Annotated in this window: 50 protein-coding genes (2 of these 50 only partly in view); 33 read left to right on the plus strand and 17 right to left on the minus strand. The window is 60.1% G+C overall.

From position 1 onward, the window contains the following. From Q7U39_13820 to Q7U39_13845, 6 genes are all read right to left on the minus strand, one after another. A protein-coding gene (locus tag Q7U39_13820) for a prolyl oligopeptidase family serine peptidase (protein MDO9119031.1) crosses the window boundary here: on the minus strand, window positions 1-49 show its 5' end (the start). 1,268 nt of this gene lie to the left of the window's left edge; 49 of the gene's 1,317 nt are visible here — the first part of the coding sequence; it begins with the start codon at window positions 47-49; its stop codon lies beyond the left edge, outside the window. Between the two features lie 178 nt (window positions 50-227). Next, window positions 228-1,316 carry a bifunctional diaminohydroxyphosphoribosylaminopyrimidine deaminase/5-amino-6-(5-phosphoribosylamino)uracil reductase RibD gene (gene ribD / locus Q7U39_13825; GenBank protein ID MDO9119032.1) on the minus strand — a complete coding sequence of 363 codons (1,089 nt, stop codon included), beginning with the start codon at window positions 1,314-1,316 and terminating at the stop codon, window positions 228-230. 26 nt (window positions 1,317-1,342) lie between these two features. Then, window positions 1,343-4,192: a pyruvate, phosphate dikinase gene (ppdK, locus tag Q7U39_13830; protein MDO9119033.1), complete on the minus strand. Its 2,850-nt coding sequence runs from the start codon at window positions 4,190-4,192 to the stop codon at window positions 1,343-1,345. 31 nt (window positions 4,193-4,223) lie between these two features. Next, window positions 4,224-4,733, minus strand: a complete 510-nt coding sequence (locus tag Q7U39_13835; GenBank protein MDO9119034.1) for a hypothetical protein — start codon at window positions 4,731-4,733, stop codon at window positions 4,224-4,226. A gap of 15 nt (window positions 4,734-4,748) precedes the next feature. Further along, the gene (glyS, locus tag Q7U39_13840; protein ID MDO9119035.1) at window positions 4,749-6,932 is read right to left on the minus strand and encodes a glycine--tRNA ligase subunit beta; all 2,184 of its coding nucleotides are present in this window, start codon (window positions 6,930-6,932) and stop codon (window positions 4,749-4,751) included. 18 nt (window positions 6,933-6,950) lie between these two features. Then, window positions 6,951-7,895 (minus strand): glycine--tRNA ligase subunit alpha, encoded by a 945-nt coding sequence (locus Q7U39_13845; protein MDO9119036.1) that lies wholly within the window; start codon window positions 7,893-7,895, stop codon window positions 6,951-6,953. Window positions 7,896-8,168: 273 nt separating this feature from the next. Here Q7U39_13845 and Q7U39_13850 point away from each other — a divergent pair, with 273 nt between their 5' ends. The 10 genes from Q7U39_13850 (at window position 8,169) to Q7U39_13895 (ending at window position 17,135) form a co-directional block, all read left to right on the plus strand. After that, window positions 8,169-8,603, plus strand: a complete 435-nt coding sequence (locus tag Q7U39_13850) for an Rrf2 family transcriptional regulator (protein ID MDO9119037.1) — start codon at window positions 8,169-8,171, stop codon at window positions 8,601-8,603. A gap of 2 nt (window positions 8,604-8,605) precedes the next feature. Beyond that, a complete protein-coding gene (locus tag Q7U39_13855; GenBank protein ID MDO9119038.1) occupies window positions 8,606-9,451 on the plus strand; it encodes a sulfite exporter TauE/SafE family protein in 846 nt (281 codons plus the stop codon). Between the two features lie 451 nt (window positions 9,452-9,902). Then, window positions 9,903-10,268: a fibronectin type III domain-containing protein gene (locus tag Q7U39_13860; GenBank protein MDO9119039.1), complete on the plus strand. Its 366-nt coding sequence runs from the start codon at window positions 9,903-9,905 to the stop codon at window positions 10,266-10,268. 196 nt (window positions 10,269-10,464) lie between these two features. Next, window positions 10,465-12,330, plus strand: coding sequence for a transketolase (locus Q7U39_13865; protein MDO9119040.1), 1,866 nt, complete (start codon window positions 10,465-10,467; stop codon window positions 12,328-12,330). Window positions 12,331-12,334: 4 nt separating this feature from the next. After that, the gene (locus Q7U39_13870) at window positions 12,335-13,027 is read left to right on the plus strand and encodes a Crp/Fnr family transcriptional regulator (GenBank protein ID MDO9119041.1); all 693 of its coding nucleotides are present in this window, start codon (window positions 12,335-12,337) and stop codon (window positions 13,025-13,027) included. A gap of 179 nt (window positions 13,028-13,206) precedes the next feature. Beyond that, the gene (locus Q7U39_13875) at window positions 13,207-14,172 is read left to right on the plus strand and encodes a multicopper oxidase domain-containing protein (protein MDO9119042.1); all 966 of its coding nucleotides are present in this window, start codon (window positions 13,207-13,209) and stop codon (window positions 14,170-14,172) included. Window positions 14,173-14,236: 64 nt separating this feature from the next. After that, window positions 14,237-14,620 (plus strand): hypothetical protein, encoded by a 384-nt coding sequence (locus Q7U39_13880; protein MDO9119043.1) that lies wholly within the window; start codon window positions 14,237-14,239, stop codon window positions 14,618-14,620. A gap of 10 nt (window positions 14,621-14,630) precedes the next feature. Then, window positions 14,631-15,263, plus strand: coding sequence for a hypothetical protein (locus tag Q7U39_13885; protein MDO9119044.1), 633 nt, complete (start codon window positions 14,631-14,633; stop codon window positions 15,261-15,263). Further along, window positions 15,233-16,354: a transporter substrate-binding domain-containing protein gene (locus tag Q7U39_13890; protein ID MDO9119045.1), complete on the plus strand. Its 1,122-nt coding sequence runs from the start codon at window positions 15,233-15,235 to the stop codon at window positions 16,352-16,354. The genes Q7U39_13885 and Q7U39_13890 overlap by 31 nt, the downstream gene beginning before the upstream one ends. Window positions 16,355-16,373: 19 nt before the next feature. Then, entirely contained in the window at window positions 16,374-17,135 is a 762-nt protein-coding gene (locus tag Q7U39_13895) for a DUF3365 domain-containing protein (protein MDO9119046.1), read from the plus strand. Between the two features lie 76 nt (window positions 17,136-17,211). On the opposite strand, the gene Q7U39_13900 is transcribed toward Q7U39_13895, so the two are convergent. Genes Q7U39_13900 through Q7U39_13910 form a run of 3 tightly spaced genes read right to left on the minus strand, consistent with a single transcriptional unit; the run spans window position 17,212 to window position 18,897 of the window. Next, window positions 17,212-17,529: a cupin domain-containing protein gene (locus Q7U39_13900; protein ID MDO9119047.1), complete on the minus strand. Its 318-nt coding sequence runs from the start codon at window positions 17,527-17,529 to the stop codon at window positions 17,212-17,214. 20 nt (window positions 17,530-17,549) lie between these two features. After that, complete coding sequence (locus tag Q7U39_13905) at window positions 17,550-18,446, minus strand: CoB--CoM heterodisulfide reductase iron-sulfur subunit B family protein (protein ID MDO9119048.1); 897 nt, start codon at window positions 18,444-18,446, stop codon at window positions 17,550-17,552. A gap of 19 nt (window positions 18,447-18,465) precedes the next feature. Continuing rightward, window positions 18,466-18,897: a hypothetical protein gene (locus Q7U39_13910; GenBank protein MDO9119049.1), complete on the minus strand. Its 432-nt coding sequence runs from the start codon at window positions 18,895-18,897 to the stop codon at window positions 18,466-18,468. Between the two features lie 175 nt (window positions 18,898-19,072). Between Q7U39_13910 and Q7U39_13915 the strand changes: the two genes are divergently transcribed. The 3 genes from Q7U39_13915 (at window position 19,073) to Q7U39_13925 (ending at window position 23,131) form a co-directional block, all read left to right on the plus strand. Beyond that, window positions 19,073-19,933: an HDOD domain-containing protein gene (locus Q7U39_13915; GenBank protein ID MDO9119050.1), complete on the plus strand. Its 861-nt coding sequence runs from the start codon at window positions 19,073-19,075 to the stop codon at window positions 19,931-19,933. Then, window positions 19,930-21,345 carry a Si-specific NAD(P)(+) transhydrogenase gene (gene sthA / locus Q7U39_13920; GenBank protein ID MDO9119051.1) on the plus strand — a complete coding sequence of 472 codons (1,416 nt, stop codon included), beginning with the start codon at window positions 19,930-19,932 and terminating at the stop codon, window positions 21,343-21,345. Before Q7U39_13915 ends, sthA begins: the two co-directional genes overlap by 4 nt. A gap of 88 nt (window positions 21,346-21,433) precedes the next feature. Then, window positions 21,434-23,131 (plus strand): tetratricopeptide repeat protein, encoded by a 1,698-nt coding sequence (locus tag Q7U39_13925; protein MDO9119052.1) that lies wholly within the window; start codon window positions 21,434-21,436, stop codon window positions 23,129-23,131. On the opposite strand, the gene Q7U39_13930 is transcribed toward Q7U39_13925, so the two are convergent. The 7 genes from Q7U39_13930 to Q7U39_13960 form a co-directional block, all read right to left on the minus strand. Further along, on the minus strand, window positions 23,097-23,816 hold the full coding sequence (locus tag Q7U39_13930) for a hypothetical protein (GenBank protein MDO9119053.1): 720 nt from the start codon (window positions 23,814-23,816) through the stop codon (window positions 23,097-23,099). The genes Q7U39_13925 and Q7U39_13930 overlap by 35 nt on opposite strands. Before the next feature lie 84 nt (window positions 23,817-23,900). After that, on the minus strand, window positions 23,901-24,251 hold the full coding sequence (locus tag Q7U39_13935; protein ID MDO9119054.1) for a PilZ domain-containing protein: 351 nt from the start codon (window positions 24,249-24,251) through the stop codon (window positions 23,901-23,903). A gap of 34 nt (window positions 24,252-24,285) precedes the next feature. Beyond that, window positions 24,286-25,737 (minus strand): RtcB family protein, encoded by a 1,452-nt coding sequence (locus Q7U39_13940; protein MDO9119055.1) that lies wholly within the window; start codon window positions 25,735-25,737, stop codon window positions 24,286-24,288. Window positions 25,738-25,792: 55 nt separating this feature from the next. Further along, window positions 25,793-26,227: an archease gene (locus Q7U39_13945; GenBank protein MDO9119056.1), complete on the minus strand. Its 435-nt coding sequence runs from the start codon at window positions 26,225-26,227 to the stop codon at window positions 25,793-25,795. Window positions 26,228-26,236: 9 nt separating this feature from the next. Continuing rightward, window positions 26,237-27,202, minus strand: a complete 966-nt coding sequence (locus tag Q7U39_13950) for a 2Fe-2S iron-sulfur cluster-binding protein (GenBank protein ID MDO9119057.1) — start codon at window positions 27,200-27,202, stop codon at window positions 26,237-26,239. Between the two features lie 76 nt (window positions 27,203-27,278). Further along, complete coding sequence (locus Q7U39_13955; protein MDO9119058.1) at window positions 27,279-28,427, minus strand: Xaa-Pro peptidase family protein; 1,149 nt, start codon at window positions 28,425-28,427, stop codon at window positions 27,279-27,281. 85 nt (window positions 28,428-28,512) lie between these two features. Continuing rightward, window positions 28,513-31,899, minus strand: a complete 3,387-nt coding sequence (locus Q7U39_13960) for an AsmA-like C-terminal domain-containing protein (protein ID MDO9119059.1) — start codon at window positions 31,897-31,899, stop codon at window positions 28,513-28,515. 127 nt (window positions 31,900-32,026) lie between these two features. On the opposite strand from Q7U39_13960, the gene Q7U39_13965 reads away from it, so the two are divergent. Then, complete coding sequence (locus tag Q7U39_13965; GenBank protein MDO9119060.1) at window positions 32,027-33,403, plus strand: MFS transporter; 1,377 nt, start codon at window positions 32,027-32,029, stop codon at window positions 33,401-33,403. 210 nt (window positions 33,404-33,613) lie between these two features. Beyond that, on the plus strand, window positions 33,614-34,129 hold the full coding sequence (locus tag Q7U39_13970; protein MDO9119061.1) for a peptidylprolyl isomerase: 516 nt from the start codon (window positions 33,614-33,616) through the stop codon (window positions 34,127-34,129). 346 nt (window positions 34,130-34,475) lie between these two features. Here the strand turns inward: Q7U39_13970 and Q7U39_13975 are convergent, their stop codons facing one another. After that, window positions 34,476-34,868, minus strand: coding sequence for a HigA family addiction module antitoxin (locus tag Q7U39_13975; GenBank protein MDO9119062.1), 393 nt, complete (start codon window positions 34,866-34,868; stop codon window positions 34,476-34,478). A 277-nt stretch (window positions 34,869-35,145) separates the two neighbouring features. On the opposite strand from Q7U39_13975, the gene Q7U39_13980 reads away from it, so the two are divergent. The 18 genes from Q7U39_13980 to Q7U39_14065 form a co-directional block, all read left to right on the plus strand. Beyond that, on the plus strand, window positions 35,146-35,343 hold the full coding sequence (locus Q7U39_13980) for a peptidylprolyl isomerase (protein ID MDO9119063.1): 198 nt from the start codon (window positions 35,146-35,148) through the stop codon (window positions 35,341-35,343). Window positions 35,344-35,552: 209 nt separating this feature from the next. Beyond that, a complete protein-coding gene (locus Q7U39_13985) occupies window positions 35,553-37,244 on the plus strand; it encodes a proton-conducting transporter membrane subunit (GenBank protein MDO9119064.1) in 1,692 nt (563 codons plus the stop codon). A 104-nt stretch (window positions 37,245-37,348) separates the two neighbouring features. Further along, window positions 37,349-37,678 carry a DUF190 domain-containing protein gene (locus tag Q7U39_13990; protein MDO9119065.1) on the plus strand — a complete coding sequence of 110 codons (330 nt, stop codon included), beginning with the start codon at window positions 37,349-37,351 and terminating at the stop codon, window positions 37,676-37,678. A gap of 122 nt (window positions 37,679-37,800) precedes the next feature. After that, a complete protein-coding gene (locus tag Q7U39_13995) occupies window positions 37,801-39,789 on the plus strand; it encodes a PAS domain S-box protein (GenBank protein MDO9119066.1) in 1,989 nt (662 codons plus the stop codon). Continuing rightward, complete coding sequence (locus Q7U39_14000; GenBank protein ID MDO9119067.1) at window positions 39,786-41,186, plus strand: sigma-54 dependent transcriptional regulator; 1,401 nt, start codon at window positions 39,786-39,788, stop codon at window positions 41,184-41,186. The genes Q7U39_13995 and Q7U39_14000 overlap by 4 nt, the downstream gene beginning before the upstream one ends. 266 nt (window positions 41,187-41,452) lie before the next feature. Further along, on the plus strand, window positions 41,453-42,442 hold the full coding sequence (locus tag Q7U39_14005; GenBank protein MDO9119068.1) for an alkaline phosphatase: 990 nt from the start codon (window positions 41,453-41,455) through the stop codon (window positions 42,440-42,442). Between the two features lie 6 nt (window positions 42,443-42,448). Beyond that, complete coding sequence (locus Q7U39_14010) at window positions 42,449-42,910, plus strand: hypothetical protein (protein MDO9119069.1); 462 nt, start codon at window positions 42,449-42,451, stop codon at window positions 42,908-42,910. Between the two features lie 18 nt (window positions 42,911-42,928). Next, entirely contained in the window at window positions 42,929-45,289 is a 2,361-nt protein-coding gene (locus Q7U39_14015; GenBank protein MDO9119070.1) for a hypothetical protein, read from the plus strand. An 8-nt stretch (window positions 45,290-45,297) separates the two neighbouring features. Then, window positions 45,298-46,101, plus strand: coding sequence for a sulfate adenylyltransferase subunit CysD (gene cysD / locus Q7U39_14020; protein ID MDO9119071.1), 804 nt, complete (start codon window positions 45,298-45,300; stop codon window positions 46,099-46,101). A 244-nt stretch (window positions 46,102-46,345) separates the two neighbouring features. Continuing rightward, the gene (locus Q7U39_14025; protein MDO9119072.1) at window positions 46,346-49,612 is read left to right on the plus strand and encodes a DUF2309 domain-containing protein; all 3,267 of its coding nucleotides are present in this window, start codon (window positions 46,346-46,348) and stop codon (window positions 49,610-49,612) included. Between the two features lie 41 nt (window positions 49,613-49,653). After that, complete coding sequence (locus Q7U39_14030) at window positions 49,654-51,039, plus strand: Mur ligase family protein (GenBank protein MDO9119073.1); 1,386 nt, start codon at window positions 49,654-49,656, stop codon at window positions 51,037-51,039. Then, window positions 51,036-51,458: a response regulator gene (locus Q7U39_14035; GenBank protein MDO9119074.1), complete on the plus strand. Its 423-nt coding sequence runs from the start codon at window positions 51,036-51,038 to the stop codon at window positions 51,456-51,458. Before Q7U39_14030 ends, Q7U39_14035 begins: the two co-directional genes overlap by 4 nt. An 80-nt stretch (window positions 51,459-51,538) precedes the next feature. After that, on the plus strand, window positions 51,539-53,269 hold the full coding sequence (locus tag Q7U39_14040; GenBank protein ID MDO9119075.1) for an IPT/TIG domain-containing protein: 1,731 nt from the start codon (window positions 51,539-51,541) through the stop codon (window positions 53,267-53,269). A 110-nt stretch (window positions 53,270-53,379) separates the two neighbouring features. Beyond that, window positions 53,380-54,366 carry an L-threonylcarbamoyladenylate synthase gene (locus Q7U39_14045; protein MDO9119076.1) on the plus strand — a complete coding sequence of 329 codons (987 nt, stop codon included), beginning with the start codon at window positions 53,380-53,382 and terminating at the stop codon, window positions 54,364-54,366. Between the two features lie 91 nt (window positions 54,367-54,457). Beyond that, on the plus strand, window positions 54,458-54,838 hold the full coding sequence (locus tag Q7U39_14050) for a Na-translocating system protein MpsC family protein (protein MDO9119077.1): 381 nt from the start codon (window positions 54,458-54,460) through the stop codon (window positions 54,836-54,838). 4 nt (window positions 54,839-54,842) lie between these two features. Further along, window positions 54,843-55,550, plus strand: coding sequence for a nickel pincer cofactor biosynthesis protein LarB (gene larB / locus Q7U39_14055; GenBank protein MDO9119078.1), 708 nt, complete (start codon window positions 54,843-54,845; stop codon window positions 55,548-55,550). Window positions 55,551-55,745: 195 nt separating this feature from the next. Beyond that, window positions 55,746-56,654 carry a class I SAM-dependent methyltransferase gene (locus Q7U39_14060; GenBank protein ID MDO9119079.1) on the plus strand — a complete coding sequence of 303 codons (909 nt, stop codon included), beginning with the start codon at window positions 55,746-55,748 and terminating at the stop codon, window positions 56,652-56,654. A 548-nt stretch (window positions 56,655-57,202) separates the two neighbouring features. Then, on the plus strand, window positions 57,203-57,671 hold the beginning of the coding sequence (locus Q7U39_14065; protein ID MDO9119080.1) for an isocitrate/isopropylmalate family dehydrogenase. The gene runs 548 nt beyond the window's last position; 469 of the gene's 1,017 nt are visible here — the first part of the coding sequence; its start codon is at window positions 57,203-57,205; its stop codon lies off the right edge, out of view.

Genomic DNA, 57,671 nt, shown 5'->3' on the forward strand with positions numbered 1-57,671 from the left:
GGGAACACACGTACTGAGCCGCTTGCCTGATAGTAAAAAGATTCCTCATCGCTCTACAATTACGGTAGCGGTCTTCAGGATAAGGTCGAGCCAAGAACCACCGCAGGATGCTCAAAAAGGCCGCCCAGCAAGGCCGCAGCAAGCGAAGAGGCGAGGCGTACTCTGTGTGGTACGTGGAGCCTCTGAGCGCGGCGAGAACGCCGCTGACGGACTTTTTCAGCATCCTGCTATACGTCGCCTTCGACCACGACATCCGTCCCGAGCACCCTGGTGCGCATCTGTCTCAATTTCCAGGCATCGGCCAGCCGACGAGGCCCCGCTCCCCCGATCACGCCTTTCGATGCGGCCCCGCCCAACAGGGTCGGCGCGACATACAGTTGAACATGATGCACCAGCTTGGCCTTGAAGAACGCTTCGTTCAACTCTCCGCCTCCCTCGACCATGACCGAGGCCATCCCGCGTTTTCCCAGCGCCGCAATCAGATGTTTCAGCGACACATGGCCACCGCGACTCGGCAACTGCAGCACTTCGATCCCCTGTCGTTCGAGGGCCCGACATCGGGCTTGTGAGGCAGCCTTCGTCGTGGCGATGATCGTCTTCGAACGAGACTGTTGCGTGAGGATTTTAGCTGAGCGCGCGATACGCAAAGAACTATCGACCACGATCCTCGTCGGCTGGGTCGCGGCCAGAGCCGTCAGACCGGGCGCGTTGCGCGCCGTCAAGGACGGGTTATCTTTCTGTACCGTCCCGATGCCCACAATCACGGCGTCCATCGCACTACGCAGACGATGAACCTCCTGCCGCGATGACAGCCCCGTAATCCACTGGGACTCGCCACGCGCGGTTGCGATCTGTCCATCCAGGGTCATCCCCGCCTTGAGCGTCACGTAAGGCCGCTCGTTGACGATCCAATGACAATAGGCCCGATTGAGCGCCTCCGCATCCTTCCGCGCAACCCCGACCGTGACGGCCAATCCGGCTCGGCGCAGTTGCGCGAGGCCGTTCCCACTGACCGCCGGATTGGGGTCGCGCATGGCGACCACAACGCGATGCACGCCGGATTGAATCACCGCCGGCACGCAAGGTGGAGTGCGTTTCTTCAGATGGCTGCAGGGTTCGAGGGTCACGTAGAGCGTCGCTCCGCGCGCCAGAAATCCGGCTTGGCGAAGCGCGAGTACTTCCGCATGGGGTTGGCCGGCTGCGTGGTGATAGGCTTGCCCGACGATGCGGCCCTTGGAGACGACGATCGCCCCAACCATCGGGTTAGGGCTGGTTTTGCCTTGGCCCTTCGCCGCAAGGCGAAGAGCCAACGTCATATAGTGGAGATCTCGTGTCCGGTCCGTCACCGTTTCTTGCGGCTGGCTGAAGGCTTCTTGGGCGCCGGCTTGGCCCGCTTCACAGATTTCGGAGACTTCGAGGCCTTCGAGACCTTCGCGGATTTCACCGTCTTGACACGCGCCGCCACGGGTTTCTTGGATGCCACCGGCTTCGCGTCTGCTTGGGCGAGTGCCGCCTGAGCGGCAGCCAACCGAGCAATCGCCACGCGGAACGGCGAACAGCTCACATAGTCCAACCCCAGCTGATTGCAAAATTCGACGGAGCTCGGATCGCCGCCGTGTTCGCCGCAAATCCCCAGCTTGATCCCGGGTCGCGACTTGCGCCCGCCGGCAATCGCGGTTTTCATCAACGATCCGACGCCTTCACGATCGAGCGTGGCAAACGGATCCGCATCCATGATCTTCACGGTGCGATAGTGGTCGATGAACTTCGCGGCGTCGTCACGGGAAAATCCGAAGGTCGTCTGGGTGAGATCGTTCGTGCCGAAGGAGAAGAACTCGGCTTCTTCCGCGATCCGTTCAGCGGTCACGGCAGCGCGGGGCAATTCGATCATCGTCCCGACGAGGTACGAGAGCTTCACGCCGTACCGTTTCATGGTCTCCTGCGCGACTTCGCGAATGAGATCCTTCTGCGACTTCATTTCCGCCACCATGCCCACCAGCGGAATCATGATTTCCGGCACGATCTTCTTGCCTTCCTTCGCCAGCTCACAGGCCGCCTCGATAATGGCGCGCGCCTGCATGCGCGTGATCTCCGGCATCGTAATGCCCAGCCGGCAGCCGCGCAGTCCCAGCATCGGATTGAATTCATGCAGCTCCTCGACGCGGGCCAGCAACCGGCGCTGTTCCTCCAGCTTCACTCCGTCCTTGCCGGTCAACTCCAGCTGGGCGATTTCCACCATCAGCTCTTCGCGCTTCGGCAAAAACTCGTGCAGCGGCGGATCGAGCAAGCGAATGGTGACGGGGAATCCCTCCATCTCACGATAGAGTCCGATGAAGTCTTGCTTCTGCAGCGGCAACAACTGCTCCAGATACTTTTCCCGATCTTCTTTCGTCCGGGCCAGAATCATTTTTTGCATGATCGGAATACGGTCTTCCGCGAAGAACATGTGTTCCGTACGGCAGAGCCCGATCCCTTCGGCGCCGAACCCCCTGGCGATCTTGGCCTGATCCGGCACATCGGCATTCGCCCGCACCTTCATCGTCCGCACGCTGTCCGCCCAGGAGAGGATGGTCGCGAAGAGCTGATACTTCTGCGACTGCTTCGCATCCAGCTTCCCCTGCACCACTTGAATGATCTCGGATTCCATGACGGGAATATCGCCGTCATACACATTGCCGGTGGACCCGTTCACAGACAGATAGTCGCCCTCACGGAACACTTTCGAGCCGATCCGCACCGATTGATTGTCGATGACTTCGACCGCTTCGCAGCCGGCCACGCACACTTTGCCCATCTGCCTCGCGACGACCGCCGCATGGGAGGTCATCCCGCCGCGCGCGGTCACGAAGCCGGTGGCGGCATTCATGCCATGAATATCGTCGGGGCTGGTTTCATCGCGGACCAGAACAACCCGTTGCCCGGACGCCTTCATTTCCACGGCGCGATCCGGCGTCAACGCGATCTTTCCCGCCGCCGCTCCGGGCCCGGCCGGCAGTCCCTTGCCCAGCGGTGTTGAACCAGCTTCAGACTGGGTATCGAAGATCGGATAGAGATACTGCGAAAGCTGATCCGGACCGACACGCTGCACCGCCTCGCGCTTGGTGATCAACCCTTCTTTGACCATTTCGACGGCGATCCGCACGGCAGAGATGCCGGTCCGTTTCCCGACACGCGTTTGCAACATGTAGAGCTTGCCCTCCTGGATCGTAAACTCCAGGTCGAGCATGTCGCGGTAATGTTTCTCGAGGCGCTTGTAAGTATGTTCCAGCTCTTTGTAGGCGGGAGGCACGGTCCGGCCCAACTCCGTGACCGGCAGCGGCGTCCGGATGCCGGCCACCACATCTTCGCCCTGCGCGTTCATCAGACACTCACCGAAGAACTTCCGCTCACCTGTATTGGGGTCGCGGGTAAAGGCCACGCCGGTGCCGCTGGTGTCGCCCATGTTCCCGAACACCATGGCCACGACATTGATCGCCGTGCCCCAGTGATCCGGAATCCCGTTCAGCCGGCGGTAGGTGATGGCACGCGCGCCGTTCCAGGATGAGAACACGGCATCGATCGCCAGCTTCAGCTGCTCATTCGGGTCGTCCGGGAACCCTTTGCCAGTCTCTTCCTTGACCAGCGACTTGAAGCGTTCCACGAGATCGCGTAAGGCGCGCGCATCGAGCTGAGTCTCGTGCTTCACGCCCATTTCTTCTTTCTTGTGATTCAGAATGGCTTCGAAATGCTCGCGCGGCACTCCCATGACGATACTGCCGAACATCGTGATGAACCGGCGATAGCTGTCCTGCGCGAATCGTTCGTTCTTCGTCTTGGCGGCGAGACCTTCGACCGTCTTCAGCGTCAGGCCGACGTTGAGGACGGTGTCCATCATCCCCGGCATCGACGCGCGCGCACCGGACCGCACGGAGACCAACAACGGCCGTTCCGGATCGCCGAATCCCATCCCCATCGACCGTTCCACCCGCTTGAGTGACGCCAACGCCGTCTCCCACATCCCGGGCGGATACTTCTTCCCCAGCTTGTAGTACTCCACGCAGGCTTCTGTCGTAATGGTGAATCCGGGCGGCACGGAGATGCCCAGGTTGGTCATCTCGGCCAGACCCGCGCCTTTGCCGCCCAGCAACTCCTTCATGTTGGACGTGCCTTCTGCCTTGCCGTCTCCGAAGTAGTACACGTATTTCTTTGCCACGCCTGCTCTCCTTTGCGATCGACCACTGAACCTAGACGACTGGTCTGCCTGCAGCCAATTCAAGTTGATGCCGATACCGATTGACCAGATACCGCCGCGTCAACATCCCGAAGACGATGACCGCCGCGACAAATCCGACAAATCCCACGAGGCGAAAATCAGCCTTGATGCCATGATCCACGTAATAGCGCCCATCAGAACCCTGCCGTACTTTGGTGTTTTTGTCCAGCACATGAGGCTTGCCTGTCGGATCCGAGAGATTGATCCATTCGGAGCAGAGACGGATCGGCTCAGCCGATCCGGCGAGACGCTGCCAACTGAGACGAAGGCACACGTCGTCTTGCGGATGGAACTGATCCTGCGTCTTGACGAGCTCATCCAGGTTGACGCCGCTCGCCCATATGCCGAGCAGGAAAATCCCGTTGCATAATACGATCAGGACAATCGTGATGACCCGCGTATACCGCTGCACGCGGATGGAACGCACTGCATCATTCCCCGCCTCTGCCAGGCCAACCTGCGATGGGAAATCCTGCACCATAGCTCCATGCCTCGACTAACTCCCTTGTACCACAATCTGGGAAAAGTCCGCGAATGACATGAAGAAGTCATCCACATCCTTCAAGAGCGAGAGCCGATTGCTGCGCACCGCTTTGTCGTCGGCATTCACCATGACCGCGGCAAAGAAGGCGTCGATGGCCGGCTTCAGGCACACCAGTGATTCCAGCGCCTTGCCGTAGTCGCTCGCCTGCATCGAGGTCCCCATCCGTTCCCGCTCCTCGGACACCGCCTTATGCAGAGCGGACTCGGCGGCATGTTGAAAGACGGCTGAGGCGACCGGCTGACGATCCCACTGCTCCTTTTCAACCAAGCGATGCGCACGTTTGAATCCCACGATCAACGGATCGAACTCCGGCCGGCTGGTCACCGCTTGTAATGCCTGCATCTTGGCCAGGAGGTCCCGCAGGTCGAACGACTGACGATCGGTCACACTCACGACGGCATTCACGACATCGTCCCGCAACCCGTGGACGGTGCGGGCATAGTGACGGACGCGTTCAAATGCAAAGTCGACCAGCCGCTGCTGGCCGTCCCCCTGATTCGAACCAGCCTTGACTCCTGCCGCCTCCACAATGGTACGCGCTTCACTGATGGCACGGCCCAGGTTCAATCGGACGCTACCTTCCAAGAGAATACGCACCACTGCCGTGGCATGACGACGCAGCGCAAAGGGATCTTCCGAACCCGTCGGCACCATGCCGACATGGAAGAAGGATGCGAGGCTGTCCAACCGGTCGGCCAGCGACAAGACCTGCGCTTCGATCGACTCGGGGATCGCGCCCTCCATCGACTGGGGCCGATACTGTTGGAGGATCGCCAGGCACACTGCCGGCGCTTCACCGTCGTGCCGCGCGTAGTAGCCGCCCATCACACCCTGCAATTCAGGAAACTCTCCGACAATGCCGGTCAGCAGATCCGCCTTGCACAATGCGCCCGCCCGTTCACAATTCTTTATAACGGATTCGTTCAGACCTGCCAGCCGAGCGAGCGAAACCGCCAGGGCAGCAATGCGCGCCTGCTTCTGCCCCATGGTCCCGATTTTTTGATGAAAGGTAACCCCGGCAAGTTTGGCGACTCGTTCCTGTAGTGGCGTTGTCCGGTCATCGTCGTAGAAAAATTTGGCATCGGCCAAACGCGCCGCCAGCACCCGCTCATTGCCTTCACGGATGAGGCCCATGTCCTTGACTCGATTGTTGGCCACCGCAATGAAATGCGCCACCAGCTTCCCGGTCGTCTTATGACGGAGCGAGAAAAAGCCCTGGTGTTCCTTCATTGAGGTGATCAGAATTTCTTCGGGGACATCAAGATACGTATCCTTGAACGACCCGATGATCGCGTACGGCCATTCCGTCGTATACACCGCCTGGTCGAGCAATGCGTCGTCTTGGTTCAGCACAAATCCCGTCTTCTTGCACAACGTCGAAATCTGCTCGGCTATGATGGCCCGACGGCGTTCCGGGTCAGGAATGGCGCCGTCTTTCTCCAGCGCTTTCACATAGGTCGCACAATCCTTGACGACGACCCCCTGCTTCGAGCCGAGCACCCGGTGACCCCGCGTCCGGTTCCCCGCCTTGATCCCGGCGGCCTCGATCGGAAGCACCGCGCCGCCGAAGAGCACGACCAGCCATCGCACCGGCCGGGCAAACCGCACACCCGCTTCGTTCCACTTCATCGCTTTGGGGAATGACAACTTGGCCACGAGCTGCGGCAAGAGTTCTGTGAGCACCGTTTTAGAAGGACGTCCTTCTTCACGCTTCACCGCGAAGAGATACTCGCCTTTCGGTGTCTGTCGAACCTCCAAATCCCCTACCGCCACACCTTGCCCCGCGGCAAAGCCGACAGCGGCCCTGGTCGGCTGTCCAGCCTGATCGAATGCCACCGCTTTGGACGGCCCCATGGCCTCCTTCATGACGGAGGCCTGTTGCGTAACCAGTCCCTCAACGACGAGCGTCAGCCTTCGGGGAGTTCCGAGTGTCCGGACGGCCTGAAAGGTAAGTCGTTGCTCCGCCAACAACTGTTCAGCGGACTCTTTCAATCGGGTCAATGCGGGACTGATGAACTGATAGGGCAGCTCTTCGACCCCGATCTCCAGCAGCAACTCCGCGGTCGCCGGAGCAGATCGCCGGCTCCCCTTCTTCGTGGATCCACTGTCGCGAGATGGTTTCTGAGCTTTCGGCATAGACAATTTCTCAGCCAATTAAGACCGCTTGTTTGCAGCGGCCGATCGCGAGCGACCGGTGGATTGAGTCCCCTGCTTTGTCCCACGAGCCATGAGGGGATGCCCCATGGCAGCCCGTTCTTCGATGTACCGTTCCGCGCATTGCCGGGCCAGCGCCCGGACCCGGGCAATGTAGCCGGTGCGCTCCGCCACACTGATGGCACCGCGCGCGTCGAGCATATTGAATACGTGCGAGGACTTGATGCAGTAGTCGTAGGCCGGCAACGTTAAGCGCTTCTCGGTCTGCGCGAGCAACCGCTTACATTCGGCCTCGTGCGATTGAAACGCCTGCATCAACATCGCCACATCGCCTTCTTCGAAGTTGTAGCGGGAACCCTGGACTTCGGTTTCATGATGGATGTCGCCGTACTTGATCTGATCGGTCCAGGCCAGGTCATAGACATTGTTGACCTGCTGCAGATACATCGCAATGCGTTCCGTCCCGTAGGTGATCTCACCGGTGATGGGCGCCAGCTCGATCCCGCCGATTTCCTGGAAATAGGTGAACTGGGTTATCTCCATCCCATCCAGACGGACTTCCCATCCCAACCCCCAGGCTCCGAGCGTCGGGGACTCCCAGTCATCTTGGATAAATCGAATATCGTGCTGTTTGGGGTTGATCCCTAGTTGCGCAAGGCTTTCGAGGTAGAGCTCTTGGATATTGTCGGGGGCCGGCTTCAGCACCACCTGGTACTGATAGTAATGCTGCATGCGGTTCGGGTTTTCCCCGTAGCGGCCGTCCGTGGGTCGACGGCAAGGTTGCGGATAGGCCGCCCGCCAGGGTTCGGGACCGAGGGAGCGCAGGAAGGTAGCCGGGTGAAAGGTTCCGGCCCCCATTTCCATATCGTACGGCTGCTGAATGACGCAGCCTCGATCCGCCCAAAACCTGCTTAACGTCAGAATGAGGTCCTGATAATTCACAATGGTCCAATGATTGATTCTAAAGAAGACTCACCGGTTGCCGCTGGAGAAAAATAGCGTGCCAAGCTAACAAGAATGCTTTCATACTGTCAAGCAACATTCCCTCATGGATCAAAGAGTTGCATCGTGTTATCGCAATGAAAAGAGAATGAGGCTTCGCCACATCCCTTTGAGGAAATCCAGATCGTAAACGGAACCGGGAGCTTGACGGATCTCATCGACCTCGATTAATGTGGCGAAACTTGACTAAGTCAATTCATTTTAGAAAGACAAGGCGTGAAGCTTTCCAAGAAAAGCGAATATGGCCTCCGAGCCCTCATTGAGCTCACGCTTGCCTACGAGCAAACGACATTGCAGCGGCATCAAATTGCCAAACGCCAACACATCCCGATCGAGTTTTTAGAGCAAATCCTTCTGGCACTGAAACGGGCGGGATTGCTGGCCAGTCGGCGAGGTCTCAAAGGCGGCTATACCTTGATCAAGCCCCCTGGTGACATCACTGTCGGGCAAGTGATCCGCATCCTGGACGGTCCGCTTGCCCCCATCGGCTGCGTGAGCAAGACCGCCTATCAAAAATGTCGGGATTGCCCCTATACGGACAAGGCCGAGTGCCCGGTCCAACATGTGATGGGTCCGGTCCGCGATGCCATTGCCGGCATCCTAGATAATTGTACGCTCAATGATTTTGCAGCAAGCCATCGCAGAGGATAACCATGGATCAGATCGTCCTCGTTCTCATTACTTTCGTCGCCGCGACCGTCAATGGCGCGCTGGGCTACGGCTTCTCCTCGATTACCATGCCGGTTGCCCTGCTGTTCTATACGAATCGTATTTTGAATCCGGCCATGGTGCTCGTGGAGCTGGTCCTGAATAGTTATGTCCTCTTTCTCAATCGCCAAAACATACCCAATATTTTCCGGCGTGTCGTGCCGATCCTGATCGGCCTCGCCATGGGGGTCGCCATCGGTAGCTACATCCTCTCGATGGTGCAACCGGCCTGGGTAAAGTTCGTCACCTACTTCATGCTGCTCCCGTTGATTCTGCTTCAAGCGGCCGGCATCCGCAAACCGATCAAAGCAGAAAAAACCATCGGGGTCCCGTTCGGGGTCGGCATCGGCACGCTCTATTCTGTCACGACCATCTCCGGACCACCGCTGGCGCTGCTGTTCAATAATCAAGGATATGAAAAGCAGGATTTTCGCGCGGCCCTGGGCGTGATCCGAGTCGCTGAAGCGACGCTGACCGCCATCGCCTACGGCATCATCGGGTTTTACAGCGTTGAGAGCATGAAGGTCATGCCCTACATCGTGCCAAGCGTCTTACTGGGTATTCCGCTCGGCGTATTCTTGATCCGTTGGATGGACCCTGAAACATTTCGGCGGCTCTGCATGAGCTTTGACGCCGTCGTCGTCGGATTTGGACTTTCACGAGTTCTCGTCGAGCTGAATCTCGCAAGCACCTTCACCACTTATAGTATTCTTTCGATCGTCGTCCTGCTCAACGCCGTGCTTCTCTATCGGTATTTTCAAGAGAGGGCCGCCTCACAATCCAAAATCTAGCGCCTACGAATCCCCCTCCTCCCATTGCCGTCCACACTCAATCACACACTCCCTAATTCGATAATACATGTGTAGGAGTGAAGGCTTATCCCTACACAGCCAGAATGAGAGATTGCCGTAAAATCTCTCAAGATACTCGTCCACCTGAAGGTCAAATCATTCAAACTTTACAAGGCAGAGAAAGAACTCCATTCAGAAACCCCCATATTCACGCTGAATAAAGACAAGTTTATTCTTGGCCTATGTATTGCTAAATGGTAGATCCATCAATGCGGGAGTAAGAAGTAATGATCCTGTTTATTTTACTCATCATGGCAGCTGTTGCACTGAGCGCTAGCTCAACGCCTGCAGAGAACAGTCCGCACCGTTCGACATTTTGATGTTGTAGCTCCAGCCGTCAATCAAGTAGAAAGAACCCCCTTACATGAGCAATGAATTGAGAAGCCAATCTATGCGTACGTTGTCCACATGCACGTTGCTGACGGCCTACATGCTGCTAACCGGTTGCGGTGGCGGCGGGGACGGAGCGCCTGCCGTCTCAACCTCCTCAAGCTCGGCACTCCCGACAGCCTCACTCGCATGGAATCCGATACAGGATTCGTCGATAGTCGGATACTACGTCCACTACGGACGGCAATCTCCCGGGCAGTCGGGCTCTTGCTCGTATGAAGCGGCCCAATTTGTCGAGGCCCCGAACGCCACGATTTCCGATCTCCAACCCAACACCCGTTACTTCTTTACGGTCAGCGCCTACAACGGCCTTGAGAGCGCCTGCTCGAGTGAAGTCTCAACCGTGACGCCCTCCTCCCAAGCCTAGCCAGAATCATCCATTTGTATTTGCGATCTGCTTCCTTGAGACGTTCGAGGCTCAAGGAAGCAGATCGCAAGTCCTTTCATTGACTCCCTTCCATCGTTTTGTTAGCCTCAAGCCCCGCCGCGTCCCTGCCGATCTCTGACGTAGAGAAGCATGCGCCGGCAACCTACTACGCGTTCAATTCCTGAAAGGAGTTCCGATGGCCAGTGCAGCCCTGTCCCCAGAGTCCCTCAATACCCTCCATAACAAGGCCACGCAACTCCGTATCGAAAGCGTCCGCGCCACATCTGAAGCGGCCAGCGGCCATCCATCGAGCTGCTGCTCCGCTGCCGACATCGTGGCGACACTCTTCTTCTCCGTAATGCGTTACGACCCGAAGAACCCCAAAGCGCCCAACAGTGATCGATTCGTCCTCTCAAAAGGACACGCCGCTCCCCTCCTCTACGCCGCCTGGGCCGAAGCAGGACTGTTCCCCAAAAGCGACCTCTTGAAGTTGCGGACATTGGCATCTGATCTTGAGGGTCACCCAACTCCCCGCCTGTCATTCGTAGACATGGCCACCGGCTCGCTGGGGCAAGGACTTCCTGTCGGTATCGGCATTGCCCTGAACGCGAAGTCCATCGATAAGCTTGACCACAGAACCTACGTTCTAATGGGCGATGGCGAGTCTGTCGAAGGATCAAATTGGGAAGCGGCTGAAGTGGCTCGGCATCACGGCCTGGATAATCTTTGCGCCATCGTCGATGTGAACCGGCTGGGGCAAAGCGATCCCACCATGTTGCAGCATAATATGGAAGGCTATCGCGCCCGCTGGTCAGGATTCGGCTGGCACGCCATCGTGGTCGACGGTCATGATATCGCCGCGCTCGTGGCCGCCTTTGATGAGGCGTCCCGCACAAAAGGGAAACCGACCGTCATCTTAGCCAAGACCTTCAAGGGACACGGGCTTTCCTTCATGGCAGACAGCCCCAGCTGGCACGGGAAACCGGTGCCCAAGGGAGAGGAAACCCAAAAGGCGATCGATGAATTGACCAGGCAGCTGAAACCCGGCAACGGAACCGTGCAGATCAACCGGCCCGCCGCCGCCACGCCGGCGCCGGCGACCACATCTGCGCTGCCGCCTTCACCCTATAAAGTAGGCGAGGCCGCCGCGACCCGTGAAGCTTTTGGCGTCGCACTTGAGGCGTTAGGCGGAGCACACTCCGCCGTGGTCGGCCTCGATGCCGACGTCAAGAATTCCACCTACACGGACAAATTTGGCAAGAAGTTTCCGAATCGATTCTTCGAAAACTTCATCGCCGAACAGAACATGCTGGGCGCGGCTGCGGGCCTCGCCGCCTGCGGAAAAGTTCCCTTCGTCGCTACATTCGCGGCCTTCTTCACCCGCGCGTACGACTTCATCCGGATGGCGGCTATCAGTCAATCCAACATCAAGCTGGTCGGCACCCACGTGGGCGTCAGCATCGGCGAAGACGGTCCTTCGCAAATGGGGCTTGAGGATATTGCGATGATGGCGGCACAGCCAGGCGTCGTCGTCCTCTATCCTTCAGACGCCACTTGCACCTATCGTCTGGTCGAAGCCGCGGCCAACCACAAAGGGATGGTCTACATCCGTGCCGGACGCCCGAAATCCCCGGTACTCTATGGACCGGAAGAGACATTCCCGATCGGGGGAAGCAAAGTCATCCGCCAAAGCGCCGGTGATGTACTGACGATCGTGGCCGCCGGCGTGACATTATTTGAAGCCCTCAAAGCCTACGATCAATTGAAAGCCGCGGGCATCGCCGTGCGCGTCGTCGATCTCTACAGCATCGCTCCGATCGACCAAGCCACCCTCATCGCCAGCGCCCGCGCGACCCACGGCCGTCTCCTCACCGTCGAAGACCACTACGCGCACGGCGGACTCGGCGATGCCGTGTTGAGCGCGGTGAGTGCGGAAGGCGTGAAGCTCCATAAGCTCGCCGTCCGGACGATTCCCCACAGCGGCAAGCCGGATGAACTCGTCGATCATTTTGGCATCGGAGTGCGATCCATTGTCGAAGCGGCCAAGCAAATCATCAAGTAGTCGGTTGAGCTCATCCCCCGCGGATGAGCTCAACCATATCCCTCTGCTCAAGATTCTCTCCAGCGCAGACCGCCAACGCGTGCTTCAGGACTTGACCGAGCAGCACTACACCAAACGAGATGTCATTTTTCGTGAAGGCGATCCGACCGAATTCTTCCACATCGTGAAGGAAGGCACGGTCAAGTGCGTCAAATCGAGCCCGGAAGGGAAAGAGTGCACGCTGAAAATGCTGATGCCCGGCGATCTCTTTTGCTGCGACGCCGCCGCCTTTGAGGGAGCCCGCCATCCGGGGACCGCGCAACCGATGGGCGACGTCAGTATCTTGCGCATGAACAAGAAGTCCTACTTCGACATGCTGCGCCGCAATCCCGAGGCCGCCATTGAAGTCATTAAGCATCTCGGCAATCGCCTCAACGAAGCCCAGGAGAAAGCCAAGGTCCTGGCCCTCGACCGGGCCGACCAGCGACTGGCCTCGCTCCTGGTGGACCTGGCGACCAAGAACGGCGTGAAAGACCCGCAAGGCCTCAAGCTCCCGATGCGACTGACCCGCCAGGATATGGCCAACATGGTCGGCACGACGACCGAGACCGCCATTCGCATCATGAGTCGGTTCAAACGCGATCGACTCGTATCCGGAACGGCGACCCGCCTCATCATCCGCGATCTCGCCGGGCTCAAGGCCCTTGCCTCCGCCTGATTTCCCTAAGATCCTCCTTCCAGGTATATTTTCAAAACATGATGTACGTCATATTCTTTTGACTGCACACTCCGTATCCTCACACGCACACAGACGACGTCAGACCGCGCCCCTCACAACAGGGGCTGTCGGCACATCGCTGCAGGAGTTCGACCAACCATCCAGAGAGGAGTTTCACCATGATGAGAAAACAATCACACCAGGCCATGGCACTCGCAGGAGCCGCTGCCATTGCCCTCGCCGGATTGCTGGGACAACCGTCCTCCGCATCCGCAAAGACCCACGACATCCATATGACGGCCGTCGAATCCGACATCGTCATCGACGGCGGCGGAGAGAAGTACGCCGCCTGGACATTCAACGGCACCATGCCGGGCCCGGTCGTCCGCGTGACCGAAGGCGACACGATCAACTTCACGTTGACTAACCCCGCCACCAATAAGAATCCCCACGCCATGGACTTCCATGCGGCGGAGATCGACTTCCTGAAGAACTACAAGGCCATCAATGCCGGCGAGACGATCAGCTACACCTTCGTGGCCAAGAAACCCGGGATCTTCTTTTATCACTGCGGCGCGCCGCCCATGATTCAGCACGTCGCGCGTGGCATGTTCGGCGCCATCATTGTCGATCCGAAAGACGCATCGGTCTGGCCCAAGGCGGATCGGGAATATGTTCTGGTCCAGTCCGAATACTTCAAGAACCCCGGCGATGTGCAGGCCATGTTTGACCGCAAATTCGACGGCGTCATGTTCAACGGCGGTATCTTCAAGTATCATCCGTTCGTCACGGGCGGCGGCAAGCTGGACGCGAAGCCGGGCGAGCGCGTGCGCGTCTATTTCGTGAATGCCGGTCCGAATGAGTTCTCCTCATTCCACCCCATCGGTGAAATCTGGGACAATGTGTATGAAAGCGGGAATCCGGCCAACAAGCTGACCGGCGTGCAGACCTATGTGGTCGGACCGGGCAGCGCCGCCACCTTCGACGTCGTCGTTGAATCGGCCGGTGCCTACCCGCTGGTCACCCACTCCCTGACCGGCGCGCTCCGCGGCGCAATCGCCGTCCTCTTGGCATCCCCCGATGCCAAGCCCTCGACGAACCTGATGCCCATGGTGCCGTGGGAGCTCCCCGCAAAAGCGAAGTAAGTTGAGAGTCGGAAATCCGGCCGGCATAAAACCGGCCGGATTTCACATCCAGAGGCTTCATTCCATGACACACGCGTTCTTCACCCCCGTTATCAGCGGAATACTCCTGGTGAGCGGGGTTTCGTCTATTCAGGCAGAAGGCCCCTATGATAGGGTGGCGTTGATGCTGATGGGTGAAGCGTGTTTGTCGGTTCGTTCTCAACTCGTCTCGACTCTTACGAAGCAAACTGGAGTCCAACAGGTTGACCCCGATCTCGTTCCGAACCATGTACTCATCGACTATGCGCGCCAACAACTGTCTGAAGCCGAACTCGTCACCATGGCCAATGCCGTTCTCGCCGGGGCCCAATGCCGGGCGGAAATCATGAAGTCCTGCATCACTGCAGGGCCGCCCGTTCAGGGTATCGATCCGCCCGGACCGTCCGATGGACAGGCCCATACTCACTAACAGACATGCCATGTCGACCAAGAATCGCGGATCTGGGTTGCACGGATCGTTTTGTCGGCTCTATCTCTGCGCACTCACGCTGACGCTCCTCGGTCCCTTTCCGGCCCTGGCACAAGAAGCACTGTTCGAAATTCTGCCCATACGACCGTTCAACTTCGATGTGGCTTTGCGGCAGCAATCTTTCGCACCGAATGACCGGGAAGTCACGCTGCAGGCCGGCGTGACCGCAGTACGATATGGCGATGGAGAACTACGGACCGGGTATCAGTACTTCAGCATTCGCACTACCGACTTCCGGACCGATCAGCATGCAGTGTTTCTCAACCCGCGGTGGAACAACATACTCGACCTGCTAGATTTCCCGGCCTCCATGCCGATCAGCCGCCTTCTCAAGCATGTGTTCTTCGGTCCCCTCGAAGACCGTGCGGTGCCCTACGTGGGCGCATTGATCGGCACGGTCATCTCGGGACAAGGACGGACCTCGCCCGGTCTGTTGTACGGCGGACAAGCCGGTGTGCGTTTTCCTGTGGCGCGGGGAATTTCACTCGACCTGAGCCTGCAATTTACACAGTATGATGTCAATTTCCTCGGAGAGGCGGGGCAAACACAGCAATGGCTTTTTCTAACCGGATTCCGGTATTGAGCCCATTCCGACACAGCCAACGGCAGGGCGCAGGGTGCGCCTCACCCCGCTCGCCGCTCATCGCCGCGGTCCGGCGTCGGTGGAAACCAATACGGCCCACTATCGCCCTACTGCTCTTCCTCCCGCTGTTGCCGGGCTGCGGTTTGCTCTTCGATGCCATCCACCAGATCTACCCGGTGACGACCAATGAGCTGAATAAAATCTGCCGCCGCCAGCAAATCCAGGTCGGGGTGGCGGTCGAACCGTTTCGACCATTCGTATTTCCCGCCGTCTGGACCGACGAGGGCGCGCGAGTGACCGGACTCGATACCGAACTGGTACGGGCCGTGAGTGACGCCCTCACGATCCATTGCGGCAGCTCCGTCGTTCCCGCCTTGCACCTGGTTCGCTTCCGCGACTTATTTTTGCTCTTAAATGAGGGACAATTGGATTTCTTCGTCTCCGCCGTGGCAGCCGGGACGCCCTCACCAGGCCGGTCCGGATTTGCCTACTCCACTCCGTACTTCTCAGAGGGCGGCATCGGCGCGATTGCCACAAGACCGGAGGTCATCGACCTGATCCGGACTCGTGTCGGGACCGCCGGCGAGACCACCGCCCGAGAACAGCTTCTGAATGGCCTGACCATCGCGGTGCAAGACAGCACGGCGGCACACCTGTATGCCGACGCCAAGATCAGCGCTGCCAAGGTCCTTGTGTGCGATTCGCTTCCCGCCGCCTTTGAGCACGCTACGGCCGGCCTATCACCGCCGATCGATGTGATCCTGGGAGCACACCCGGTTTTGAAATTCATGGTCAAGACCACACGTCGAGACTGGCAACTCTTGGCGAAGGATGAACACGCCCCGCTATGGTTCACGCTCGCCGACTATGCCGTCGTGATGGCGGAGGAAAGTTACACCTTGCGGTGGTTCATCAACGACGTCATTTTTCAGCTCCACGAATCAGGACGACTGGAACAGATGCGGCGCCGATGGATCGAGGACGCATATGCCTATCCACGACGGGCATCGACGGAAGGGCTCCCGTTCGACGTGCAAAAGATGCCGGCTCACTATGCCCAGGGAGCCTGCCGGGTATCGTCGCCACACTGACCGAGACAAAGGAGATCGTATGGTCCACCGCCCATGGCTCTCACTCATCACTCTGGCAATAGTTGTTGGAATCGCGCCCGTTCAGGCTTCCCCGCCTGAGCAGCTCCGCGCTGAGGCGGAAGAGACCGCGCGGCTCCTGGCAAAACTGCTCCAAGCCGGCCGCCTGGTGATCGAACAGAATCAGGCCCTGATCGACGATGTCCACAAAGGAGACAAAGGCTTTACCCCGGAAGTGTTTGAACGGCAGATGTACGAGGTCTTTCGACAACGGACCGGGATCGACCTGAGCGCGCCTGCAGCAAAAACGTCGTTGGCCGTGCCGCCTCTCGCGCGCACGCTCCTGCCGGCCTTGATCGAAGCCGGAAAAGACGTCGTCCGCGAGGCACAGGTCGTCATCAACCAGCGCGGAATCGGCTACAAGAATTTCATTCCTGCCACGTTCGGCAGCCAAGCGGCGGCGCGCTTTTCCAAACGGTCCCAAGTCCAACTGAAACAAACGGCGATCCAACCGCGCAATCCCAAGAATGAGCCGGATGAATACGAATCGTCCGTCCTCCGCTGGTTGTCCGGACGACCGAATGGGGAAGCCTATGTCAGCGAATTGACCGAATCGGGTGGAACCTTACGGGTCATGATGCCGATCTATTACCAGCGCGAATGCCTCGCCTGCCACGGCGCCCCAAAAGGAGAATGGGATATTTCAGGCTACCCCAAAGAGGGTGCCCAGGAGGGAGACCTGGCTGGCGCCATCAGTGTCAAAATCCCTCTGCGAACCGAGTGAACGCGCCCGCAGCTCTTCACCATGGATCTCTCCCGCATGCTGCCGAACAAAGAAGCGGTGCGCTCGCCGCTTGCGCCTACGGATTCGGCGCGACGAACACGAGGACTTTCAAGCGCTGATCCGTGTGATTCTTTACTCCATGCTCTTCTCCAGCCGGCGCCATCGTCCCTTGTCCAGGCCCCAGCACCTGCTTCTCTGAACCAACCTGAAAAGTCCCCTGCCCCTCGAGAACGAGATAGACCTTGTCTTGCTCGCCATGGATGTGGCCCTTCTGTTCCTGCCCCGGCTCAAAACAGTAGATGTCGCAGAAGAACCGCTCCGTCTGAAACATATTGTTCTTCTTCATCTTCTCTTGACTAAACTGCTGATACTCCGAGATATTAACGACCTTCATAATTCTGCGATCCTCCTGATCTAAGAATGACGGACGGACTGATTGATGCGCCTGACGATCGAATCGACCGGGATCAAATGACGCGCAAGACCTAACTCCTTGGCAGGTATCCCCATCGCCAGACCAAGGAGCTGGGGCAAGTGGAGAATGGGAAGACTGAGCTGTGCATTCACCGCCTGCCCCGCGCGATCCTGATAGATATCCAGGCTCATATGACAGAGCGGGCAGGGCGTTACCATGCAGTCGGCCCCTTGCTCCTTGGCCTCTTTCATATTGGCTCCGGACATCGCCATCGCCACCGCTTCCTTTTCAAGAATGATCGGGAACCCGCAGCACTTGGTGCGCCCGGCATAGGCCACCGCCTCCCCGCCCAACGCACGAATCACCTGCTCGAGAGACGACGGGTTTTCCGGATCGTCAAAACCGAGATCCCAGGAGGGCCGGAGAATATAACAGCCATAGAACGGCGCAATGCGCAGCCCCTGCAAAGATGTCACGACCTGCGCGCCAAGCTGGCGCAGCCCGATCTCACGCACGATAATCCACAGCAGATGTTTGACCTGAATCGTCCCGCGATAGGCGATGCCGTCCGGCTCCAACACACGATTGATTCGATCGAGTAATCCCGGCTCGCTCTTCAATCGCTTGTTCGCCGCCGCCATGACGCCCTGACACGTCCCGCAAATGGTCATGATATCGAGACCCAGGCTTTCGGCCTGAGCGAAGTTCCGCGCATTCAACGCCAAGGCGACATCCGGCTCCGCCTCCGTCACCACCCCGGCCCCGCAGCAAGACGACGCCGCAAGCTCGACCACGTCAATGCCAAGCCGGCCGACGATCGCCATCGTCGATTGATACAGTTCCGGCGTCGCACCTTTCGCCGCACAGCCGGGGTATAGCGCAAATCTCAATGCCATCGCAGATCCATGTCCACCCTTACTGCAGCTTCGAGCGCAGCCGTTGAAACGACTGATTCATCTCTTCGATCGCAGAATGCACGCCCGCCCTCATTTCATTCCACTTTGCATCGGTGGCCGACTTGAGTCCATCGAGCTGTTGCTTGACGGCCTCCTTCTTCACCTCCAGCTCACGAATCGACTTCTGCAGTTCCGTCCTGGCCGAGGCCGAGGCCTTGTCGGCCTTTCCCTGTAGCGCCGCCATCTGCTGCTGGATTGACTCGAGCTCTTCCTGAGCCTTCCGCTGAAAGGCCTCTTTCTGTTGAGCCGTATACTGGGCCGTCGCCTCAATCGTCTCACGAGCTTCTTTGGCAATCGTGCCGGGTGTCACCGGCTGTTCCCCTGCTTCCACACCCACTGAGATGAGTCCGCCCCATAGACCCAACAAACCGATAATCCATCGGTATTTCATAGACCTATCTCCCTTGCTCGTCCGAATGAACGCGGAATCTCACCGACAGTATAGTCAGGCCTCCGTGAACTTGTCACGCCGGGCGCCCTCTCGCTCAACTTTTCCGAGGAACCAACCGACAAAGACACGTCACAAGCTCACACCGTCGACAAACAACAGGAGCGCCAGAACACCAATGGCCCCCGATACTCAAATTTCTGCCGCCACCGAAAAGCTGGAACAGGCTCTGGTTAAGAAGCTCGAGGCAGGAGAAGTCGAACTCCCGCTCTTGCCTCAAGTGGCCAGCCAAGTCATGGCCCTGGCCGCCGACGCGACGGCCGATGCCGCCAAGCTGTCATCGCTGATCCATCAAGATCAAGCTTTGGCCGCCCACGTCCTGCGCATTGCCAATTCGCCTGCCTATATGCCGCGCAGCCCGGTCGTCTCGCTCCAGCACGCCGTGGCCATGCTCGGCATCAATCTGCTTTCTGAAATTGCCTTTACGGCCTCGTTGAAGAACGGGGCATTCCAAGTTCCAGGCCACGAAGATCACGTGAAGCTGCTCTGGCGGCACTCACTGGCCAGCGGCGCCTTTGGCAAAGAGGTCGCCCGCATGCGGCGGGTCAATGTCGAAACCGCGTACCTCTGTGGACTCTTGCACGGAATCGGCAAGCCGGTCGTGCTTCGGACGGTGGCGAATCTTGCCAAAGACCTCAAACTCTCGGCCGATAGAGCCGTGATGCAGCAGCTACTCGACGGCTACCACACCCGCGTCGGCACTGTGATTGCCGACAAATGGGGGCTGCCCAAACAAGTGGCCGAAGCCATTGCGTGCTACCAGGAATATGATCACGCCACTTCCTTCAGGCAGGACTGCCTGCTCACCTGCGTCGCAGACCGTCTGGCGACACACCTCCTTGAACCGGAGACGCTCCCCGAAGAAGAATTGCGCGAGCATCCGGTCTTCGCCGATCTCAACCTCTACCCCAACGATATCGACCAGCTGCTGGCCGGTAAAGAGAAGGCGTTGGCCTTGGTCAATGCAATGAACCTATGAGCGCACCAATAGCCTTCGACATCGTCATCATCGGAGCCGGCCCCGCCGGGCAAAAAGCCGCCATTCAAGGCGCGAAATCCGGCAAGCGCGTGGCGCTGCTGGAGCGCGAACGGGGTATCGGCGGCAGCTGCGTCTACCGCGGCACCATTCCCAGCAAGACCTTGCGGGAGAGCGCCCTGCACCTCGACCGCCTGCGCCGAGCCAGCGCGGCGTTTGAATTCAGCTTGAAGCCGGACGCGGAAATCTCGTCGCTGCTCAGCCGCCTGGAAGAAGTCGTCCAGACGCACGACACCTATATGAGCAAACAACTGCGGCGGAACGGCATCTCGCTGTTTCACGGCCGCGCGCGTTTTCTCAATGACCGAACCATAGAAATGCAAACCGTGGACGGCGCCCGTCAACACTTTACGGCCGACCATTTCGTCATCGCCACCGGTTCGCGCCCGCGCAATCCTCAAGAGATCCCCGTCGATCATGAACATATCCTCGACAGCGACTCCCTCTTGTCGATGATCTACCTCCCGCGGTCTCTGGCGATTATTGGCGGAGGCGTCATCGGGTGCGAGTACGCCTCGATCTTCGCCCTCCTCGGCGTTGAAGTGACCCTGATCGACCGCGCCAAAGCGCCGCTGCAATTCATGGATCAGGAACTCGTGGCGCAGTTCGTCGCCAGTTTTGAGCAGCACGGCGGACACTACCTCGGCGGACAATCGATTCAAAGTGTGCAATGGGATGGCGCCACCCATGTGGTGACGCTGCTTGGCGATGGCCAGATCATCAAGAGCGAGAAAATGCTCGTGGCGCTGGGCAGACAGGCGAATGTGGAAGATCTCAACCTGGGCGCCGCCGGGCTTGAAGTGAATGGGAAGGGCAGCCTCTCGGTGAACCAATTCTGCCAGACGACCGCGCCACACATCTACGCCGTCGGCGACATGGTCGGTGCCCCGGCCCTCGCGTCAAAAGCAATGGAGCAGGGCCGCCGCGCAGTACGCCATGCCCTCAACCTCCCCATCGGCGATGCCGCATCGACCATTCCGATTGGTGTCTATACGATTCCTGAAATGGCCAGTATCGGCCTGGATGAAAAGATGGCCAGCGAACGATTTCGGAATCCCCTCGTCGGCCGGGCCAAGTTCGAAGAAGTCGCCCGCGCACAAATCTCGGGAGCCGGTCACGGGCTCCTGAAAATGATCGCCGATCCCAGCGGCGAACGATTGCTGGGGATTCAGGTCGTCGGAGATTCCGCCACAGAACTGGTGCACATTGGCCAGATGGCCCTGCAGCAAGGCGCGCTGGTCGAATCCTTTATCGACAACGTCTTCAACTTCCCCACCTACGCCGAAGCCTATCGCGTTGCCGCGCTGGATATCCTCGGCCAGGTCGCCAAACGCCAAACCGCAGCAGCGGCATAGTCTCCCCGCCCTTTGACCCCGCGCGTCTTTTTCGTATAGGCTGCTCCTGACGATCGACACTCCCGTCGATGCCGGGTAGGGACAGTCTATGAATCGATCCGACCGCCGCCGACAGGAATCCCGCCAGGCCAAGACCGGCTCCGTGTCCGACAGTTTCGCCGTTTATACGCTACTCGACCAAGGGAAACGCCATCACCAGGCTGGCCAATTGGCCGAGGCTGAGCGAAACTATCAACTGGCCCTGAATATGGTGCCGGGCCACCCTGAAGCGCTCCACCTCTTAGGATTGCTGGCCTACCGCGTCGGCAGCTACGAGCAAGCCATCGAGCTCATCACCCACGCCATCGAGGGCACACCCAATTCCCCTTTGTACTGGTTCAACCTGGGCGTCGTCACCCAGCGTGCGGGAAAATCCGAAGAGGCCATCCGTGCCTATGAGCGGGCCATCACCCTCAATCCCAAATACGTCGACGCCCTCATCAATCTCGGCAACGTCCTGAAAGACCAGCATCGCCTTGTCGCCGCAGTCGAAACCTATCGCAAAGCCCTGACCCTGAACCCGGCCCACGCCGACACCCACAACAACCTCGGCGTCGCACTCAAAGAGCAGAATGCCCTCCGGGATGCGATCGTCTCCTATCGCGAAGCCATCCGGCTGAAACCCGCGCACTTCGAAGCCTGGAACAATCTCGGCCTGGCGCTGATGGAAACCGGCGCAATCGATGACGCCCTCGCCTCATTCCAGCAGGCCTTGACCATCGTGCCGGATTCATCGAAGACACTCTACAACCTGGGAATTGCGGCGATGTGGAACGGCGACCATGCCGGCGCCATGGCCCGCTTCTCCCAAGTGGCTAAGGCGAAGCACGATCACAACGGTCCGATTCAAGAGACCACCCTCTTCCGGTCGCGGCTGAAGCATGACGCCGAACAAACCCGACTGCTCATCGAGCGGGGCCGCCTCGATGCCTCGCACCGGAGTTATGTCGATGCGCTGGAGCGATTGGAAATTACGCTGGCCGCGACCTTCCCGACGCGCAACCGATGTCCCGTCGATCCGGCTGCGCTCGCGGCGATTGCGCCGTCCTTCAATCAATTTCTCTATCGAGCCCCCTGCGAACGGCTGGTGGATGGCGCATTGAATCCGCAACTGGATGTCCGGGCGATCGAAGCGCGCTACCTGGGGCAGCTGCCAGAAGTCACATTCATCGATCAACTGCTCAAGCCGGAGGCCCTGGCAGCCCTACGCACCTTTTGCTTGGAATCCACAATCTGGAAAAAGGACTACGAGAACGGCTACCTCGGGGCGTTTCTCGGCGATGGATTCGCCACACCCCTCCTGTTGCAAATTGCCGAAGAACTCCGTCGCGCGCTTCCCGGCATCTTCAAAGATCATCGACTGACCCAGGCCTGGGCCTTCAAGCAGGATAGCGCCAGACGCGGCCTCTCCATCCATGCCGACGCCGCAGCCGTCAATGTCAACTTTTGGATTACACCGGATGAGGCGAACCTGGATCCTGAGAAAGGCGGGCTCGTGGTGTACAGCAAAGAAGCGCCGGCCGATTGGAACTTCGCCGCCTATAACAGCGAGCAGAACAAACCGAAGATTCTCGAATGGCTCACGCAAGCCGGCGCGCAGACGATCCGGGTGCCCTATCGCGCCAACCGTGCGGTGGTCTTCAATTCAGATTTGTTTCATGAAACCGACGACGTGACCTTCCGTGACGACTACCTCAGCCGACGCATCAACATCACGCTGCTTTACGGCTATCGACATCAGGCCTAACCAAACCATCCCCGAACGGCCTCTCGCCATTCTGTGACGACGGCTGGGCGGTCATAGCCGCGGCCACCACGGACTGAATCCGCTGCTGCATACGCGACGTCGCGAACCGCATCGCGAGACCGATGGCCGCAGCCAGGAACACGAACACCGGGACCATAATCCGGCCGACTTGTTCAAGCCGCTCTTGCGGACTGCGCACAGCACCCTGTTGTCTCGCCCCCACAAAGGTGAGCCTGCCCCACGCAATCGTAGATCCCTTGTCCTGAATCGGCTCAATGACGGTGAGGCGCTCCTGACCAGGCGCCGGCTCGTCTCGAATCAGGACCTCCCGATTCTGCGCGCGGATGGCCGCCCAGTTCGCATCCTGAATCTGCTGCCCTACATAGCCGGCATTGGACGCGGCAAATACCCGGTTGCCGTTATCGATTACCATCGCATCGGCAAGACCGTTGGTCCGCCAGGCCCCGGCCAGCGCCTCCTGCACTTTGGCCACATCCACGACCAGCGCTGCCGCACTGATGGATGAAAAGGCTCGGCTTACCATCAACGCTTCCTGCTGCGCGGCCTGACTGACCTGCGCCTCCCGCTGCTGCCCTTGCGCCACGTCAGACCGTTTGAGCGTGTAATAGAGCAGGCCCCCGATAATCGCCGTCGCCAAGAGACTGACCATGAGTGCACGAAGCATCGGAGAGTACCTCCTCAGATAGTTGGACTTACGAAGGGCCGACAGGAAAGTTACCCTCGAGGCACGCGCTGAGGAAGGACAACCTCAGACGGCCTCATCCGATGTACCGGCACGCTGATAGGGCTCTAATTCGAGTTCTTTTACCACGTGCTGAAGTCGCGCCCATTCATCCGGCGTCAAACTGGCAAACTCCAGCCCGAAGCTGCGATCACGGCACCACCGGACAACCGCTTGCTTGACCTGAATCGGCGGCTCGTCGTCCGACACGTCGACGCGCAACAACAACGTGGTACCGGGCTTCACCGCGGTTGCGCTGAACACGCAGCAGCCTCGGATGGAGAGATCGGTCAGGTTGCCGTCACCGGAAACAATGTTGGCGGAGCTGAAAGAGCTGCGAAACTGGACAGGAAAGCGAGGATGTTGCCGATGTTCCACGGGGAGACCTCATAGCCTGAAAGCCTGAAGGTGTCTACCCCTTAATATTGCCAATAGGTCGGAGTTCCGCTACCTTTTTTGTAATTCCCGCACGCTCAACCGACTCCACTACTTCCGATATGTTTTTGTAGGCGAATCCGGCCTCTTCCGCGAGCCCGGACATCGACACCGCCTTCACGAGAATGCCCCGCTGCTTCATCTGCTGCTGGAGCTGCTCGCCGCGAATCGATTTCTTGGCCTGCGTCCTCGACATCGTGCGTCCGGAGCCGTGCATGGTCGAACCAAAGGTCTCTTCCGAAGCCCTCGTCGTGCCCACCAGCAGATAGGATCCGGTTTCCATTGAGCCGCCGCAAATCACGGGCTGGCCGACTGACCGATAACAGGCCGGCAAATCCTGGCTACCCGGGCCGAACGCGCGCGTCGCCCCTTTTCGGTGCACGACCAACTCCCCTTCAGAGTACCGCTCCACTTTGGCAATGTTGTGGGCCACGTCATAGACCAGCTCCATGCCCAACTCTTCTCCCGACCGGCCGAAAACCGCGGCAAAGGCCTCGCGAATCTGATGCGTGATGACCTGCCGGTTGGCAAACGCCGTATTGGCGGCGCAGTTCATCGCCGCGAAATAGTCCTGGCCTTCCTCAGACAAGAAAGGCGCGCAGGCCAACTGCTGATCCTTGACCGTAATCCCATATCGCCGCATCGCCTTCTCGAAGGCTTTGAGATAGTCGCTGGCCACCTGGTGGCCGAAGCCGCGCGACCCGCAATGCACCATGATGACAATCTGATCCTGTCCGGTAATGCCGAAGGCTGTCGCCGTCTCCCGGTCGAAAATGCGGTCGTTCGAGACCACTTGCACTTCAAGGTAGTGATTGCCGGAACCCAGCGTCCCCAGCTGGTTCATCCCGCGTCCCACCGCATGGTCGGTGACTTTGGACGGATCGGCGCCGGGCAGACACCCGCCTTGCTCGATCCGCTCCAGATCGCGATGCCAACCAAACCCTTGCTCGATGCACCATCGGGCGCCTTTGGTCATGACCCGATCGAAGGACGACCGATCCATCGACACAAAGCCGCTCGCTCCGACACCTGCCGGGACGCGTCGAAAGAGTTCGGTCATCAGCTGCTCGAGTTTAGGCTGCACCTCCGCCAGCGTGAGGTCCGTGCGGATCAGCCTCATCCCGCAGTTGACGTCGTATCCCACCCCGCCGGGAGAAATGATTCCCGAACGCACATCGAACGCGGCCACTCCGCCGATCGGAAATCCATAGCCCCAATGGCCGTCCGGCATGCAGAGCGCATACCGGCGGATGCCGGGGAGACAGGCCACGTTCGTCACCTGCTCGAACACACCGGTATCCATGGCCCGGAGAATAGACTCGGTCCCGTAGATACGGGCCGGCACCAGCATACCGGGCTTCTCCGTGACGGGAATCTCCCACACCTCGTCCGTAACTCGATTGACCTTCATCGTCGTGCTGAACTTCATCCTGGACCTATTCTCTGCTCGCGCCGCCTGTCATCTGCCACAGCCCCCGTCCCCATCATACGTCGAGGACCACTCTCACGCCCCAGCGCCCGTTATCTTGATGCAGCCGGTACAAATGCTTGGTGACACCCTTCACATCGTTGCGCAACACTTGCGTCGCCTGATTCACCGGCTCACCGACCAGCGTCCCATCGAGCTTCCATTGGCCGCCTTCACGGGTCAGCGATATCGAAGCGCAACTGAACACAACGCCCGCCGCATCCTTCCAATAGACGAAGTCGGAGAGCCAATCGAACAGCAGCTCGGCGAGATCGCTCTCCGCATGTTCGATGCGGCGCTCCCAGGTCGCACCGACCGTCGCGGGATCGGCCATCGCCTCCATCACCGCGTTTGAGGCAGCGTCAAAGACCTCCTGAACGGAATCGCCCTCGGCATCGAAGGCCAGATCCGCCAGGGCCACGTCATCAAGAAATTGGAAGGAAGCCGGCATCGATGATCGTTATAACGCCGTCGGACGGCGAGCCCGCTGAAAGATCCCTCGCACTTGCGCCAATCCTGGAATCCGGTGCGCCAATGGATTGGGCACCTTCCCTTTGAAGAACATCCTGACGCCGAGAGGAAGAATCCTGAGAAAGCGGGACAGATCGAAGCCGACAACTTTAAGCGGCATGATCGCTTCGTTCAGCCGCCCCTGCTGTTCAATGATCGAGACAAATGCGGTGATGTGGCGCGCGCCACCCGTTGACGCCAATCCCCGGTCGAGCGCAGCCCTTCGCAGCCGGATGATCGCCTCCATCGGCTTCACATCTTTCGGGCAGACTTCCACGCAGTAATTGCACCGCGTGCAATCCCACATCCCGTTCGGCTCTTGCAAGACGGCAAGCCGCGCCCCTTTCAGCTTCTCCGGCTCACGCGGATCCGACAGAAATCGATCGACTTTGGCGAGCGCCGCCGGTCCGGCAAACCCGGGCGACACGGCATGCACGGTGCAGGCTCCCACACAGGCGCCGCACATGATGCAGGCATCGACATTGTGATAACCGGGTCCCGTTGAACCCGGATCGTGCGCGGCGGCGCGGTCGGCTGGCACGGCCATCGACGTCGACAACCAGGGCGTAATGTCGCGAATCTTGCCCCAGAACGGACGCATGTCGACGACAAGATCTTTGATGACCGGAAGGTGCTGCAGGGGAGCGATATGTAGCTGCCCGTGCCGTTCCAGTTCCTTCCGGACCGACGTGCGGCAAGCGAGCTTCTCGCCTCCATTAATATTCATGGCGCAAGATCCGCAAATCGCCGACCGGCAGGAATACCGCAAGGCCAGACTGCCGTCGAGCTCGTTTTTGACCCGGATCAGCAGGTCGAGCACGGTTGCGCCGCGCCGCACATCCAGGCGCACCTCTTCATCGTGCGGCTTCGCATCCTGTTCGGGATTGAAACGTTGGAGAGTGATCGTAAGGCGCATGGAATAAGCTTTCAGCCTTCAGCAGTCAGCCATCAGCGAAAACTGAAAGCTGATCGCTGAGAACTGATCGCTCATTTTAATCGAGCTCGAAGACCTTCGGGAAATCGGTCAGGTTGCGGCAACCATCGCTTGTGACCAGCACCATGTCTTCGATCCGTACCGCGCCCAACCCGGGATAGTAGAGCCCCGGCTCGACCGTCACGACGTGGCCTTCCTGCAAGAGCGAGCCGGTCCGGCTGATCCGTGGCGCTTCATGAATATCCAACCCCACGCCATGACCAGTCCCGTGGAAGTAGCCCTGCATGCGGCCGTCAACCAGCCCCGTCTTGTACCCGGCCTTTTCAAACCGGTCGCAGATCCCTTGATGGATCTTCATGCCGTCGGCGCCGTCTTTGACCTTGGTGATCGCTTCTTCCTGCGCATCCTTCACGGTCTGATACAACCGCTTGAGTTCAGGACTGGCGGCACCACGGATCACCGTGCGGGACATGTCGGCAAAATACCGGCTATTGGCGGATCGAGGAAACACATCGAAAATAATGCTGCGGTTCGCGGGCAATGGGCCCGTGCCTTCATGGTGCGGATCGCAGGCCTGTTCGCCGCCGGCCACAATGGTATGCTGCGCCACGCAATCACGCTCCATCAACTTCACGTTGATCAGCTTCTTAATGCGTTCGGAGGTCAGTACCTCTCCGTCCAGCCACAGCTCGCCGCCGCGAATGGTTGCCTGCTTGAGTGTCGCATGGGCCGCCGCCACCGCTTCTTCCGTTGCGCGCTGCGCCGCTTCGATGCACCGCACCTCGTCGGCGGTCTTCACCACACGCCGCTCATAGAAGGGATCGCGCTTCGGCTTCATACTGTAACCCAGCTCTTGAAGCCGCGTGGCGTGGATAAAGGGGAAATTAGCGGGAACCAGCAACTGCCGGACTTTGGCTTCCCGAAGGATCACATGGACGATATCGACCGTGCTCGGTTCCTTGGTCCCGTTCGATTTCGCCTTCTTTTCCAGTTCGGAGTACGACAACACCCGATCCACCGACGCCTGCGACTTGGCCCGATCCATTTCAAGATCGCTCATGACCAGCAGCCGCTCGCCCTTAACCTCCATATAGATGAAGGGGTCCGGCGCGACAAACCGCGTCGCATAATAGAGATTCGAATCAAGTTCGCTGGCGGCGATAAAGAGCGTCGCAACGTCAGGTTGTGCGGCCGTAGTTCGTTTCATGGATGGGTGAGACGAGGGAGTTCGGACCGGCTTGAGGTGGTTCGGCGCATGAATGGGCTGATGCTAACATGGGGTCTAATGACGGTCAAGGCGTCGCCGGTGCGCCTTCCGGCACCAACTCAAGCTCAGGCGCGGCAGGCTTGTCCTCGTTCGGCGCCATGAAATCCATCGGCAATGTCAGTGTGTTCTTTAAGACATCGACGGCTAGCTGCGCCAATCCTGACAATCCAGCCGTGAACGACTTCATCGGCAAATACGTCACCTCGGGATCTTCCACGGCGCCCTTGATCGAAAAAATGGCTGTAGCTATCCCTTTGCGGTCACCCGCAAAGATACGTCCGAATAAGGGAATCGTCTTGAGAAACGTGGCATAGGACCCGAAGGGACTGACTGCCACCACCATATCTAGCTGATCCGTAGGCAGATCGTAGTTGCCCGCCGCCGTAATCTTGAGGATCGGACTGTCGACGACCAGATTCTCCGTCTGGAACGATCCGTTCTGAATCGTCACCGTGGCGGCGATGCGGTTATAGGGCAACCCCTCTTTTTCCAGATCCACTTTTCCTTGCAGCACGGCAGGAAGATTCAGGATACTCAAGATCTTCCAAATCGCGCGCTCCTTGGCTTTCAAGATTCGTCCATTCTCCAACAGTATCTCGGTTTTCCCATTCAGCGAAGGATAGACCCCGTGAGGGTTACGCCCATGCCCACGGATGGTTCCGTTCAGCCGCACCTGGCCCGAGACGCCCTGGATGTCCGCGTGAGTCAGCCGCAGGAGATCCTCGACCGCAACTCCGGTGGCCCGCAGGGAAACCTCTGTCTCGGCCGGCGCTTTGGCGGGCAGCTGCACGACCACCCGGCCGGCCACTTGGCCGTTGGTCGAGTCTCCGCCGATCCGGTCGATATCCAGCACGCCGTCCTGAATCGTGATCCGCGCCGTCAGCCCGCCGAACTTGAGATGCCGATAGTGCGCCCGGGCAGCCGATGCCGTCATAGTAACCTGGCTGGAAGAAGCCAATGTCTCCAACAATTCCCGCATCGGCGAGCGCTCGCCTTTAGGAATCACGAGGTCAAGGTCCAGCTGATTCGACTCGATCTTGCCGGTGATCACCGGTTTGGCCGGCCAGTTCCGCACCGTCGCTTCCAACGCCAGATCACTGTCCTGCACCTTGAAAGACAGCCGCTTCACCTCCGCCCCGTTCCGCACCAATTTCACCCGGGCATACAGATCGTCGATATGTCCGGCCCCCTTGACCAGCACCAGGCCGTTCGTTACCGCTATCCATCCCGTCGTCTTCCAGGTTTTCCAATCCGTGTCTTTCCCCTTTACATCCAGCGATACCTCGACATTGCCGGCTTCGAACCCGCCCTTCGCAATCCACTCAGGCAGACCTGACAAGGACAGTTCTCCGGTGGCCAGCGTCGCATCAATGGAAAACTTGTCTCCGATCTGAATCGCACCCTTCACGGGGATCCGCACGGAGGGCAAGACCAGCTCAACGCGTGTGACCGTCGCGATATTCGCCCGCGTCAGGTTGCCCTCAAACTCAAGGATTGCCGGAGCGCCGATCGGCTTCTCGATCGCGTTCGGCACCACCACCTTGGATTCCGTCAACACCAGATTGCCGCGCACATGCGGCGCCGTCGTGGCACCGCTCAGCTGCACGGCCGCACTGAGCAACCCTTCAAACATCCCGACCGGAATCACCTTAGCGGGAACAAATCGCATGATATGGCCAGCATCGCCGTTCGCACGAACGACGAACTCTTGAAACACGCTCGCCGGCCCGCCTGACAGGCCGCCCTGGACCTGAAGAATCGTATCGCCCAGATGACCCGTCACCTGCTCAAATCGCGTTCCGCCATCGGCTAACACAAACTTCCCCTGAACCGCCGTCAGACGTTCCGGCAAAGACGGATGCGTGAGGCTGATGTACCGGGCCGCGATCTCTCCGCCGGCAAAGGTCACGCCCCCGGGTTCGTTCAGCGGCCCCACCAACCGAAATGTCGGCAAGGCCGTCCCTTCGACATCGCGAAGACCGGCCAGCAGATGCACGAACCCCTCGGCCTTGACCGTCTTGGCAAGCAGCTGCACCAAATCGGTGGCCGCCATGCTGCCGGTGATCTCCAATTCCAGCCACGGTCCGGCTTCGAGAAAAGATACCGTCGCCTTCCCCTCAGTGATCTGAATGGCGCCATATCGACCGGTGAAATTCGCGGCCCGCACCCGACCAGTCTCCACGACGATGACACCGGCCAAGTCTTTGGTAGGCACGTGATCCTCTCCCAGCAAGGCCTGTCCCTCTTGAACACGGAATTCCCCCGTCACCGACAATTGCGGCCCCGAGGTCGCCGATCCGGTGAGCGAGGCATTCACCACCTGCACTCTTCCGTCGATCTGCCGCTCGGCCAACACCGCCGGGAGCTGGGGATGGATCCATTGAGCCGGAATGGTGTTGAGCAATTCCTTCAGCGTGACCAGCGACGAATTAAACGTCACGGCAAAGGTCGGCTGCGCGGTGAGCAATCCGGCGAGATTGGCCTTGCCGGTCAAGGTCAGCTGATTCAGGCGCGCCGTCATGCTCGACAACACCGCATCGTATCCGGCAAGCCCCGGCATGATCCGCACCTGACCTTGCAAATCAACCATCCCGTCCAATTGTTCAGGGACCGGACGAGGGCCGAAGAAATCCGCCATGTCTCGCAGCACCACATTCGCGGCATCCACCTGCCCCTCGAACTGAAACACTGACGTGGGCGCCGCCGCAGGCGGCGGCTCTGCCGATGCCGCAGGCTCTTCAGCGGTCAACGCAACAGACCGTTCACCTCGCTTGATCTGCCCCACAAGCGATACGGCCGACAGACCATCCTGGCCGGTCTGCGCCACCGACAGATGCACGTCGGCCATCGCGCGCTCCGGGCGAATCATCATCCCGCCTTCGACCCGCTCCAGCTTCAGCGTTCTGGTCCCGCCGGGCCTTCCCTCATCGATGACCGTGATGCTCCCGTTCACGACTGTGGCCTGGCGGATCATGAAGACGCGCGTCATCATGTCCAACGTGCGCTGATCCGTCGCCGCCTGATTGGTGTTATCCAGAATGTTCCAGTGGCCGGCTTCATTCCGGTGAATCGTGAGGACCGGATCTTCGACCAGGAGCCGCTTCCCCACCACCTGCTTGCGCAACAAGGGAAGCAGACGAAGCACGAGATCAATCCGCTTCGCCGAAAACACGACTTCATCGGAATTGGGATCGTGAATCGCAACCTGGGTGAGTTCAACGCGGATGCGCGGGAAGATGACAAACTTGGCGCGATGCACCTGAATCTTGCGCCCGAGGCTTTCCTCAAGCTGCTGCAAGACGAACTCTTTCAGGTAATCTTCGCCGAACAGCGTATTGGAAAAGAGCAGGAAGGTACCGACACCCACCGCGAGGGCCAAGACCATGACCAGAAACAGCCGAAGACGCGACACTCTCCCCCCTCGCACCATACGTACAATTGCCATTCGGATATTACCGGAAGCCTCTAGTTAAATCCACCAACCCTGCGTCGAACAAGGAGTTTTCTGCCAATTCATAGTCAACCAATAACCGCTCTACATGGAATTTGCGCTAGAGCCCCTGCCCTCGACTCGCTATAATGCCGGCCTCCACTGGACCGACTTAGCGTTGCACCCACACGATTCCTCTGATCATGACTCTCCGCCTCTCACGCGCATCCGCTGGGTGATTCTCGGGCTGCTCTTTGCCATTAGCGTCGTCACCTATATCGACCGCGTCAACATTTCCGTGACGGCCCGTCATATGATGCCGGCGCTGGGCCTGACCGATCAGCAGATGGGGTTTGTCTTTTCGGCCTTCGTCATCGGCTATGCCCTGTTTCAAATTCCCGGCGGCTGGCTCGGCGACCGCTGGGGCGCGCGGATCATTCTGACTCTGGCGCTGCTCTGGTGGTCCATCTTCACCGCCTGGACGGCCATGGCTCCGGCCTCTCCGCTGGCCGGATGGCTGGGCATCATGGGAGCGCTCGCGCTTGCGCGTTTTCTATTGGGCGTCGGCGAAGCAGTGGCCCTGCCGAATTTCAATCGGGTCGTCACCGACTGGCTCCCGGCGGGGGAGCGCGGGCTCGGGATCGGCATCGCGATCGGAGGCATCGGCGTCGGCGCCGCGATCACGCCGCCTGTCACTGCGTGGATCATGGTGAACTTCGGTTGGCAGACGGCTTTCTATCTCTCAGCCGTCCTCGGCTTAGGCCTCGCCGTCATCTGGTGGTTCATCGCGCGCAATCATCCGCTCGAGCATCCATGGATGACCAAGCGAAATACCGGCACCACAGCCACAACCGACCAGGCTCCATCCCCTTCCATTCCATGGGCAGCGTTGCGACAGACTCCAACGGTCTGGTGGCTCGTGTTGAGTTACAGCTGCCTGGGCTATGTAGCCTATGTGTATATGTCGTGGTTCTATCTCTATCTTGTCAACGTGCGCGGCTTCGATATCCTGCGCGGAGGTTTCTTCGCATCCGCGCCCTTTCTCGCGATTCTGGTCTTTTGTCCGATCGGAGGCTGGGTCACGGATCGATTGGCCAGCCGCCACGGACTCACGGCGGGTCGGCGACAGGCAGGCATGGCGGGAATGCTCCTCGCCGGCTGCGCGATCGGACTCGGGGCCTGGATCGATTCGCCCTATCTCGCCATCGCCAGCCTGTCGCTGGGCGCGGGCTGGCTCTACTTCAGCGTCGGCGCCTACTGGTCTTCCACCAGCGACTTGTCCAAGACACACGCCGGCAGTCTGTCGGGCTTGATGAACATGGGGGCCAATATCGGAGGGGCTATTTCTCCTACCGTCACGCCCTGGATTGCCGAACAGTGGGGTTGGCCCCTGTCGCTCGGCACCGCCGCGCTAATTGCCGTCATCGGCGGGGTACTCTGGCTCTGGATCGACCCTGAAAAAGGTCTCGCGGGAAAACCGCACTGAGTACCGCGCCGGGGCTGGCTCCCCTTGCACCACCGCCGCCCTGGTTGCCGTCCTCGGCGGGATACTCTGGCTCTGGATCGACCCTGAAAAAGGTCTCTCGCAAGAGAAGTGCTGAGTACTGCGTCCTGAGTCGAGCCTACTCAGCACTCAACACTGCCCCAAGGCCTTGCCTCGAAAGCGGCGCCCCTGCTACATTGCACGGCTATGACTATGCAATTTCAAAAGAAGGATCCTCGCGCGACGATCGTCACCAAGTTCGGCGAGATCAAGATCCGCTTTTATCCGGACGATGCCCCGCGCCACGTGGAGAACTTCATCAATCTGGCCAAGATGGGTTTCTTCGACGGCACCACGTTTCATCGCGTCGTCCCCGGTTTCCTCATTCAAGGCGGCGACCCCTTCAGCAAGAACGCCGACAGGACGACGCACGGCACCGGTGGCCCCGGCTACTTTCTAACCCCCGAGCCGAGCGATCGCCCCCACAAACGCGGCGCCGTCTCGATGGCGAAGATGCCGCGCGAGAGCAACAGCACGCGCGACTTCAACGACAACGGCTCGCAGTTTTTTATTTGCGTGGGAGATAACAGCGGACTCGACCGGCGCTATACCGTGTTCGGGGAAATCTTTCGCGGCATCGAAGTTCTGGATAAGATCGTCGCCGCCGCCCGTGACGCTGCCGACAACCCGCTGGATCCGATCACGATGACCGTGACGGTGAAAGAGTGAAGAGCTGATGGCTTATAGTAGGAAGTGAGAGAGCCGCTCCTTTCCCCATGCACTCTCCCACCGGAACAACCTGATCACCTGGGCCATTCTTCGCTATCCATGCAGTTCCAGTCCCTACTGAGAATTTTCCGCTAACGTTCTTTTCGAGCCGCCAGATAGCCCGCGTTCAACACGCTATAATCTGAATGTGGTTTGGCTTGGACTATCTTCGCCATACATGCTGTTAGTGTCTCTGCAGGCACATTTCTCTTTGACCGATGGTCCATCTTGTCATCCATCATCATACTCACCATGGCGATCAGGAACGCCTCCGCGCTGACGGAATAGATCCCAATGGACAAGGTGATTAGGCCGAGGTGCGTAGCGGCTCAAGGCGATCGATCTCGCTTGCTTTTGAGCTGTGCATCGCATGCCAAAGATCCCAGTCTAATTGCAACCCCAGCCAAAAGTCTGCAGACATCCCTATGACACGCGCCAGTCGAAGCGCGGTGTCTGACGTGACCGCCCGCTTGCCACGGATGACCTCGTTCAGGCGTGGAAACGATATCCCAAGACGAGCCGCGACTTCCACCTGCGTGATGCCAAGCGGCTTAATGAACTCTTCCAACAGCATCTCCCCAGGACGAGTGGGAGGCCGATGAAGAGGCAAGCGTCGGCCAACAAGCTGTTTCGAAGCGTGGGATCGACCGGTCACGCGTAGGCTGTCAGTGGTAATCCGTGATTTCAACTTCCCAGGCATGACCATCCTCCCATTCAAAACAAATTCGATATTGATCGTTGATCCTGACGCTGTGTTGCCCGACCCGATCCCGGCGTAACCGCTCAAGCCGATTTCCCGGTGGCACGGCCAACTCACTCACCACTCGCACTCGATTAATCTGATCCAGCTTCCTCCTGGCGATGCGCCAGAGCGTCCTTGGGCACACTTTTCTAGCCGCCGAAGTATCGAGGCCATCAAAAATGTTCTCCGTACCCTGCCTTTTAAACGACCGTATCACGAGATCCATTATAGCGACATGCGTGATAGCTCCTCAAGAGCTTCACGAGCTGTCCGCGCAGGCATAAGGGATAACAGCGGACTCGACCGGCGCTACACCGTGTTCGGGGAAATCTTTCGCGGCATCGAAGTCCTGGATAAGATCGTCGCCGCCGCCCGCGACGCCGCCGACAATCCGATTGAGCCGATCACGATGACCGTGACGGTAAAGGAATAGCGTTCTCTGAACTTTAGTGCGCGCCTGCACGACCGTGCATCTGCGCACCCGACTTCTCCTCCTTGCAGGACACTTCCCATCAACCAACCTCCGCGGCATCACAGCGAAACATCGTTTTTCACTTTTTCATCGGGAATCAGTGCCTGGATTGAAACGGTACTGTTCTTGCTGAGGCTTGAGACCAAGTCACTTTTAAGGCGTGAGGTGTCATGGACTCGATACCCATACTCATCGCAATCGCGGCTCCGCTGCTCGCCAGCGTCCTGACGGTCTTATTCGGACAGCTGCTCGGCGAGCGAGTTGCGAACATCAGCATCGCCGCGTTGATCCTCTCGACCGGAACGGCGCTGCTGTCTTTCTATCAGATCCTCAATGCAGACCCGCTCGTGCTTGCCCTTCCAGGGCTGCCGGCGCTGCTGACCCCTACGATACTCGTCGATCGCCTTGCCGGAATCATGATGGTCCTCATCAGTGTCGTGAGCTTAGTGATTCACGTCTATTCCCGGCAATATATGCAGGGCGATCCCGGCTATACCAGATTCTTCGGGCTGCTCAGCCTGCTGACCTTCGTGCTCCTGACCCTGGTCACGAGCGGGCACCTCTTGTGGCTCTTCCTTGCCTGGCACACCGTGACCTGGCTGCTCGCCACATTTATTTCCTTTAACCGCGCCAGCGCCGCGGCCCGCCGAGCGGGACGGACAACCCTGCTGGTCCAAGGATTCGGGGATATCGCGCTCCTGCTGGCGATCGTGGCGCTCTATGCAGCCTTCGGCACGCTCGACCTGACAACGTTGTTCCATGCGCTGGATGAGATGCCGAGCCGTCCGACCCTCTGGACCGGAACCCGGTTCGAACTGGATGCGATCACGACCGGCACGCTGCTGCTCGTCTTCGCGGTCATGACCAAGTCCGCACAGTTTCCGTTTCATATCTGGTTGCCCGGCACGATCGAGGCCCCGACCCCCGTTTCGGCGATGCTGCATGCCGGCATCGTGAATGCCGGAGGATTTCTGGTGAACCGCCTGGCGCCGCTGTTCGGCCAGTCTCCGACCACGCTCTATATCTTGTTCGTGGTGGGCGCGCTCACCGCCTTGATCGGCGCCTCGACCATGCTGACCCAATCGAGCATCAAACGCACACTCGCCTACTCGACCATGGGGCAGATGGGCTATATGGTTATGGAATGCGGCCTGGGCGCCTTCGCCCTCGCCATCTTTCACCTCTGCGCCCACGGTCTTTTCAAAGCCACGCTGTTTTTGAATTCAGGCGATCACATCCACAAGGCGAGAACCGAGTACAAGCTGCCCGAGCCTCGCAGGGTCAGCGACACGCCGAGGTTCTCGTTCGTGCCCTGGGGAACCGGACTCGCCATCACGCTCATTCTGCCGCTCCTGATTCTGCTGATGACCCACGGCCTGGTCCATATTTCCCTGTTCGAATCACAGAGCACCATGATCTTTCTGTTCTTCGCCTGGGTCACCTCGGCCCAGGCCATCTTCAGCCTTTACCGGCTGAACGTGGCCGCCTCCTGGAAAGTCTCGCTCATGATGCTCGCGACCCTGACCTTCATCGTCCTCACCTATCTCTGGGCCGGGGACGCCTTTACGCACTTCCTCTATCCGGCGCCGGCCCATGTCGCCGCCTATTTCCAAGCGGCCGCCTGGCACGAGGGCCTCTTCGATGCCGTCATCGTCGCGTCAACCCTGATCATCATCGGAGTCTGGATCCTGCTCTACGGCAAGGCGCACGGCTACCAGCCGATGCTCCCCACAGGATTCACCACTCTATACACGCGCCTCTACGTGGGGTTCCTCGCCGGCCTCTATGTCGAGGATCTGCTGCGGGCCCTGCGCCCGGGGCTCAAACCGTTACGTGCGGCATCTCGTCGGCCGCCCGGCTGACAGAAAAGATTACAAGATTCGAACGGGACATCACCGGCAGATCGAGCGCCGGTGTAGACAAGCAAGATGAACATGCGACAGTTTGAACCGAGGAGGAAATCACCATGAGAGGCCTGACACTGCATCCGATGAAAGAAATCAAGATCATCGTGCAAGGCGACCAGTTGAAGTTTATCACCGAGCTGTTGGACCGGACCGGAGCCACCGGTTATACGATCATCAACAATATCTCTGGCAAGGGCCATCACGGCTTTCACGAGGGGCATCTGCTGTTCAACGACACCAGCAGCCAGGTGATGGTGTTCACCGTCGTACCCGAAGACAAGGTGGAACCGATTCTGGCCGGCCTGGGCCCGCTCTTCAATCGGCATTCCGGCGCCATGTTCGTGACCGACGTGGCGGTCAGCCGGCGGGACCATTTTGCATCCAAGTGAGCCGACCGTTCGGCCGGAATCTCTCCCCTTCTCTCGACGGCTTCCTATTCGACTCGGTATACTGTGGCGGCACGTGACCGGGTCCGATACTTACCCCAAGCCCGATTCGTAGGTAGCTCGATATGCCGCCCGCACAATCCGGCAGTTCCCGCGAACCTGCCGTAGCAAAACCGGAAGTCGCCGCCGCTGAAATCCTGGCATGGGTCAGCGACTGCATCGAGGGTGGGCTCTGTCTGATCGCGCGCGGCATATTGATTTTCGAAAATGCGCAATTCGGCGAATTGGTGGAAACCCCGGCCAAGGAAGACCTTGCTCCATCGAAGTCCGGCGGCTCCATGCGAGCACGGCTATTCGCCGACGCGCTCGCATGGAACAAGGAGTCGCTGGGGACTCGCGGGACCAGGACCTATCACCTGACCCATCGTGACGGACAGCCACTGATTTATGACTGCCGATTCAACGTGGTCCCCTACCACGGAGATACCGGCGTGCTCCTCGTCCTGCAGAACGTGACGGAGCGGACCGTCCTCGAGCATGAAGCCTCCCAGGTCGCCCGATTTCAAACGGTGCTGGCCCGCATTGGAACCCTGGCCGTCAGCGACGCCTCGGCTCAAGACCTCATGAACGAGGCCGTGCGACATACGGCACAAGCGCTGGGCGTCGAGCTCTGCAAGATCCTGATCGCGAGGGAGTCCGACGATCACCTCGCCGTCGTGGCGGGGATCGGCCTCGAAGAGGAGCTGATCGGCAAACTGACGATCGAAGGCGGCACGCATTCACAGGCCGGCTTTGCCATTCGCGAGCGCGTGCCCGTGGTCGTGCGGGACCTCCGGAATGAAACCCGGTTTACCCCTTCGAAGCTCCTCACCGAACATGGCGGCGTCGCCGGCATGTGCGTCCCCATGCTCGTCGAGGACCGCGTCTACGGCGTCATGACGGCTCATTCGAAACAGGTCAGAGACTTCACCGGCAAAGAACAGGAATTCCTCTGCGCCGTTGCGAACACGGTTGCCACGGTCCTGGAACGGCGGCGGCGGGCCGACACGCAGCGGGATCTCTATCACCGGCTCTTCATGTCCGCGCAGGACGGCATCATGCTCACCGACACCGACGGCCGCATCCTGGAATGGAATCCCGCGCTCGAACGGATGACGGGCTGGCGTCGCGAAGAGGCCCTCGGGCAGCGTCCCGGCATCTTGAAATCCGGCAAACATGCGCCGGAGTTCTACGATCGACTCTGGCAAGCGATTCGCGCAGGCCAGGCGTTCGCCGACCGCTTTGTCAACCGGCGCAAAGACGGGTCCGAATTTCTGGTCTGGGAAAGCGTCAGCCCCGTGAAAGACCGGGACGGCACCACCCAATTCTATATGGCCATCCTCACCGACTTGAGCGAACGGGAACAGATGCTGGAAGCGCTGCGCCATACCGAACAGGTCAAGCTCGTCGGACAATTGGCCGGAGGGATCTTGCATGAAGTACGCAACCCCCTGATCGGCCTCGGCAGCCTCGCCACCCATCTGGCCGAGCAGAACCAGCTCCCCCAGTCCGCCAGAGACCGCTGCCGTCTTATCGCGCGCGAGGCGGCGCGGATCGACGAACTGCTCGAATCGCACCTGGGACAGCTGCGGCCGCGGCCGTTCGATCTCCGGCCCTGCGATCTGCCCTCGCTCATCGACGACACGCTGGCCCTGCTCCGTCCCAATCTGTCCAAGCAGCGCATCGCCGTCCGGAAGACGATTGCGAATAACCTGCCGATGGTCGAGGCCTCGCGCGCCCATCTTCAGCAAGTGTGTCTGAACATCACGATGAATGCGATCGACGCCATGCCGGACGGAGGCGAGCTGGAGATCACGATCGGGCCTGAAACCAAGCGCGGCGCCGGGGTGCTCCTCCGCTTCTCGGACACCGGCAAGGGCATCGCCCCGGACAACTTACAGCGGATTTTCGAACCCTTCTTCACCAACGGCAAGGCCAAGGGCGTCGGGCTCGGGCTGACGATCACGCATGACATCGTCGAGCGCCATGGCGGGCAGCTGTCCATCAGCAGCCCGCCTGGCAGCGGCGCCGTGGTCGATGTATGGCTGCCCGTTGGAACACGAGGCCTCGCATGACCTGGCAACTCTTACTGGTAGAAGACGAACCCTCGGTGCGCGAGGCCTTTGCCCTCCGGCTGAGCGATCAGGGCTATATCGTGCAAACCGCCGGCTCCGGAGAAGAGGCGTTCGCCCTGCTGCGCTCGTTTGAACCGGACATCCTCATTCTCGACCTGGTCATGCCGAACCTCTCGGGGCTCGATGTGCTGGCCCGGGTCAAACAGACATCCCCCCATCTGCTGGTCATTCTCTTGACGGCGAGGGGAACGGTCAAGGATGCCGTGGAGGCAACCAAGCTCGGCGCCTTCGACTTCGTCGCCAAGTCTATCGATATGGAAGACTTGCAGCATGCGCTCCGCCGCGCCACCGAACTGCTCACCCTGCAACGCCAGGTCCGGTTACAGAGCGGACAGGACGCGGAACGGTATGCGCTGGATCGGATTATCGCCAGGAGCCCCGTTACCCAGGCCTTCCTGAGTCAGCTCCGGGAACTGGCCAACACCGACCGGGTCACCGTGCTGCTCCAGGGCGAGACCGGCACCGGCAAGCAGTATATGAGCCGCGTGATTCACTACAACAGCGCCAGGGGACAGAAGCCCTGCATCGAGGTGGACTGTCCGTCGATCCCCCGCGAGCTGTTCGAAAGCGAATTGTTCGGGCATGAAAAAGGATCATTCACCGGCGCCCTGGGACGAAAGGCCGGATTGATCGAGATGGCCGAAGGCGGAACGGTCCTCTTCGACGAGATCGGCGACCTGCCGCTCCCGTTACAGGCCAAGCTGCTCCGCGTCATCGAAGAACGGACCCTGCGCCGCGTCGGTGGGTCGGCGACCATCCCCGTGGATGTCCGGTTCATGGCGGCCACCAACCGCAATCTCAAAGAGGCCGTGGCCAAAGGCGAGTTCCGCGAGGATCTCTACTTCAGATTGAACGTCGTCACGTTGACCGTCCCGCCGCTGCGCGAACGCGGGGAAGACATCATCCCCCTCGCCGAACAATTCATGGCCCGCTCCGCCGTCGCCCTCAAAAAGCCGGTGCGCATGATCGGAGAGAGCGGCAAGGCAGTCCTGCGCCGCTATGCCTTTCCCGGTAACGTTCGCGAATTGGGCAACCTCATCGAGCGGGCCGTGCTGTTCTGCCCCGGCGATTCGCTCGAAGCCGGGAATTTTCCAGCCGATGTGCAAGCCGAGCATTCCGCGAGTCCCCGCACGAGGCCCCTCCACGCGCCGGAAGCCCCCGCGCCGGACGACCCGAACAACGTGCACCTGACGTTTCGACTCGGTGAACAGTCTCTCTCGGATTTGGAAGACCGCATCATCGCCGAAGTCCTTCGGCGTTCCGACGGCAACAAAACCCTTGCGGCCAAACACCTCGGCATCACCCGCTGGATGCTGGACCGGCGCCGGAAACCGTAGCTCCACCAGAAGCTGAGCGCTGGCGCACTGCATCGCCAATCCAACCGTGCACGCACGCACCTGATAGCAGATATCGCTATCTCCATTTCAAGCCATAGAGAGCCGCACCCCTCAATTTCCTATGAAATCACACACCACCGGACGACCTGACCGCCATGAAAATCGGGACCGGCGATTGCATTGATCCGGCATCGACGCGCCAAGCGCAACGATAAAGAGCCGATGCGCTCTCAGCGACACGGCACGAGTCCAATCTGGAGGCCGCGATGAATCTGAGGCTCACAATTCTCGTCTTGACCCTAATCGGCCTGCTCGTCCACCGCCCGGAATCCGAAGCCGCCCCCCAGGGCCATCCGGCGCCACAGCCCTCCGCAGCAGCGGATCATGTGATCCTATTCGTCCTGGAAGGGGTTGACCGGCAATCCTTGAAGACCGGACCGATGCCTGCCCTGTCGCGTCTGGCCAAGGAAGGAGCCGCGACCTGGTCGGCCGGTACGGTCACATCCTCAAGCCGTCTCCCCGCAATGGCCTCGCTCCTCACCGGACTTCCCGTGGAGAAGCACGGCATTACCTGGGACACCTTTGAATTCAGCCGGGGATACCCACGCCCCCCGACAATCTTCGATTACCTCGATCTCAGTGGGGGACGGGACAGCGCCATCTTCTTCATGGACGAGTCGCTCTACCAGCTGGCAAAACCGGAACCCTACACCGACTATCAGGTGTGCGGACCGCTCAAACCGGAATGCAGCCCGGATCGGCTGGTGTCCTACATCAAGCAGTACATCAGGAAGGCGGACAGCGGACAAGGGTACGGGCATGCGATTCTGGCCCTGCCGCACCTCCTCGTGGTGCACCTGCCGGACGGGGCTCGTGCCGGCATCGAACACGGCTGGTCTTCGGGGTCCTATCGCACCGCGCTCCGGTCGGTCGATCAGGCGATGGAGTCGGTCCTGACGATTTTTAAAAACCACGGACTGCTCACACGCACCACGGTATTCGTCACGTCGTTGAGCGGGACCGGCGCGGCTCCAGGACAATCGACGACGGCCTCAACGCTCGTCCCGTGGATTGCCTCCGGAGCCGGGATCAAGCACGGACATGCGATTCACCAGCCCGTCTCGATCGTCGATACCGGCGCCACGGTGCTGCGAGCCTTGCGACTTGAGACACATACCGAATGGGACAGCCGCGCGGTCGAAGAAATCTTTCGCGACGCACCCGGCGTCGCCACGATTGCGACGAAAGGACGATAGGCGCCTATGACTGCATTCCTACACAAACGGTCCATCAGGGAAACCACCGCGCTGGTGGCCGGCATCCTCACCAGCCTGCTGGTCTGTGCCGACTGGGGAATTCCGGCAAAGGCGGAACCACCCGAGACGGCCGAACAAAAGTATGCCATTACGATCGATGCCACGGCGATCGTATCGCAAAGCTGGTGGCACGTGCCGGGCGCGACCCCGTCCATCTGGACGTCCGACATTGAAACGTCCGACGCCTATCGGACGACGGATGCCCGGGTGCTTCAGCTAAAACCGGGCCGATACAAATTTATCAGCTTCACCTTCGATTTCCCCTTTGACGTTACGCCGGCGGGTATGGTGGACTATGCGCCGGCGCTCAATCAATGCGTGGATGGACGGGGCACGCCAACCCTGATCGTGCGCTGCAAGCGGACCTACCCTCACGGGGGGAAGCCGGAGTACTCACTCGCTCCATAAGGAAAGAATCGAGGCGCTATGCACACCTATCTCAGAATGTGTCTGGTTGTTTTGCTGGCGGCGATGGGGACCACGCTGCATGACAGCGGATTAGCGGAGGCCGGACAGGCGCAGGGGAAAGCCCGTACAGACGAATCGGCCCGCCTGGCATTGCGATACGCCGAAGCCTTGGCAGCAGGCCGCGCCGAGGACTGGGCGCGTCTCGACTTAGGCTGCCTCAGCCGCTTGCGCGCACAGGCAGCCGGTTCGCCGGACGCTCGGGCACGGATCGCACGCACCTGCTACGACGACACCGTGAACGCCTATCGGGCCATGATCGAAGACACCGCCGAGCCGGGTGTGCTCGGACCGACTGCGCGCGGGCGCGGCCTCGGCCTGCTGTCAGAAACCCATCGCCACGCCAGTCTCTGGAAAGACTATCCACCCGCGCTCTTCCTGTCGCCCACCGCGGTCCGGTCAAGCCTCAAGACGCCTCCGACGGTCGAACTCCGCACCGTCTCCCCGACACGTCCCATTGCCATCGGGCAGGGAACCGCCACAGCCTCGACCGTCGGCGGCACGCTGGTCGAATTGGCCGTTACCTACCCGGATCCCTTCGCCGCGCCCATCGCCCTGGCGCCCAATGAGGTTTGGTGGGCCAGCGGATCGGCTCGCCGCTACCAGCCGGTTCACAGCGTCGTCATCCGGCTGGTCGTCGTCAGCAATCTACGCCGCCTCGGCTACGCGGAAGATCGCGCCGTCATCAACGAAGTTCTTCCTGACGCGCCGCGCATTCCCGCCACCTCATACGGCATCAACCCGACCGACGCATCGCGTCAGCCGGAGATCAGAGGACAGTTCGTCCTGGGCACCGCCCAATGGTGGACGCGCGCGTTGGCGGGCGAGCGGTATACCGCCGTGCTCAAGCAAGCGGAAATGACCGCGGACAAGCAGGAGAGGCGGGCGCTGTTGGCCTCCCTGTTGTTCCTCGATCCCACCGACCCTCAGGTGAACGGCGAGCTGGGCACGCTGGCATTCGAGACCTTTCTCTTCGAAGGACTGGCCAAGTCCGGGATCAACGCGCCTCATGAAGCCATGAAGCGGCAGGTGGCGGAGCTCTACTGGAATCTGCAGGCGCAAACATGGCGCCAGGAATTGACCGACGTCGCCCTCGGGCATTCACCTGCAGCGGAAGCCTTTTATGCCGCGTTCCAAGCGCTTGAAGCGGCCGTCGGGACCGGAACTGCGTCACCGGAGTTACAGCGTCAACTGGGAGTGCTGCACCGGTGGAATAACGATGTGCCGGCGGCCCTCGCACTCCATGAATCCCTTTTGCGCGCCATCAAGCCAGAGGATCTGCCCGCACGCAGCCGGCTGCTTGCGGACCTCGCCTGGGACCGCATTCAATGGGTAAGCTGGGAGCGGCGCTATGATCATCCCTGGCTGCAGCAGGCTCAAGACGAAGCGCGCCAGGCGATGGAACTGGCCAATACGCCGATCGCGCGCTTGGTCCCGGCGCAAGCCTTGCTTCTCGGCGAGGCCCTGGCCTTTACCAGAACGCCCGATGGCCTGCAGGCGCGCCTCCAGGCGGTGAAAGACCATCACGAGCGTCTGAGCGGCGTGACCGGCTTATGGCCCTACCTCGTCGGGAACGACGTGGTCAAGGCGTTGGTTCCGGACGGCCAGCGCGTCACTCTGCCCACCCCGGTCCGCGCACCCGATGTGCTCAATGTCGAAGTCCATGCCAAACCGCCGCAGCAAAATATCGTCTGGCAGTGGAACTTCGAGCAGGACACTCCCGAATCAGTGCCGACGGGATTCGTCGCGCTCAGTACGCCCGGGGCGGACGCCTCAGGCTGGCGCGTGCAGGCCGACCGTCAGCTCCCCGTGGGCAACAAACTGGTCGTCCAGGACCGCCCCTGCGGAACCAATGACTGCGCCCATCTCCTGTTGGCCGAGCGCATCCGGACCACCTATCCGGACGCCACCGTGCAGATCGCCGAACTGTCGCCGGGCAGCGGCGGAGAAGCCGGGATCGCGCTGGCGGTCCTCGACAACAAGAACTTCTATTCGGTCACGCTCAATCCCTCCACGGGCAAGCTGACCACGAGGCGCGTCACCGACGGCCGTACGACCGTGCTGGGGGAAATCGCCGTAAAGCTCGCCCCGCGTCCCTGGCACAGCCTGCGGGTTCAACGGATCAACTTCCTTCACCTGGATCGCGGGCGCCTGAGCGTGTTTGTCGACGGCGCCCAGGTCGCCGCCGTGGCGGACGAGTGGATCACGCAAGAGGGATCGATCGGACTGATTACCGTGGGACAGACAGCGGCGCAATTCGACGGACTGCATCTGCTCGATCTGGTGTCGAATCGCACGCTCTCCGGGCCGGCGGCCTATTGAAGAGGAGGATGCCCGTGCAGCACCTGAGAGCGCTGGAAGATCAGAGCGTCTATATTCTTCGTGAAGCCTATAAGCACTTCGACGACCTCGCCATGCTCTGGTCGATGGGCAAGGACTCGACGGTGCTGTTGTGGCTGGCTCGAAAGGCGTTCTTCGGTCACGTGCCCTTTCCGCTCGTGCACATCGATACCGGCTATGAAATGCCGGAGTTGATCGACTATCGCGATCGACTCGCCAAAGAGTGGCGCCTCGATGTCGTCGTCGGCCAGAACCGCGAGGCCCTGGCCGGCGGCATGAGCCCGGACCAGGGCCGTGTCACCTGCTGCACGGCGATGAAGATCGAGGCGCTCAAGCAGACCATTGCGAAACATAAGTGGACAGCGGTAATTCTGGGGATCCGCGCCGACGAGGAAGGCACGCGGGCAAAAGAGCGTTATTTTTCACTGCGCGACAAGCACGGCGAATGGGACTTCCGTGACCAGCCGCCGGAACTGTGGGATCAATACAAGACGACGTTTCCCGCCGGCGCGCACGTGCGCGTGCACCCGCTGCTCGACTGGACCGAGTTGAATATCTGGGAATACCTCGAACAGGAACAGGTTCCCCTGCCGGGGCTGTATTTCGACCGGGGGGCAGGCACCCGGTATCGCAGCTTGGGTTGCGTGCCCTGCACGGGGACCGTCAACTCCTGCGCCAACACGATTCCACAAATCATTACAGAGTTGCGGACCACGACGACCGCCGAACGGTCCGGCCGCGCGCAGGACGAAGGGCGCGGGATGGAAACGCTCAGGAAATTGGGCCACATGTAATCCGTCCCTCCTCTAACGCAGCCGAACCCACTACCGTCACCTGCTAATGCCAATCCATACCGTGCACACTTGCACTGACGTGCGTCCTCGCACTGACGAATAGACTTGCCCATTGCACAATCCACAGCCACACGGATTCGGCTCATCTATTCTTTCTGAAATTCCCTGCAAACACCGCAATCTCTCCACCGCCGAATGATCGGCCTCATTCTTGCTGAGCCATACGGTCATCACGGGGGGGACTATGAACCGCACACACCATTACACTGACGCCGACCGCATGGAGTTACGCTCGTACGTGAACCTGGCAGGAGAAGTCGTGGCGCGCCTCTGGCCGATGCGGACATTCATCTCCCGCAACCCGCTGCAGGGGCTTGAACACCTGCCCTTTTCCGAAGCCGTCCAACGAGGGACCGAGCTGTTCGGCGGAGCCGGCTATCTCTCGCCCCAGCTCTATCGTGAGGCCCACCGTGCGGGACGTATCGCCGACAATGCCATTGACCAGGCGCTGACGCCACTGGTGCTCGATGATTCCGTACAGTTGGGACACCGGACCCTGTCGCATCGGGAGGTCTTACGGGCGGCGCTGATTCACGATATCGACCTGTCCGATATCCTCACGCAGACATCATCTCCCGCCGAGATGGATGCGGAGGGGCCGCTCACGATCTTGAACGCCTGGATGGAGCAACTCCCGTCTGCCCGTCGGGGAGAAGAACACGAACGCCGGATTGAGACGCCCTCCGAGGAATGGCCCTTTCGGGAAACCTTGGCCACCTGGTGCGACCGCACACTCGGCACCCGGCTCGTCGAACGGATAGACCGCGAGATGATCAAGTGGTGCGTTGCATTCTGCGACGAAGGGGAAGCGGCCTGGTCGATGCCCCATCGGGAGGAGACGTTTTTCCGAGCGTGGAAAGCGTCGGCGCAGCACGACTGGACGCTCTCGCTGATGGGTATCAGGCAGCGGGCGGAGAAGATTCGGGCGCTCTCAGACCGTCCGGAAGACGCCCTGCTGGAATCCCTCGATCTGATGCAGATCCCCAAGATCTTGTGGCAGGAATATCTGGCCCTGCACCTGACGGCGCTACCCGGCTGGTCAGGCTTCATCAAATGGCGCGCCGACCAGACATCGGATCCCTGGCAGGAGGCCTATCGCATTGACCTGGTGAAATATCTTGCCGTCCGCCTGTTCTACGAGCGCGAGTTGGCTGCACTCGCATGCCGTTCAGCCCTCGGCTGCCCGGGGGATTTCCAGGCGATCCACACCTTTTTACGCCGATTCCCCCATGCATTCTGGTTCAAGCGTGTCCTGAACGCAGGACGGGCTCCCAAACAAGCCGTCGCCGAGGCCCGCCGCCTCCGCCGCCAGTGGACAGCGGCGCGCGCAGAGGAATGGGAACAGGCCGGGCAACAGTGGTACGCCCAACAGCGCAGTACTCGGCAGGCCCACTCGGCCAAGACCATCACAGAGGCCCTCGACCTCCTGGCCGAGAAGTTGGGCATTGCCGCTGAACAACTCGCAGACACCTCCCCTGACGTACGCAAGAAACTGACGAATTGGCTGCGCGGATTCCCCGCCCCAGAGCGAAACAAGCGATGGCTCATCGCAGCCGAACTGACCGCCGAACGGACGGTCCTCGCGAGACTGACGCCGGCCGAATCACACAACGCACAGACGAACTCCTCTGCTCCCGCAAGACCCTTGGCGCAGTTTGTGTTCTGCATCGACGTCCGATCTGAGGTGTTCCGGCGCCGGCTCGAGCAGCGCGGCGGCTATGAAACGTACGGCTTTGCGGGCTTCTTTGGCCTGCCCATCTCTTACCGATCTCTCGACGAGCCGCACGAGACCGCGCTGTGCCCGGTCCTCCTGAAGCCTAAGCACGTCTTGCGCGAAGTGCCCCGCACCTATGACGGCGACACGGCCCAACGTCGAAAAACCACGGCCTCGGCGGTGAAAGCGGGACAGGAGCTGCTGCACGATCTGAAGCATAACGTCGTCACCCCCTATGTCATGGTCGAGGCGGTCGGATGGTTCTTCGGCTGGTCGCTGCTGGGCAAGACGCTCTTCCCCCGCTGGTATCACCGGATCGCAGCATGGGTCGAACGCACGCTGGTGCCGCCCGTGTCCACGTCCATGACGGTGGACAAGCTTACCGGCTCCGAGGCCCAAGAGATGTTGGCGGCCGAGCAACGGTTGAGAATCTTGCGGTGGCTCAGAACGCACCACCGGGTTGAAGGGTCCCTTCTTACACCTCAGCGGCTGGAGCACATCCGCTTGCAGGCGCTGTCCGACGAGCCTCCCTCCCCGGTGATCCCCGGCGATCTCGGCCACCTGCTGGTTCTCAGCCCGGCCCAAGAAGCCCTGGTCCTCGAGGATCTCCGGCGCGACTGCCGCATGACGGGATTCGACAACGCGGCACGGATCGACCGCATCACCCGCACCGGATTCACCCCCAGCGAGCAGGCGTACTATGTGGAAACCTCGCTGCGATTGATGGGGCTTACCTCCTCATTCGCGCGGCTCGTCTTTCTCTGCGGGCATGGCAGCACCTCTCAGAACAACCCCTACGAATCGGCGCTCGACTGCGGCGCCTGCGGCGGCAGCCAAGGCCTGCCCAACGCCCGGGTGTTTGCGACCATCGCCAACAGGCCGCAAGTTCGAGATCTCCTGGCGAAGCGGGGCTTCGTCATTCCCGGCGATACCCATTTCGTCGCGGCACGCCACGACACCACCACCGACCGTCTCTCCGTCGGCGACCTGGAGGACGTGCCCTCCACACACCGCAAGGAGTTAGCCCAGATATTGGAGGACATTGCGATGGCCGGCGCCGAGGCGGCTCTGGAACGGTATGCGAGACTACCGGGCTATGCGGCGGATCCGGTGCGGAGTACTGCGCTTCGGGCCATCGAACGGCGCGGCCTCGACTGGGCTCAAGTCCGTCCGGAATGGGGACTCGCGAGAAACAGCTGGTTCATTATCGGAAACCGCCGCTTAACGACCAGTCACAATCTGGAGGGCCGCGCGTTTCTCCATTCGTATGACCATGCGGCCGATCTGGACGGCAAATTGCTCGAAATCATCATGACGGCGCCGTTGATCGTGGCCCAATGGATCAACAGCGAATATTATTTCTCCACCGTGGCGCCCGAAACCTATGGAAGCGGCAGCAAGGTGTACCACAACGTGACCGGCCGGATCGGCGTCATGACCGGCAACCAGAGCGATCTCCGCATGGGACTACCGGTTCAGTCGGTTATGAACGGTGCCATGCCCTATCACGACCCGCTGCGTCTCACCGCGATCATCGAGGCGCCCCGGTCGCGAGTGCAGGCCATCATCGCCAGACAGCCGCTGCTGGAGACGCTGTTTCATAATCACTGGCTTCGGCTGGTCGTGCTGGAGCCTGCAACGCAATCCTACTACCGCTACAACGGCGCAGGCGGGTGGGACATCGTCACGGTAGAGACCGCCGATCAAATCGCAGGCGTCGAGGTCGGGCAGGCGTAAGTCGTTCCGGACAGCCGGAGTTGCGCACGAATGAGGGAGCGATGCCGGACAGAGAGTTGAAGAAGGATCCGCCATACTGGGCCGTCGCCTTCTCCTCGTACCAGGAGATCACGGATTTTCTTCGCGAACTCGAAACCGCCTGCATGCTGCGTGGCCGGCCCTCGGATGGCACCGTGAATTTCGGAGCGATCGCCAGGAGTCTTCAGGCGCTCGATCGTCCGGATCGAGCCTACCGGTCCGTGCACATTACCGGCACCAACGGCAAAACCAGCGTGTGTCGCATGACGGCGGCGCTTCTCCAGGCCGGCGGCATGAAGGTCGGACTCTACACCAGCCCTCATCTCGGGCAGTTTCGGGAGCGGATCTCTATCAACGGGCAGCCCCTCGGCGATCAGGAACTGGTCGATGCCTGCAACCGTCTTAAATCGCTGATGGACTGCGCCGGTGTCTTGATGAGCCCGTTCGAATTCCTCACCGTGGCCGCCTTCTTCGCATTCCGCGCTGCCAATGTAGATTATGCCGTGGTGGAAGTCGGGATCGGCGGGAGAGCGGACGCGACGAACGTGATCGCGCCGGAGGTCTCGGTCATCACGAACGTGGACTACGATCACATGGAGATCCTCGGAGACACCCTCGAACAAATCGCGACGGAGAAATCCGGGATTATCAAGCCTTTCACCCCGGTCGTGTGCGGGCCCATGCAGGACGGGCCTCGGTCGCTGGTGCTCTCCCGCGCGGAGCAACTGAAGGCGCCGGTTTTATCATTCGGACACGAATACGACGCCACCGACTTCGTCTGTGCCGGCTATCAGGGAACGTGCACGATTCGAGTCGATGACACCACCTGGGACGGAATCCCCCTCGGCTCCCCGGCTGCGTTTATGGCCACCAACGCAGCCCATGCGCTGGCGGCGTACGAGGTTCTCCGGCGCCGCGGGCTGGTCGCTGCATTGGATGCTGCCGCGATACGCCAGACCTTCGAGCACGTTCGGCTGCCAGCCTGTTGCGAAGTGCTGACCGGAAATCCGACGATCGTCATTGATGGGGCTCACAATGCATCGGCGGCCGCCAATCTCTCCTCGACGATCCGAAGCATCCGTGCCAGCCGCCGAACGGTCCTGCTCGTCTCGCTCCCGCGAGAGAAAGAGATCGACACAATCATCCGGCATCTGGCCGGTGCAGAAGCTGACCGAGCCATCTTCACCCGGTATCCCGAGAACCGCGCGGCCGCCCCTCAGGATCTTGCCGCTATCTGGCGAACCTACACGCCGGCTGCGGCGGAGATGGTGAACGATCCCGCTGATGCGTTTCAGAAGGCCGTCCAGGAAGCAGGGCCTCTTGGGCTGGTGGTAGTCACCGGCTCCTTGGAACTGGGGGGCTATTGCCGCCCCCTCGCCCAGGCGGCGCAATCTCATGTGGTGGCATGACCACCCAACGGCAGGCTGGGCCTGGCGACACGTGGCGGCGCACACCACGTGTCCTCATTATTGACGATGATGCCGGCTATCGGGCGCTGCTGGCCGACATGTTTGCTGATTGGCAGTGGGACGTCTTTGAAGCCTCCTCAGGCCGGGAAGCCTTGGACACCCTGGAGCGCCATGCAATCAACCTGGTCCTCTTGGACGCGGCATCGCAAGGGATGGCCTGCGCCGACGTCCTCGCTGCCATTCGAGTTCGACCGCACGACCTTCGCATCATCGTCATGGGGACCGTGATGACGGAGAAGTTGCGCATCGACTGGCGAAGCCGGGGCGCGATGGATTGTCTCGTGAAGCCGATCGAGCCCCGAACTCTATCGGCTCTGCTCGTGGCGTTCGCGCCCCCGTCAGGGTTTGCGGATAGTTGACACGCCGGAGGTAACAACCTGTGCTGGCTTGAAATGGGGGAAAGATGAGTGACAACACACAACACTATCGAGGAGTCCCTATGAGTCGATCCATGAGTCTGTGCCGGAGACCGTGGGGCATGATGGCTTTGTGCATCACGCTCGGAGTTGCCGGCTTTCTTCAGGAAGGTGGCGCTTCCGCTCAACACATCATGCTCCAACCGGATCATGCAACCCCCGGATCGACGGTGGTCGTGAGCGGCAAGGGGTTGGGCGCGTTCAAATCCGTCCAGTTCAATAAAGTCACGTTTGCCGGGGTGCCGGCGCTGATTCAGCGCTGGGAGTCCGACCTGGTTGAGGTCAAGGTGCCGTTCAAGGCGACGACCGGTCCGGTCGAGATGATGATCGGGAAGAAGACACTCTCCGCCGGGACGTTCACGGTGGTGACGCCGCGTATTCAGTCCATCACCCCGACCGAGGCCGAACGGGGCACAATGGTCACGATCACCGGCGAGCATTTCGGCGCCACGGCCGGCGCGCGCGATCCCAATACGATGTTCGGTGTGAACGACGTGGTGATCGGCGGCGTGGTGGTGCGGCCGCGTCGGTGGAAAGACGACCAGATCGAGGTCGAGATTCCCACGAATGCCGCGCCCGGGGACGTCGTCGTGCGGTTGGCCTCCTCCGATCCCCTCCCCGATGGCTCTTGCTGTGCGCCGGTGGAATATCTGGCGAGTAACGCGGTGGCGCTTGCGCTGGTGCCCAGTATCCGGGTCGATCCGATGCACGGGCCGGTCGGCACCAAGGTGGTGTTGTTCGGCCAGGGATTCGGCACCAAAGGGGCCGAGGATGCCGTGGTGATCGGAACTAGTCTCGCCACGATTGCCCAGTGGAAAGACGATGTGATCGTGGCGCATGTGCCGCTCGGGGCCGACACCGGGCCGCTGGTGTTGAAACGGCAGGGCAAAGACCGGGCGCTGGGGACGTTTACCGTCCATGTGCCCAAGGCCCTGCCCGTGGCGCCGGCCAGTGCCCCGATCGGCACGCTGCTCCGGATCAATGGCGAGCACTTCGGGTTCTACTCCGAAAGTGGCTCCACCCCCTACAGCTTCACGGACTTCAACAAGGGTGAGAATCGCGTCGAGATCGGCGGCGTGCCGGCGGTGATCTACCGGTGGCACGACGACCGCATCGATGTCTGGGTGCCGTTCAGCGTGAAGAGCGGGCCGGTCAGAATCTACCGCAGTGCAACGAAGCCGAAGGCGGATGGGTCCTGCTGCCAGGAGCGCGGCGAACTCGTGACGGAAGCCGGCATGTTCACCGTGGTCACCCCGGTGGTGGACTCCTATACGCCGAAGTCCGCCGGGTTGGACGATCTGGTGACGATCAAGGGCAAGGGATTCGGCACGTTCCTGAAGACGGCGGAGCATACCGGGCTGGAATTGAGTCAGAAGGCGTATAAGCGGCGGCTGGATGTGGAGATCAACGAGCCGGATTCCGGCAGCACCGTCATCTCCAACGTCTCGCGGACGGAGGTGCTCTTTAATGGCGCGGCGGCCCTCGTCCAATCCTGGACCGATACCGAGATTGTCGTGAAAGTCCCCCATCGGAACCTCTACGGGATCGGGAAGCGCGGGGCGTTCTTCGACGATCTCTCGACCGGGCCGCTGGTGGTCCGGCGGGGCTCGTGGGATGTGTTGCCGGACGGCACCTGCTGCTCGCAGAAACAGTGGCTGACCATTGAGGCCGGGTCGTTTACGATCGAAGCCAAGGGGCTGCCCGACAAAGGCTATTGGGAGAATAACCGCCCCGATGCCAGCACGAGTCAATAAAGCTAACCGTGAGGGGTGACAGGCGAAACGAGGGAGGGCATACGATTGAACGGTGACACCATGAGTGCGCCGACGCAACATCCACTCCCCCCCGCTTGCAGGGCAGCATAATGGCGGCGGCGACAGTCCTTCCTGCCTCAAATCCGGAGTCGATTCGGATAGCCGGCGCAATCATCCGCCAGGGAGGACTCGTCGCCTTCCCGACGGAAACTGTGTACGGGCTCGGCTGCGATGCGCTGAATCCAGAGGCTGTGGCGCGCGTCTTCGAGGCCAAGCAGCGGCCCCATTTCGATCCCCTCATCGTGCACATCGCGGACCGGGCGACGCTGGAGTCACTGACACCGTTCGTATCGACGCGCGACCACCGGCTCATCGATGCCTTCTGGCCAGGTCCGCTGACGCTCGTGATGCAAAAACGAGAACAGGTTCCCGATCTCGTCACGGCAGGGCTCCCTACCGTTGCCGTCCGGATGCCGTCTCATCCGGTGGCACGGGCGCTGATCCGTGAAGCGGAAGTTCCAATCGCCGCCCCCAGCGCCAATCCATTCGGCTACGTCAGCCCAACCTGCGCCCAACATGTGGTGGATGGGCTCGGCGATCGTATCGACCTGATTCTGGATGGAGGCCCCTGCCCGATTGGCGTGGAGTCCACCATCGTGTCGATGGTGGGAACCTGGCCGGAACTCCTGCGACCGGGCAGCATCACGCTTGCGGATATCCGGGAAGTCATGGGACCGGTTGTGCGAGCCACTGCCGGCCGGACCGTGGCCGCGCCGGGCCAGCTTCCCCGCCATTACGCAACCCGCACTCCGATGACGGTTCTGGCGGCCCCGGAAGTCAGACCCATTCTGCATGCCCATGAGCGCGCCGGCCTGCTGGCCATGTCGACACCAGGCCATGGGGACGAGAGGTTCTGTGCGATCGACGTGCTCTCGGCGTCGGGCGATCTGCGGGAGGCCGCGCGGAATTTATTCGCCGCCCTGCGGCGGCTGGATGCACTAGACCTCGACCGTCTGTACGCCGTGCCCTGCGAGGATCAGGGCCTCGGTCTGGCGATCATGGACCGGCTGCGACGCTGTGCGGCACCGCTCGACTGACGGCGGTCGTGCCTTCACGGCAGAGGCCCCACAGAGAGCAGTACGGCCGTCCAAGAGGAGCGACGCTGTTGGAGAGGAGCCATTTGAGACGATGCATAACGAGTCATTACAGCGACAGGAATCCCTTACAGCGGCAGTTCGCAAGGCGGTGTGCCAGTTTCAATTGGAGTTCATGGGAGGGAGTTTTGCCGAGCACATTCGCGTGACCATAGCCCCCGATATGCCCGACATGATGGTGGTGCGGTCGCACGGTGTCCTCCCAACGGCTGAACAGAAGCTCATCCGTACAGAAGAAGGCCGGGCGCTAGTGAAACAGCTGTATCAGACTCTGTTTGCGCAACAACGCCATGTCCTGGCCAAGGAAGTGGCAACACTCACGGGCATGGAGGTGGCGGATGTCTTGACGGATTTTTCCGTCTCCACCGGTGAGCAGGTGATGGTGTTTCTGTTCGCCTCACACGACAAGGACTGACGGGATGAGAAGGAAGGCCACACACGCTGCCGCTCTACACTCACAGAAGCCCTGTGAAAGCGGCGATGGCGCATCCCGGGGGCTGCTGCCGTCCGCCGGGCAGGGATTTCCGCCCGTCGTGTTCTGTGACGGCAAAACCCAGCAAGAAATTGTCAGCCTTGCGCGAAAGGTGCTGGCTCAACATCAGCATCTCCTGGTGCCTCGCGTTGCACCCGAGGTCGCACGGGCCTTGCTGCGATTGCATCGCCGAGCCGTCTATCACGAGTTGTCCCGCGCCGTCACGATCTATCACCCGACACGGAGGCCAAGCGGAGACGTATTGATCGTCACCGCCGGCACAGCCGACACCCCGATTGCGGAAGAGGCCCGGGTCACGGCCGAAGTCTTGGGAAGCCGGGTTGAGGCGATCTGCGACGTGGGAGTGGCGGGGTTGCATCGAGTCCTTGCCCGCCATAGCAGGCTCATGCAGGCCCATGTCGTGGTGGTGGTGGCCGGTATGGACGGGGCCCTTCCGAGCGTCATCGGCGGACTGGTTAACTGTCCCGTCATCGCAGTCCCAACGAGCATCGGTTACGGGGCTAACTTTGGCGGGATCGCCCCTCTCTTGACCATGCTCAATTCGTGCGCCTCCGGCGTGGGGGTCGTGAGCATCAATAACGGATTTAGCGCTGGCTGTCTGGCCCATCGCATCAATGTGCTGGCCAACGAATAGGGAGCGCCTGTTGCCGCATTTGCCGACAGATACCGCATCACCCCATCCCTGCCTCACCATCACGGCTTGGAACAGGAACGGAGTTCACGGGGGGGCGACAGTCCTGCCGTCCCCCGTATCTGTTCCGATTGAAAATCAAACGTGCCCCGTGGTGACGCTTTCCCCGATAACAACGCGGAGAAGGAAGGCAAGATAATGCCGTGTGTTTTATGTGGACAGACATCGCTCTCAACGATCTCTACGGTAGACGCCAAATCACACGGCGCCTTGAATGTAGCCATATGCGGCGGTTGCGGGCTTGTTCAACAAGATCCGATGCCTTCGAAAACGGAACTTGGCCATTTTTACGCTCATACCTATAGAACAGACTACAAGAAGACATATACGCCAAAAGCCAAGCATATTTACAGGGCTGGCATGGCGGCGATCGAGCGACTCAATTTCTTACAATCTCATGGGGTTCATGGCGGCAAATTGCTTGACGTAGGTGCAGGCGGGGGAGAGTTTGTCTATATTTCCAAAACCCGAGGGTATGACTCCAAAGGTATTGAGCCGAATATCGGCTATTCAGAGTTTGCCAGAAATCAGTACGGCGTGGAAATCAAGACTGGAGAATTATGCGAGACACGAGAAACCTACGACATCATTACAATGTTTCATGTACTAGAGCATATGCCCAATTTCGAGTCCTTTAGGATGGCGTGGTCCATGCTGAACGAAGGCGGATCTCTATTCATTGAGGTTCCTAATATAGAAACAAACGATGCTTCGCCGCACAACATATATTTCAAAGCACACCTGTTCTACTTTAATAGAGCGACGCTCTCTGCTTGTGCCAGCAAATACTTTGACCCTCTGGTTATAGAGGCCCGATCGAACCTCCGAATTTTATTCAAACGGAAAGGCCGGCAAAGCCACATCGCATTGCCCACACAAGACACCGTTTCTTCTCTTGCCCTGAGACTTCGGCAAAAGGGATGGTTCGAATATCTGATTGCGGGGGGCGGAATGTATAAACTGTTTTCCAAGCTGAACCAACGGGTGCGGGAGTCAAGGCTTAAGAACAAATCACACTTAGAGATTCTAAATTCACTTCTTTCTTAGACACGGAGCAAGCCCCCACATATCCATCTGCAAGCAGCGATGCGTCTCTGCGGCCTGCCCGTGGGTGAGCTATCGCTAGAGAAACCGTGGCAGCTGATAACCCGCTCCTGAAAACTAGACGAGACGAGATCTGACTGAACTGGGATTTCGGAGCCTTCCGCAACCGGGCTTGATCGCCCGCTCGATAAACTCTCAGGCCTATACCCTCCCCGTTCCCTAGCAGAACACCTGGACCTGGCTAGACTCGTGCGGGGACTACTCACAACACCCCTATGATCGGTCTAAGACAATCTGAGCAGAGCTGGCAACCGAGCATAAGCGCACACCTCGCAGTGCAGCCCGTGTACCGATGCACGCGACGTTCACTGCAACAAGAGAACTCCATACTTGCCACCCTCACCCTATCGTCAGATTGCGCTAATTATCGGTAATAATTCGATACGCGCTCGCTGAGAATTCCCATCTCAGTCTGGAATCTGACTTGCAAACATGACAAGTCATGGGAGCGGATGGTCCGATCCCCCTTGCTGCTTAAGGGAGGTTGTTCAATGGGTACACAGCACGTAGTGACGATGTTGCCGGGAGAGGGAACCGGTCCGGAAATTTGCGAAGCGGTCCGGCTGGTGATCGATGCGAGCGGCGTCAATATCAAATGGGAGTATGAAGAGATCGGACTGGACTGTTTAGAGAAGCACGGCACGTTGTTGCCTGACAAGACGGTCCAAGCCATCGCCAGAAACAAGATCGCGTTGAAAGGCCCCACGACCACGCCGATCGGGACAGGCCACAAGAGCGCGAACGTGACACTCCGAAAGGTGTTCGATCTCTATGCGAATGTGCGGCCGGCCAAGTTGATTCCCGTGCTCAAGCGGCCCTGGGACAAAATCGACATCCTCAACTTCCGTGAGAACACCGAAGATTGCTACGCGGCCATCGAGCATATGGTGTCAGACGAAGTGGCGCAATGTTTGAAGGTTATCACCTGGCCTGGCTCCTATCGCATCGCCGAGTTTGCCT

Source organism: Nitrospira sp. (assembly GCA_030653545.1).
Taxonomy (GTDB): domain Bacteria; phylum Nitrospirota; class Nitrospiria; order Nitrospirales; family Nitrospiraceae; genus Nitrospira_D.

Excerpts from the sequence above, each read along its gene's own strand:
- Q7U39_14015 (MDO9119070.1), top strand. The coding sequence starts at position 42,929 with ATGCACACCTATCTCAGAATGTGTCTGGTTGTTTTGCTGGCGGCGATG.
- Q7U39_13860 (MDO9119039.1), top strand. The coding sequence starts at position 9,903 with ATGCGTACGTTGTCCACATGCACGTTGCTGACGGCCTACATGCTGCTA.
- Q7U39_13990 (MDO9119065.1), top strand. The coding sequence starts at position 37,349 with ATGAGAGGCCTGACACTGCATCCGATGAAAGAAATCAAGATCATCGTG.
- Q7U39_13880 (MDO9119043.1), top strand. The coding sequence starts at position 14,237 with ATGACACACGCGTTCTTCACCCCCGTTATCAGCGGAATACTCCTGGTG.
- Q7U39_14030 (MDO9119073.1), top strand. The coding sequence starts at position 49,654 with ATGCCGGACAGAGAGTTGAAGAAGGATCCGCCATACTGGGCCGTCGCC.
- Q7U39_13895 (MDO9119046.1), top strand. The coding sequence starts at position 16,374 with ATGGTCCACCGCCCATGGCTCTCACTCATCACTCTGGCAATAGTTGTT.
- Q7U39_13945 (MDO9119056.1), bottom strand. The coding sequence starts at position 26,227 with ATGCCGGCTTCCTTCCAATTTCTTGATGACGTGGCCCTGGCGGATCTG.
- Q7U39_13940 (MDO9119055.1), bottom strand. The coding sequence starts at position 25,737 with ATGAAGTTCAGCACGACGATGAAGGTCAATCGAGTTACGGACGAGGTG.
- Q7U39_13915 (MDO9119050.1), top strand. The coding sequence starts at position 19,073 with ATGGCCCCCGATACTCAAATTTCTGCCGCCACCGAAAAGCTGGAACAG.
- Q7U39_13950 (MDO9119057.1), bottom strand. The coding sequence starts at position 27,202 with ATGCGCCTTACGATCACTCTCCAACGTTTCAATCCCGAACAGGATGCG.
- Q7U39_13905 (MDO9119048.1), bottom strand. The coding sequence starts at position 18,446 with ATGGCATTGAGATTTGCGCTATACCCCGGCTGTGCGGCGAAAGGTGCG.
- Q7U39_14010 (MDO9119069.1), top strand. The coding sequence starts at position 42,449 with ATGACTGCATTCCTACACAAACGGTCCATCAGGGAAACCACCGCGCTG.
- cysD (MDO9119071.1), top strand. The coding sequence starts at position 45,298 with ATGCCCGTGCAGCACCTGAGAGCGCTGGAAGATCAGAGCGTCTATATT.
- Q7U39_14035 (MDO9119074.1), top strand. The coding sequence starts at position 51,036 with ATGACCACCCAACGGCAGGCTGGGCCTGGCGACACGTGGCGGCGCACA.
- Q7U39_14060 (MDO9119079.1), top strand. The coding sequence starts at position 55,746 with ATGCCGTGTGTTTTATGTGGACAGACATCGCTCTCAACGATCTCTACG.
- Q7U39_14025 (MDO9119072.1), top strand. The coding sequence starts at position 46,346 with ATGAACCGCACACACCATTACACTGACGCCGACCGCATGGAGTTACGC.
- Q7U39_14040 (MDO9119075.1), top strand. The coding sequence starts at position 51,539 with ATGAGTCGATCCATGAGTCTGTGCCGGAGACCGTGGGGCATGATGGCT.
- Q7U39_14045 (MDO9119076.1), top strand. The coding sequence starts at position 53,380 with ATGGCGGCGGCGACAGTCCTTCCTGCCTCAAATCCGGAGTCGATTCGG.
- Q7U39_13995 (MDO9119066.1), top strand. The coding sequence starts at position 37,801 with ATGCCGCCCGCACAATCCGGCAGTTCCCGCGAACCTGCCGTAGCAAAA.
- Q7U39_13975 (MDO9119062.1), bottom strand. The coding sequence starts at position 34,868 with ATGCCTGGGAAGTTGAAATCACGGATTACCACTGACAGCCTACGCGTG.
- Q7U39_13925 (MDO9119052.1), top strand. The coding sequence starts at position 21,434 with ATGAATCGATCCGACCGCCGCCGACAGGAATCCCGCCAGGCCAAGACC.
- Q7U39_13835 (MDO9119034.1), bottom strand. The coding sequence starts at position 4,733 with ATGGTGCAGGATTTCCCATCGCAGGTTGGCCTGGCAGAGGCGGGGAAT.
- Q7U39_14005 (MDO9119068.1), top strand. The coding sequence starts at position 41,453 with ATGAATCTGAGGCTCACAATTCTCGTCTTGACCCTAATCGGCCTGCTC.
- Q7U39_13970 (MDO9119061.1), top strand. The coding sequence starts at position 33,614 with ATGCAATTTCAAAAGAAGGATCCTCGCGCGACGATCGTCACCAAGTTC.
- Q7U39_13965 (MDO9119060.1), top strand. The coding sequence starts at position 32,027 with ATGGAATTTGCGCTAGAGCCCCTGCCCTCGACTCGCTATAATGCCGGC.
- Q7U39_13900 (MDO9119047.1), bottom strand. The coding sequence starts at position 17,529 with ATGAAGGTCGTTAATATCTCGGAGTATCAGCAGTTTAGTCAAGAGAAG.
- Q7U39_13955 (MDO9119058.1), bottom strand. The coding sequence starts at position 28,427 with ATGAAACGAACTACGGCCGCACAACCTGACGTTGCGACGCTCTTTATC.
- Q7U39_13875 (MDO9119042.1), top strand. The coding sequence starts at position 13,207 with ATGATGAGAAAACAATCACACCAGGCCATGGCACTCGCAGGAGCCGCT.
- larB (MDO9119078.1), top strand. The coding sequence starts at position 54,843 with ATGAGAAGGAAGGCCACACACGCTGCCGCTCTACACTCACAGAAGCCC.
- sthA (MDO9119051.1), top strand. The coding sequence starts at position 19,930 with ATGAGCGCACCAATAGCCTTCGACATCGTCATCATCGGAGCCGGCCCC.
- Q7U39_13910 (MDO9119049.1), bottom strand. The coding sequence starts at position 18,897 with ATGAAATACCGATGGATTATCGGTTTGTTGGGTCTATGGGGCGGACTC.
- ribD (MDO9119032.1), bottom strand. The coding sequence starts at position 1,316 with ATGACGTTGGCTCTTCGCCTTGCGGCGAAGGGCCAAGGCAAAACCAGC.
- Q7U39_14000 (MDO9119067.1), top strand. The coding sequence starts at position 39,786 with ATGACCTGGCAACTCTTACTGGTAGAAGACGAACCCTCGGTGCGCGAG.
- Q7U39_13985 (MDO9119064.1), top strand. The coding sequence starts at position 35,553 with ATGGACTCGATACCCATACTCATCGCAATCGCGGCTCCGCTGCTCGCC.
- Q7U39_13865 (MDO9119040.1), top strand. The coding sequence starts at position 10,465 with ATGGCCAGTGCAGCCCTGTCCCCAGAGTCCCTCAATACCCTCCATAAC.
- Q7U39_13885 (MDO9119044.1), top strand. The coding sequence starts at position 14,631 with ATGTCGACCAAGAATCGCGGATCTGGGTTGCACGGATCGTTTTGTCGG.
- Q7U39_13890 (MDO9119045.1), top strand. The coding sequence starts at position 15,233 with ATGGCTTTTTCTAACCGGATTCCGGTATTGAGCCCATTCCGACACAGC.
- Q7U39_13980 (MDO9119063.1), top strand. The coding sequence starts at position 35,146 with ATGCGTGATAGCTCCTCAAGAGCTTCACGAGCTGTCCGCGCAGGCATA.
- Q7U39_13855 (MDO9119038.1), top strand. The coding sequence starts at position 8,606 with ATGGATCAGATCGTCCTCGTTCTCATTACTTTCGTCGCCGCGACCGTC.
- Q7U39_14050 (MDO9119077.1), top strand. The coding sequence starts at position 54,458 with ATGCATAACGAGTCATTACAGCGACAGGAATCCCTTACAGCGGCAGTT.
- glyS (MDO9119035.1), bottom strand. The coding sequence starts at position 6,932 with ATGCCGAAAGCTCAGAAACCATCTCGCGACAGTGGATCCACGAAGAAG.
- Q7U39_13930 (MDO9119053.1), bottom strand. The coding sequence starts at position 23,816 with ATGCTTCGTGCACTCATGGTCAGTCTCTTGGCGACGGCGATTATCGGG.